The following is a 57,248-nucleotide window of genomic DNA, read 5'->3' on the forward strand; positions in this document are numbered from 1 at the left end:
AAAAGCGGATACGTACGGGCCTTTCGAAATGCGCGTTCATGTCGGGTTCGCTCCCGCGCGCGGGGTTGCGCTTTCGGCTGCATGCGCTTTTAACAGATCGCGGCCGACAATCAATTGCTGCACTTCCGTCGCGCCTTCGTAAATGCGCAGCGCGCGAATCTCGCGATACAGCATTTCGACGGCGGTGCCGCTTTGCACGCCCATGCCGCCATAAAGTTGCACGGCGGCGTCGATCACCTGTTGCGCGCCTTCGCTCGCGTGCCACTTCGCCATGGCGGCTTCGCGTGTGACGCTTTCGCCCTGATCGCGCAGCCATGCCGCGCGATAAACGAGCAGCGCGCTGCTGTCGATAGTCAGCGCCATTTGCGCGAGCTTCGCCTGCGTCAGTTGAAAATCGCCGAGCGTCTGGCCGAACATCTTGCGCGATGCCGCGCGCGCGAGTCCTTCGGCCATCGCATGTCGCGCGAAACCCAGCGACGCGGCCGCAACGGACGTGCGAAAAATATCGAGCGTGCGCATGGCGAGTTTGAAGCCTTCGCCAGGTGCGCCGAGCATCTGGGTGCGCGGCACGCGTGCGCCCGCGAAATGCAGTCGCGCGAGCGGATGCGGGGCAATCACGTCGATGCGTTCGGCAATGTGCAGTCCCGGCGTATCCGCCTCGACAATGAATGCGCTGATGCCGCGCGCGCCCGGCGCTTCGCCGGTGCGGGCGAACACGACGTAGAAATCGGCGATGCCGCCGTTTGAAATCCAGGTCTTGTCGCCGTCGAGAATGTAGCTGTCGCCGTCTTCGCGCGCGGCGAGCGACATTGCGGCGACGTCCGATCCTGCTTCCGGTTCGGACAGCGCGAACGCCGCGATTGCCGTGCCGTTCGCGACCCGCGGCAAGTAGCGCGTTTTCTGTTCGTGCGTGCCGCCGAGCGAGATCGCGCCGGAGCCGAGTCCTTGCATCGCGAGCGCGAAGTCGGCGAGACCCGAATGTTTCGCGAGCGTTTCGCGCAGCAGGCAGACTGCGCGCGTGTCGATCGTGTCGCCATGACCGCCGTAGGCCATGCCGCCCACGCCATACTTCAGCCAGCCCGCCGCGCCGAGTTCGCGCACCAGTCGACGGCAAGCGGCGTCTACATCGTCATGTTCGACGTGCGACAGATTTTCGCGGCACCATGCTTCGATACCGGCGGCCAGTTCGCGATGACGCGGCTCGAAAAAAGGCCACGCGAGCGCGCTGTGCAGATCGATGTTGTGATCGGCGCTCAACTCAGTCTCCCTCGAACACGGGGCGCGATTTCGCTGCGAACGCCTTGTACGCGCGCTCGAAATCGCGCGTGCTCATGCAGATGGCCTGCGCTTGCGCTTCGGATTCGATGGCTTCGTCGATGCTCATGCTCCATTCCTGATGCAGCATTTTCTTCGTGATGCCATGCGCGAACGTCGGACCGGCCACCAGATCGGCGGCGAGCTTGAGCGCGTCGTCAAGCAGCGCGGCGGGTTCGCACAGACGGTTGTAAAAGCCCCATGCGTAGCCTTCGTCGCCGCTCGCGGAGCGGCCCGTGTAGAGCAATTCGGCGGCGCGCCCCTGACCGATGATGCGCGGCAGAATCGCGCACGCGCCCATGTCGCAACCCGCGAGGCCGACGCGCGAAAACAGGAAGGCGAGCTTGCTGCGCGCTGTGCCGAGGCGCATGTCGGACGCCATTGCGAGAATGGCGCCCGCGCCGGCGCACACGCCGTCGACGGCGGCGATCACCGGCTGCGGACAATGGCGCATGGCTTTGACGAGATCGCCGGTCATGCGCGTGAAGAGCAGCAATTCGGGCATGGGCAGATCGATCAGCGGCGCGATGATGTCGTGCACGTCGCCGCCCGAACAGAAGTTCTCGCCCGCGCCGTGGATCACGACCGCCTTGACGTCGGTGGCATACGCGAGCCGGCGGAACAGATCGCGCAACTCCGCATACGATTCGAAGGTGAGCGGATTCTTGCGCTCGGGCCGGTTCAACGTGATGGTCGCGACCTTGTCCGCAACCGACCAGCCGAAGTGTTGCGCGTCATAACCCGCCAGTGTGAGGCGATTGCCGGCCAGCAGCGCGTCGGCGTTGGAATGTGACATGGTGTCTCCTCTTTGCGCCAGTCAGTCTTTCAAACTATCCAGCAGATGCTTTTTCAATTTGCCAAGCCGCTGATGCGTGCGCGACTTCTCCTCAAGACTCAGGCCGCCGAACAGTTCGACCACCCATTGCTCGTGCGCGGCGGCCATTCTGTCGAACGCTTTGCGCCCGGCTGGCGTGAGGCACACGCTGATCGAGCGGCGGTCGTTCGGATCGTTATCGCGCGACACCAGGCCTTCTTTTTCGAGTTGATCCGTAATGCCGGTGACGTTGCCGCCCGTCACCATCAAACGGCGCGACAGCTCGGTCATCTTCAGGCCTTCAGGATGACGTTCGAGCTGCGCCATCAAGTCGAAACGCGGCAACGTGGTGTCGAATTCGTTGCGCAAGCGCTTGCGCAATTCGGCTTGCACGAGGTTCGTCGTGGTCAGCATGCGCAGCCACAAGCGCAAGCCCATGTGACTGTCGGCGCCGGTGCTCATTTCCAGATCCACGACGTTCTCCGCGGGTTTCGCGACGCCTTTGCGCGGCGCTTTGGTGTCTGCTGCCTTCGTTTCGCCAGTCGCGATCTTCTTGATACTGGATGACTTGCTCACATGACTTCTCCACCGGAGATGGATAGGGATTGCCCCGTGACGGCATCCGAACCAGGCTGACATAGCCATAGCACGGCGTCGGCCACCTGTTTCGGACTGACGAAGCGGTGTTGCGGATTCGAGCGCAGCAAGGTTTCGCGCGCCTCTTGTTCGGTGCGCGAGGTCTTGCTGGTGATCTGTTCGAGCGATGCGCGCAGCAGTTCGGTTTCGGTATAGCCGGGACACACGGCGTTGACCGTGATGCCCTTGCTCGCGACTTCCAGTGCGAGCGAGCGCGTGAGACCGATCACGCCGTGTTTCGCCGCGCAATACGCGGCCACATACGCATAGCCGATTTGCCCCGCCGTGCTCGCCACGTTGACGATCCGTCCGCGACCGCGTTCGAGCATGCCCGGCAACACCGCGCGCGTACCGAGAAACACGCCGGTGAGATTCACGTCGAGCATGCGCTGCCAGAGCGCCATGTCGGTATGCGTGAACGGCGCGGCTTGCGCCTGGCCTGCGTTGTTGATCAGAACGTCGACGGCGCCCGCCTTGTTGAAGGCTCTCGCGACGGACTCTTCCTGCGTGACGTCGACGGTAATGCACGCGACGTCGCCCAACGCGCGACATGCCTCGCGCTGCGCGTCGAGCCGCTCCACGTTGCGGCCCATCAATGTGACCCGTGCGCCGGCGCGCAGCAGCGCTTGCGCAATCGCCGCGCCGATGCCGCTGCCGCCGCCCGTGACGACAGCGTGCTGTCCGGAAAGTGAGGATTGAGTTGAGTTCACGAGGTTCCTTCCGCGCGTTGCGCGCGCTCCTGCGCCGTGAGGCCCGCATTCGCCGCAGCCTGGGCGCGCTCGCGCTCCAGATTGCGTTCGAGTTGCGACTTCGCGGCGGTGTATTGATTCGGCCAGTTCACATCGAAATAGCCTATTTTGGCGGCCTCGTTCAATGTCCACGATGGATTGGCGAGATGCGGACGCGCGATCGCGCACAGATCGGCGCGGCCCGCTGCGATGATGCTGTTCACGTGGTCCGCTTCGGAAATCGCCCCGACGGCAATGGTCGCGATGCCCGCTTCGTTGCGCACGCGATCGGCGAACGGCGTCTGGAACATGCGGCCATACACGGGCTGTTCGTCCTTGCTGACCTGACCCGACGACACGTCGATCATGTCCGCGCCTGCGGCCTTGAACGCGCGCGCGATCTGCACGGCGTCGTCGGGCGTGTTGCCGCCTTCCACCCAGTCGTTCGCCGAGATTCGCACCGAAATCGGCTTGTCCTGCGGCCACGCCGCGCGAATCGCGTTGAACACTTGCAGCGGATAACGCAGGCGATTTTCCAGGGAGCCGCCGTATTCGTCCGTGCGATGGTTCGTGAGCGGCGACAGGAAGCTCGACAGAAAGTAGCCATGCGCGCAGTGCAATTCGAGCCAGTCGAAACCCGCTTCAACGGACATCTGCGTGGCGCGCACGAACTGCGCTTCTATTTCGCGCAGTTCGTCGTGCGTGGCTTCGCGCGAGTGCTGGCTGATGCCGCGCAAATACTGCTGCGGCGACGCGGAGATCAGCGGCCAGTTGCCCTCGGCAAGCGGCTGATCGATGCCTTCCCACGCGACTCGTGTCGAGCCTTTTGCGCCCGAGTGCCCGAGCTGTATGCCGATCTTCGCGTCGGACTGACGATGCACGAGATCGACAATGCGCTTCCAGGCCGTGAGATGTTCGGGTGCATACATGCCGGGACACGCGGGCGTGATGCGCGCTTCAGGCGACACGCACGTCATTTCCGTCATGACGAGCGCCGCACCGCCCATGGCGCGCGCGCCGAGATGCATCAGGTGGTAGTCGCCGGCTACGCCGTTTTCGGCCGAATACTGCGCCATGGGCGACACCACAACGCGATTTTTCAGCGTGACGCCGCGCAAGGTGAATGGCGTGAACATCGGCGGAACGGAATGCTGTTGCGGGGCGCGCTCGACGCCCGAACGCTCTGCGAGCCAGTCTTCGAAACCGGACAGATAGCGCGCGTCGCGCTCGCGCAGGTTTTCATGCGAGATGCGCTGCGAGCGCGTGAGCAGCGAATAGGCAAACTGTTCCGGCTCGAACGACGTGTAACGATCGACGTGCTCGAACCATTCCGTCGAATTGCGCGCGGCGTTCTGAATGCGCAACACATCCACGCTGCGCACTTCGGTGTAGTGCGTCAGCGCGGAGCGCAGATCACCGGCATGCGCGCCGATGCTGTTGGCCAGCTCGATCGAATCTTCGAGCGCGAGCTTCGTGCCCGACCCAATCGAGAAGTGCGCGGTATGCGCTGCGTCGCCCATCAGCACGACCGGCGTTTGCGTGCCGTTCGCGTTGCCGCGCCAGTGCACCCATTCTTCATTGACGACGCGCGGGAAGCGAATCCATTGCGACGAGCCGCGCAAATGCGCGGCATTGGAGAGCAAGGCATGGCCGTCCAGATACTTCGCGAAGAGTTTTTCGCAAAACGCGATGCCGTCTTCCTTGCTCATTTCGTCGAGACCGGCGGCGCGCCACACGCGCTCGGGTGTCTCGACGATGAAGGTGGAGGTCTGGTCGTCGAAACGATACGCGTGCGCCTGGAACCAGCCGAATTCGGTTTTTTCGAACGCGAACGTGAAGGCGTCGAAGAGCTTGCGCGTGCCGAGCCAGACGAAGCGGCAATCGCGCATGTCGATATTCGGCCGATACGTGGCCGAGTATTTCTGGCGAATCGCGCTATTCGCGCCGTCGCACGCGACGATGAGGTCGGCTTGATAGTCGGTGTCGTCGGTGACCTGGGTTTCGAAGACGAGCTTCACGCCCAGTTCCTCGCAACGCGCTTGCAGGATATTCAGCAGACGTTTGCGGCCGATGCCGCAAAAGCCGTGACCCGACGAGCGGACGGTGCGCCCGCCAAAATGAATTTCGATGTCGTCCCAGTGGTTGAACGCGTCGAGTATGGCGTCGGCGCTGGGCGCGTCGGCGGCGCGCAGGTTGCCGAGCGTCTGGTCCGAGAACACGACGCCCCAGCCGAAAGTGTCATAGGGACGGTTGCGCTCGACGACGGTGACGTCGTTCGCCGGATTCCGGCTCTTCATCAACAGGCCGAAGTACAAGCCGGCCGGGCCGCCGCCAATACAGACGATGCGCATGCTGGTTCCCCACTGTGAACATTGCCGATGGGGGTAATTTAGGTCTAGATATTTTAGATGTCAAGTAAATGTGCGGACGGAGGCGGAATGCGAATTTGCGCTGCACGCTGCGCTTGCGGATAGCGTGCCGGCTTACGCGTGACCCTGGAAAGGCAGGAACGCGCGGCCGGCACGACGACAAGCTATGAACACAGGCGGCTGCTCATGCCCGAGCAGCCGCGCGTTGCGCGACTCAGAACCCCGCAGCGAGGCCATCTCTGCGGCTATCGCTCGCCGCGACATACCCGCGCTCCGGCTCATTCCGGTCGAGCTTCCAGATAAACTGCCCCGAGCCGAAATCCATATACGGGTCGTCGATGGACTTGATGGTGTGACCGCGTTCCAGAAGCGCGCGCGAAATGGCCGGGTCGAGCGTGGATTCGATATCGATCGTGAAGTCGCGGTTGACCCTCCAGCGCGGCGCGTCGCACGCGGCCTGCGGTTGCTGGCCATAGTCGAGCATGCGCACGACCGTTTGCAGATGACCTTGCGGCTGCATGTCGCCGCCCATGACGCCGAAGCTCATCACCGCTTCCTGCTGGCCGTCCACCTGTTGCGTGAGGAACGCCGGAATGATGGTGTGGAACGGACGCTTGCCGCCTTCCACGACATTCGGCGACTTCGGGTCCATCGAAAAACCGCAGCCGCGATTTTGCAGCGATATGCCGCTGTTGGGCACCACGACGCCCGAGCCGAAGCCCATATAGTTGGACTGAATAAAGCTGACCATCATGCCGCGCTCGTCCGCCGCCGACATGTAGATCGTGCCGCCCGACTTCGGCATGCCGAAGTCGAAATGCGTCGCGCGCTTCGGATCGATCAGCTTCGCGCGCGACTTCAGATACGCGTCGTCGAGCATTTGCTCGGGCGTCACGTCCATCGAGCGCGGATCGGCGACGTAGCGGTACACGTCGGCGAACGCGAGCTTCATGGCTTCGATCTGCAAATGCTGCGATTCGATGCCGTCGAGCTTCAACGAAGCCACATCGAACTGTTCGAGAATGCCGAGCGCGATCAACGCCGCGATGCCTTGCCCGTTCGGCGGAATCTCGTGCACCGTGTAGCCGCGATAGTCCTTGCCGATCGGCTCGACCCAATCGGCCTTGTAGTTGCGCAGATCGTCGAGTGTCATCGCGCCGCCGCACTCGCGCGAGAACGCGGCAATGCGCTCGGCGATCTCGCCTTCGTAATAAGCGCGCGGGCCCTGTTCGGCGAGCAGGCGCAGCGTCTTCGCGTGCCCCGGCATCTTCACCAGTTCGCTGACTTCGGGCGCGCGGCCGCGCGGCATGAAGGTATCGGCGAAACCGGGCTGATTCTTCAACTCCGGCACGGCGGCCGCCCATTTGCGCGCGACGATGCTCGCCACCGCATGACCGCGTTCGGCGATCTCGATGGCGGGCTGCATCAGGTCCGCGAACGGCAGCGAGCCGAATTTTTTATGCAGCGCTTCCCAGCCGGCGATCACGCCGGGCACCGTGACGGTGTCCCAGCCGCGCACGGGCTGAACCGCCAGGCCGTTCTGCTCGCCATACTTGCGTTTGAAGTAGTCGACATTCCACGCTGCCGGCGCGACGCCCGATGCGTTCAGCCCGTGCAGCTTCTTGCCGTCCCACACGAGTGCGAACTGGTCGCCGCCCAGACCATTCGATACGGGCTCGACGACGGTGATGGCCGCCGCGGCGGCAATCGCGGCATCGACGGCATTGCCGCCTTTCCACAACATTCGCAAGCCGGCCTGCGCGGCGAGCGGTTGCGAGGTCGAAACGATGTTGCGCGCGAACACGGGCGAGCGTGTCGTCGGATACGGGTTGTGCCATTTGAAACTTGTCACGGTGCCTCTCTGAGGGTTGTGAGGATGAGCACGTGAGCCATCGCGATGGACAGTCACGGCAAGGAATCAGGATTCGCGCGGATCGAGCGCGTCGCGCAGACCGTCGCCGAGCAGATTGAAGCCCAGCACGGCGAGAAAAATGGCGATGCCGGGGAAAATCGACATCCACGGCGCCTGACTGACGAAGTCTTTCGCGGTGTTGAGCATCGAGCCCCACGACGGCGCGGGCGGCAATTGTCCGAGCCCGAGAAACGACAGGCTCGCTTCGGCGATGATCGCGCTCGCCACCGTCAGGCTCGCCTGCACGATGATGGGCGGCAGCACGTTCGGCAGGATATAGCGCAGCATGATGCGCGTGTGATCGAGACCGATTGCGCGCGCGCCTTCCACATAGTCTTCGGCCTTGACACTGATCGCCTGGCCGCGCGTGAGACGGATGAAGCGCGGCATGGCCGAGATACCGATCGCGGCCATCGCGTTCGTCAGACTCGGGCCGAGAAACGCGCCCAGCGCGATGGCGAGAATCAGGAACGGGATCGACAGCAGCGCATCGGCGATACGTGAAATCACGCCGTCGATCAGCCCGCCGAAATAGCCGGCGATCAAACCGAGCGGCACTCCGAGCGCCACGGCGATGCCGACCGACACCACGCCCGCCAGCAACGACGCGCGCGCGCCATACAGCAGGCGGCTCAGCACATCGCGGCCGAGTTCGTCGGTGCCGAACCAGTGAGCTGCCGACGGCGCCTGGCGCACGGTCATGAAACTCGCCTGCACGGGGTCGTACTGCGTGAGCCACGGCGCGAACAGCGCCATCACGACGATCAGCGCGACCAGCACCGCGCCGAACACCGCCGCGCGGTTGCGCATGAAGCGCGCGAGCCCGCGCCGCTTTCGGCGCGGCATGGCCGCAGCGTTCGAAGCGGCGGCGGACGATGAAGCATCGAACGGAGTGGCCATCAGCTGCGCCTCAGTCGGGGATTGAGCAGGATATAGAGCACATCGGCGCACAGATTCACGATGATGAACGCGAGCGCCGTGACCAGCACCACGCCTTGCACGACGGGATAATCGCGATTGAACACGGCGTCGACGATCAGCTTGCCGAAGCCGGGAATTGTGAACACCTGCTCGGTGAGCACGGCGCCCGCGAGCAGTTCGCCAAACAAGAGCGCGAGCACGGTGATGATGGGAATCAGCGCATTACGGAACGCGTGCTTGACGACCACGGCGCCGCGCAACAAGCCTTTTGCGCGTGCGGTGCGGATGTAGTCGGTGCGCAGCACGCCCAGCATCGCGCTGCGCGTATGACGCATGAGCTGCGCGCCGAGCGCCGCGCCGAGCACGAAGGCGGGCATGATCATGGTCTTGATGCTGAGCCAGAAATCCTCGCCCGGCGACACGTAGCCCGACGACGGCAGCAGATGCCAGCGCACCGACACGATGAAAATCAGCATGATGCCGAGCCAGAAGTTCGGTATCGACATGCCCGACAGCGCGAAGATGTTCGCCGCGTAATCGAGCGGGCCGCCGCGGCTCGCCGCCGAAATCACGCCCGCCGGTATGCCGATGCCGATTGCGAGAATCATCGCCATTAGCGCGAGCTGCATCGTCACGGGCAGCTTCTGCGCGATCAGCGAGCGCACCGGCACGTCGGTGCGCAGCGACGCGCCGAGGTCGCCGCGCGCGACATCGCGCATCCACAGCGCGTATTGCGTCGGCACGGGCTGATCGAGGTGATACTTGACGCGCAGCGTCGCGATCACCTGCGGGTCCTGGTCTTCGCCCGCCATTGCCCGCACGGGGTCGCCCGGCAGCAGCTTTTGCAGGCCGAAGATCAGCATCGACACCAGAATCAGCGTCGGCACGGCGACCATCAGGCGATTGGCGATGATCCGCAGCATGACGGTCAGCCCTTGATCGACACGCCGCGCAGACGCACGAGGCCATCGGGGAAAGGCGTGAAGCCCTGCACCTTCTTCGACAGCGCGAACGGCCACGGCTGCGCGTAGATGTAGACGATGGGATCGTCGTCCGCCAGGATCTTGCCGGCGGCGTCATAGTCGGCCTTGCGCTCGGCAACCGTGAGCTTCGTGCGCGCGCCGTCGAGCAGCGTGTCGATTTGCTGATTGCAGTAGTGCGCGTAGTTCAGATTGCCCGAGCAAGTGTTGAACTGATGCAGGTTGCCGTCCGGATCGACACGGCCCGACCAGCCCGTGTACATCGCTTCGAAATCGCCGCTGTGGCCCGCGTTCAGTTCCGTCGCGTAATCGCTGGGGCGCAGCTTCAGCGTGATGCCTGCTTCGCCGAGCATCGCCTGGAGCATCTGCGTGATCTGGCTCGCCACGGTGTTGTTCGGATACGCGAACTCGATTGTCGGATGCTCCTGGCCCGCCGCCTTGAGCAGCGCTTTCGCCTTCGCCACGTCGCGCTTTGTTGTAGGCAGCGACGCGTTGTAATAGGAACTCGACTTCGGAATGCCCTGATTCGCCGGCGTGAAGATGCCCCCGCCGATCACCTGGTCGATCGCGTCACGATCGATCGACAGTTCGAAGGCCTGGCGCACGCGTTTATCTTTCAGCGGATTGTTGCCGCGCGGACCATTGTTGATATTGAACGTCACGTAGTAAAAGCCGAGGCCCGTCACCGGCTTGAATTGCAGATTCGCGTCGTTCTTCACCGAAGCAACGTCGGAAGGCGCGAGACGTTCGAGCATGTCGAGCGAACCCGAACGCAGATTCGCGAGACGCACGGTGCTGTCGGGAATCGGCTGGAAGACGACCCGCTGGATCGGATACTTGTCGGCGTCCCAATAGCCCGCGAATTTCTCCAGCACGACGCGGTCGTTCTGCACGCGCTGCACGAACTTGTACGGTCCCGAGCACACGGGATGCGACGCGACGCCCGCTGCGTCGGCGAGCGTTTTCGGCGCGAGCATCATGCCAGCGCGGTCGGAGAGCGTTGCGAGCAGCGCGGCGTCGGCTTGTTTCGTGACGATCTTCACGGTGTAGTCGTCCACCACGTCGACGTGATCCACCGACGACAGCTCGCTCTTGCGGTTGCTGGTCGGCAGGCTGCGGTAGCGGTCGAGATTCGCTTTCACGGCAGCGGCATTGAACGGCTCGTCGTTCTGGAACTTCACGCCCTGGCGCAGTTTGAAGGTCAGCGTCTTGCCGTCCGCGCTGGTGGTCCACGAGGTTGCGAGCATCGGCATGATCTTCAGATCCGGCCCGACATCGACGAGCGAATTGCACAGCGATGCGAACACGATCCGGTCGACGAACTGCACGCTGCGCGCGGGGTCGAGCGAGCCGATATCGTCCTGCAAACCGATGCGGATGGTGGACTGGGCCATCGCGGCAGAAGCGCTCATCGCGAGCGCGGCGGCAATCAGGATTCTTCGCATGCGTGGTGTCCTTGTTTTCGTTGCGGTTCGAATGGTTAGCGCTCTGCGCTCAGCGCGGCCTGCTTGTCGCGGTAGATGGCAAGGCGTTCGTTCAACTTCGTGCTCACGCTTGCCACGAGCGGCGCGCCGCCGCCCGCGTTTTGCACCTCACGCCAGAAATGGCAAGCGACTTGCCGGCCCTCCGGCAACATTTCCGCTATCGGCCGGTCTTGCGAACAACGCGGCTTCGCATGCGGGCAGCGTGTGTGAAAGCGGCAGCCGGACGGCGGCGCAGTCGGGCTCGGCAGATCGCCGTGCAGCGCGGGCTTCGTGCGCCGCTCGTGCGGGCTGCCGGCGGGAATTGCGCGCAGCAGCGCTTGCGTGTACGGATGCAGCGGCGCGTCGAACAGATCGTCGACGGGCGCGAGTTCCACGATTTCGCCGAGATACATCACGGCGACGCGGTCGCTCATATGACGGATCACCGCGAGATCGTGCGCGACCATGATGAGCGTGAGGCCGAGTTCCGCCTTCAGCGATTCGAGCAGATTGATCACTTGCGCCTGCACGGAGACATCGAGCGCGGAGACGGGTTCATCGCCGACTATCAGCTTCGGCTCGCCCGCCAGCGCCCGCGCAATGCCGATGCGTTGCCGCTGCCCGCCCGAGAACTCATGCGGATAACGCTCGGCGTAGGCGGGTTGCAATCCGACCTTGGACAGCAGCTGCGCGACCCGCTCCCGGCGCGCGGCGGCATTGAGCGCGAGCCCGTGAAACGCCACCGGCTCGCCGATGATCTGTCCGACCGTCATGCCTGGATTCAGCGAGGCGAACGGGTCCTGGAAAATGATCTGCATCTCGCGGCGCAGCCGCCGCAGTTTCGCGCCTTGCCAGCGCGTGATGTCTTCGCCCTGATACCGCACACTTCCTTCGCTCGCGTCGATCAGGCGCAGCAGCAGACGCCCGAGCGTGGACTTGCCGCAGCCCGACTCGCCGACGATTGCAAACGTCTCGCCCGTGCGCACCGCGAACGAGACCTCGTTGACGGCGTGCACGGTCGGCGTGCGCGTGAACATATGCCGCTCGCCGCCAAAGCGCCGGGTCAGCGCGCGGGCTTCGAGGATGGCCGGCTTCGGGTCGAATGCGTTCATGTCAGTGCCTTCTGCCGCGCGGGCTCCACGAGTTGCTCGACGGGCGCGAGCCAGCACGCCACGCGATGCTCGCCGGACAGCGTCCGCTCCGGCGGCGCGGCCTCGACACAGCGCGGCTCGGCGAACGGGCAACGCGGCGCGAAGCGGCAGCCGCGCGGCATCTGCTCGGGCGAGGGCACCGAGCCGCGGATGGTGGCGAGCGCGCCTTCGCGCTTGCCGACCGAGGGAATCGCGCCCATCAGCCCGATCGTGTAGGGATGCTGCGGGTCGTCGAACAGATCGGCAACCGTGCCGTATTCGACGATCCTGCCCGCGTACATGACCGCGACGTGATCCGCGACTTCGGCAACGACGCCGAGATCGTGCGTGATCAGCAGCATCGCGGTGCCCGTTTCTGCCTGAAGCGTGCGCACCAGTGACAGCACTTGCGCCTGGATGGTCACGTCGAGCGCCGTTGTGGGTTCGTCGGCGATCAGCAGACGCGGGCTGTTGGCGAGCGCCATCGCGATCATCACGCGCTGGCGCATGCCGCCGGAAAGCTGGTGAGGGTAGGCGTCGAGCCGCGTTTCGGGTGCCGGAATATGAACGAGGCGCAGCATCTTGAGCGCCTCTTCGCGCGCCTTTGCGCGCGTGAGACCGCGATGCCGCCGGATGCTTTCGCCGATCTGCTCGCCGACCGTATACGCAGGATTCAGTGAGGTCATCGGCTCCTGGAAAATCATCGACATGCGGTTGCCGCGAATGTCGGTCAGTTCGCGCTCGGACAGCGCGAACAGGTCCTGATCTTCGAAATGCGCAGTGCCCGAAACACGTCTTGCGGGCGGACTCGCGAGCAGCCCCATCAGCGCGAGCGAGGTCACGCTCTTGCCGCATCCGGACTCGCCGACCATGCACAGCGTTTCGCCCGCATGAACCGGAAAAGAGACGTTATCGACGACGTTCGGAACCTCCGGCGAGCTTGAAAATTTCAGGGAGAAATTCCGTACATCGAGGACGGGGCGGCGTTCAGCAGCGGTCATGCTTGGGATCTCCGCATTGGGGGCGTCCGTCCTCTCCGAGTCGTTATGAAATTGATTATCTGGCCGCGTCTGTACAAAAAATATTAATATTTCTTTTCCACACTTAAGTTTTTCTCATGGATCAACGATGCCGGTCCAGATGAAATTGCACAGGACACACCATGCCCACGTTACGCATGCTGAAGACGTTCCGGGCCGTGGCGCGCACGGGATCGTTCTCCGCCGCCGCCGACAAGGTCGCGTTGACGCAGGCCGCCGTGAGTCTGCAAATGCGCGGGCTCGAAGAAGCGCTGGGCCGTCAGTTGTTCGACCGGCGCGGCCGGCAGATCACGTTGACGCAGCATGGCCACACGATCTGGCCGAAGATCGAGCAGATTCTCGACTTGCTGGCCGAGCTTGAGGCAAGGCCGCCGGATGCAATGGAAGGGCCGGTGTCGATCGGCGCGGTGGTGTCGGTGATCGGCGCGCTTTCGCTGGTGGTGGCGCGGCTGAAGGCGGCGCATCCGCGGCTCGATGTGCGCCTGCTGTCGGCGCGCTCGGATGAGCTGGCCAACATGGTGGAGACCGGCGAAGTCGACGTGGCCGCCGTGGTCGCGCGCGCGGACGAGACGCTGCCCGACACGCTCAAATGGACCACGCTCTATACCGAGCCGATGATGTTGCTGACGAGCCGCGAAATCGTCGATAACGATCCGCAGCGCATCTTGCGCACGCAGGGTTTTTTGCGGTTCGACCGGCGCGTGCGCACGGGGCGCGTGGTCGAGCAGGCGTTGCAGAACGCGGGATTGTCGGTGAACGAATATCTCGAACTCAATTCGATCGAGACGATCGTTGCGCTGGTGCGCGCCAAGGTTGGGGTGGCCGTGCTGCCGCTGCTCAATGGCGGGAACTGGCAGAGCGATCCGTTATTGCGCGCCATTCCGATCGCGAATCCGCCGACGCTGCGGACGGTGGGCATGGTGCAGCGCGCTTCCGATGATCGTAAGGCGCTGATGCGCGAGATCGTCGAGACGTTTCAGGCTACGCCTGGGAATGGGCTTTGATGGGCCTTGATGGGCCTTGAAGGTCGCGGGCATTCGCGATTTGCCGGGCTCCTTGCGAAGCCCGGCTCCGGCACTTTCAAGGCAAGCTAAGCGCTCATCGCCGTCACGCCGGCCGCGTCATGCGCGGCTGCCGAACTCCACTTCCTGCGCGGTCCATGCCGCCACGCGGTCGCTGAGCGTCAGCCCGAGTCCTGGGCGCGTCGGCACGATCATGCGGCCGTCGCGCGTCTCCAGTCTTTCGTTGAAGAGCGGTTCGAGCCACTCGAAGTGTTCGACCCACGGCTCGCGCGGGTAGCACGCGGCCAGATGCACATGAAGCTCCATCGCGAAGTGCGGCGCGAGCATCAGGCCGGCGTGATCGGCCAGCGCCGCGACCTTGAGGAACGGCGTGATGCCGCCCACGCGAGGCGCATCCGGCATCAGGTAATCCGCGCCGCGCAGGCGGATGAACTCCCAATGTTCGGAGACGCTCGTGAGCATTTCGCCGGTCGCAATTGGCGTGTCGAACTGCGCGGCGAGCGCCGCGTGTCCCTCGGCGTCGTAGCAGTCGAGCGGCTCCTCGATCCAGATCAGATTGAACTGCTCGAACGTGCGGCACATGCGCTGGGCGGTCGGCCGGTCCCATTGCTGGTTGGCGTCGACCATCAGCGGGAATGCGTCGCCGAGATGCTTGCGGACCGTTTGCACGCGGTGAATGTCGAGCGCGCAATCGGGTTGCCCGACCTTCAGCTTGATGCCGCCGATGCCTTTCTCGCGAGACGCGTCGGTGTTCGTCAGCAGTTGTTCGAGCGGCGTGTGCAGGAAGCCGCCCGAGGTGTTGTAGCAGCGCACCGAATCGCGATGCGCGCCGAGCAGCTTCGCGAGCGACAGGTTGGCGCGCTTCGCCTTCAGATCCCACAGCGCGACGTCGAATGCGCCGATTGCCTGAACCGCCATGCCGCTGCGGCCCACCGACGCGCCCGCCCACGCGAGCTTGTCCCACAGGCGGGCAATGTCGCTCGGATCTTCGCCGATCAGAACCGGCGCGATTTCCTTCGCATGCGCGAACTGGCCGGGGCCGCCCGCGCGCTTCGAGTAGCTGAAGCCGAGTCCGCGATGACCGTCGGCGGTTTCGATCTCGACGAACAGAATCGCGATTTCGGTCATGGGCTTTTGCCGTCCCGTCAGCACTTTCGCGTCGCTGATGGGATTGGCGAGCGGCAAAAACGTGGATGCCACACGCACCCATTTGATCGTGTCGTTCGAGGCGGCGGTGGAAGAAAGGGAGTTCAGAGCATTCATGAAAGCGGTCCTTGTTGAAGCGAATGAAGTTCGATGCGATCAGCCGCGGCGGGCTTGCAAGGCAATGGGCGCGGCGTCGTCTTGGGCTGCGAGCGGCTCGTCCGGATCGAGGCGCTTGAGCTTGCCGACAATCACGAGGTACGAGAACGCGCCGATCAGCGCGAGTGTCGCGACGTAGGTGAGCGCGACTTCGAATGAGCCGGTGCGCTTGATCATCCAGCCGATCGCAAGCGGCGTCGCGATGCTCGCGAGATTGCCGCAGAAATTGAACATGCCGCCGCTGATGCCCATGGCGTTTTTCGGCGAGACGTCGCCCACGATGCACCAGCCGAGATTGCCCACGCCCTTCGCGAAGAACGCGATCGACATCACGAGGATCACGACGGCCGTGGACTGCACGTAGTTCGCCACGACGATGGTGCTCGACAGAACAAGGCCGCAAATGATCGGCGTCTTTCTCGCGGCGCTCAGGCTGAAGCCGCGCTTGATCATCCAGTCGGACCACAGCCCGCCGATCAATCCGCCGAGACAGCCGGCAATCGCGGGCAGCGAGGCGACCAGGCCGACCTTCAGGATCGACATGTGTTTCGCCTCGATCAGATAAGTCGGGAACCAGGTGAGGAAGAACCAGGTAATCGACGTCAGACAGAATTGCCCGATGTAAATGCCGATCATCATGCGGTTCGCCGCAATCGCGCTGACCTGCCGCCAGCTGAAGCGCTGAGGCCCGTCGCCCATGGTCGGCAGGCCGCCGCCGGCGGCGATGTAGTCCAGTTCCGCAGCGTTCACGCGATGATCGCGCTGCGGTTCGCGCACGGATTTCAGCCACCACAGGCCGAGCAGCACGCCGACCGCGCCCGTCGAGAAGAACACGTAATGCCAGCCCCATTTGCTGACCGTGAAGGTCATCACCGGCGTGAAGACGGCGAGCGCGAAGTATTGGGCCGACTGGAAGATCGACGTGGCGAGCCCGCGCTCGGCGCTGGGAAACCACATCACGGTGAGCCGGCTGTTGCAGGGAAAGGCGGGCGATTCGGCGATGCCCATCAGAAAGCGCAGCGCGAATAGCGCGACGAACGCCGAGGTGAAGAAATGCACATACCCTTGCAGAAACGTCAGCACGGACCAGGCGAGGAGGCTTAGTCCGAGGACGAGGCGCGCGCCGAGGCGGTCGAGGATCAGGCCGCCGGGAATCTGCATGGCCGTGTAGGCCCAGCCGAACGCCGAGAACGCGATGCCCATGGTCAGCGCGTCGAAACCGAGTTCGTGCCGCATGCTCGGCGCCGCGATGGACAGCGTCGCCCGGTCCACGTAGTTGAATACCGTGACGATGAAAACCATCGCGAGGATGAACCAGCGGACGTTCGTCCGCTTTGTGCGAATCGCTCCTGTTGCCACCTTGCCTCCTGTTGTTGTCGTGTGCGAGCCGTTTGGATCATACAATGATTGCGCAATCATTCAAGCCCGATTGATTGCGCAATCATCGTCGTTTACACTGAGACGCGGGCTTTTCTGGGAGACGCTGAAGATGGTCAAGAAGTACGAGCGGCAGCGCGCGCCGTCCCTTTCCGGCGCGGCTGAGAGCGTCACGCTGATCGACGTGGCGCGGGTCGCCGGCGTCGCGCCCATGACGGTGTCGCGGGCCTTGAACCGGCCGGAACTGGTGCGCAGCGAGACGCAGCGCAAAGTGCTGGAAGCCGTTCGCGTCACCGGCTACGTGCCGAACATGCTGGCGGGCGGTCTGGCGAGCAGCAAGAGCCGGCTCGTGGCGATCCTGCTTCCCACCATGGCCAATTCCATTTTCTCCGACACCGTGCAGGCGTTGATGGACGGCCTGTCGTCTTCCGGTTATCAGACGCTGCTCGGATTGACAGGCTATTCGGCCTCAAGCGAGGAAGCGCTCGTCGAGGCGCTGCTGGGCCGCCGGCCGGACGGCATTGTGCTGGCGGGCACGAGCCATACCGAGGCCACGACCGACCGCCTTCAGAAGTCGAAGATTCCGGTGGTGGAAATCTGGGATCTCGCCGACAAGCCAATCGACATGATCATCGGCTTCTCGCATGAACAGGTGGGCGTAGCGGTCGCGCGGCATCTCGTGGGCAAGGGCTATCGGCGCTTCGGGATCGTTTCCGTCGACGATCCGCGCGGTCTGCGCCGCTGCGCGAGTGTCAAGGCCGAACTCGCTCAGCATGGCATTGCCGATACCTCGCTCGAAGTGCTGCCCGCTCCCGCGACGCTGCAAGCGGGGCGCGAGGGCTTGAGCCGGCTGCTGGCGTCGTCGGCGCCGGAGATCGTGGTGTGCAGTTCGGACACGCTCGCGCAGGGCGTGCTCGCGGAAGCCGCGAGCCGTGGAATGAAAGTGCCTTCGGATATCGCCGTGATGGGCTTCGGCGACCTCAGCACCGCCGCGCATGTCTATCCCGCTTTGTCCACGGTCAGGGTGGACGGATCGCGGATCGGCAGGGAAGCCGCTCAGGCGTTGCTCGGCCGCTTCGCGCTCGACCCGGCCGCCGGGGGCGAGCCTCGGCCTGTGTGCATGGACACAGGCTTCGCGATTATCGACCGCGACAGCACCTGAGCCGCTGAGCGCGCTTCTCCCGATCTCAAGCGCTTTCCCGATCGATAATCGAAAAACCCGTGTCGATGCGCAGCGCGGCGGTCGATAAGCGCGGCTTGTCCGTGAGGCGGCTCAGCAACGCTTCGGCCGCGAGCTTGCCAATCGCCGCTCCGTCGATGCGAACCGTCGAGAGCGCGGGATGCACATGCGCGGCGGTGATCAGATCCCCAAAGCCCATTACGGCGACCTGCTGCGGAACGGCGAGCCCGCGCCTCGCGGCTTCGCCCAGAATGCCTTGCGCCAGAGTGTCGGTGCTGCACACGATCACCTCGGGCAAGCCCTCGCTCAGCATCCGCGCGAACGCGTCGCGGCCTGCTTGAGGCGTGGCGGGCGCGGGCACGACCTCCAGCGGCACCTGCTTCACGCCGTGCCGCGCCAACTCGGCGATAACACTGTGGCTGCGCCGCAAGCCTCGCGGATCGGCGGCGGACACCACGCCGAAGCGCCGGAAATTTTTCTCCAGCAAATGACGCGCAACCGCGCTGCCCACCGCTTCCTGTGAAAAGCCGATCAGCATGTCGATGGGCTGTTCGGCCAGATCCCAGATCTCGACGATCGGCAGCCTGGTCCTGGCGAGGCGCTCGCGCGTCAGCGCCGTGTGATCCGTGCCCGTCAGCACGATCGCGTCGGGCCGCCGGCCCAGCAGCGTCTGGACGAGCTGTTCCTCGCGCTCGGGCAGGTAATCCGTCAGACCCAACAGCGTCTGATAGCCGGATGCGGCCAGCGTCGACATCATGGCTTGCACCATGTCCGTGAAGATGGAGGTGGCGATGGTCGGCAGAAGCAGCGCCACGAGACGGCTCTTGTTGCTCGCGAGCGCGCCGGCCAGCAGGTTCGGCACGTAGCCGGTGGCCTCGACCGCGTCGAGCACGCGCCGCCGGGTCTCTTCGCGGACGAGTTCCGGCCGGTTCATCGCCCGCGACACGGTCATGGCCGTGACGCCCGCCACGCGCGCGACGTCCTCCAGCGTGACGGCCGCTCCGGTTTGATCCGAATCTGGGCCCGCGTCGAGTTCGTCGGTAGTGTCCATGTGTGCTCCCTTGTAGTGGCCATTTTACCGACACACGTTCAGCGCAACCGTTTGCTCACGTCATGACATGAGACGTCGTATAACATTTCGCGGGGAAAACCCGTATTTTAGGAATGTTTGCGCTAACATATCCTATGCTGTAGAGCGACATCACACAACCTGTGAGAGGATCACGATGGAAAAAGGCATGCAGCGGGCGACCGACCCAGTTATTCAAGCGGACATGGCGAGCCATGGCGCGGCGTCTTCATCCAGCCAGGCTGGGGCTTACGCCGGACGCAGCAGGGCGCGCTTCCTGATCGTTTTCATGCTGTTCCTCGTCACGACCGTCAACTATGCCGACCGCGCGACGATTTCGATCACCGGTTCCGCGATTCAAAAGGCGATGCACATTTCGCCGGTCGAGATGGGCTACATCTTTTCGTCGTTCGCATGGGCGTACGTGATCGCGCAGATTCCGGGCGGCTGGCTGCTCGATCGCTTCGGCACCAAACGCGTGTACGCGTGCAGCATTTTCTTCTGGTCGATTCTCACCGCAGTCGAGGGCTTCGTGGCCGCGCTGCCCGTCGGCATGGCCGTGACGACGCTCTTTGTGATGCGCTTTTTCGTCGGCGCGGCGGAAGCGCCGGCGTTTCCGGGCAATGCGCGCCTGACCGCCACGTGGTTCCCGACGGCCGAGCGCGGCACGGCGTCGGCCATCTTCAACTCGGCGCAGTATTTCGCCGCCGTGCTGTTCTCGCCGATCATGGGCTGGCTCACGCACTCGTACGGCTGGCCCTCGGTGTTCTTCGCGATGGGCGCGCTGGGCATGCTCATCACCGTCTTGTGGCTGAAGACCATTTACGCGCCGCGCCAGCATCCCATGGCGAACGACGCCGAAGTGCGCTTCATCGCGGATAACGGCGCGATGATCGACCTCGAAGACAAGCAGCTCGCCAAAGAACGCCGCGCGGCCCAGATGCATTCGAAGGACAAAAGCACGCACGGCCGCGAAGTGTTCGCGCAACTGCTGAAGAGCCGCATGATGCTCGGCGTGTTCATTGCACAGTACTGCATCACGACGCTCACCTATTTCTTCCTGACGTGGTTTCCGATCTACCTCGTGCAGGAACGGCACATGTCGATTCTGAAGGCGGGTTTCGTCGCGTCGATTCCGGCGATTGCCGGCTTTCTCGGCGGCGTGCTCGGCGGCGTCGTGTCGGACCGTTTGATGAAGCATGGCTTTTCGACGTCCACCGCGCGCAAGGTGCCGATCGTGGTCGGCCTGCTGCTGTCCACCTGCATGATCGCGTGCAATTACGTCGAGGCTCAGTGGCTCGTGGTCGGCATCATGGCTGCGGCGTTTTTCGGCAAGGGCATCGGCGCGCTCGGCTGGGCCGTGGTTTCCGATACCGCGCCGAAAGAGGCGAGCGGCCTGTGCGCGGCGCTTTTCAACACGTTCGGCAACACGGCGGGCATCACGACGCCGATCGTCATCGGCTATCTCGTGCAGGGCACGGGTTCGTTCGCGGCGGCACTCGTGTTCGTCAGCGCAAATGCGTTGATCGCGATTGTGTGCTACTTGTTCGTGGTTGGAAAAATCGAGCGTTTCGAGCTTAAGAAGAGCGCTGCGTAAGCGCGTTTTATCGATGCCGTTCCGGCGCGCCTCGCGCCGGAACCTCAACCCCGCGCGAGCTGTCAATACAACATCGCCCTTATTATTGGGGGGTGCGAAATGACTGCCATGCAACCGGGGGCAGCGCCCCTTTCCGACGAAGACGCCCGGCGCCAGCTGCGCCGCGCCGTCATCGCCAGCACGGTCGGCACCACGATCGAATGGTACGACTTCTTCCTCTACAGCACCGTCACGGGGCTGGTCTTCGCCAAGCTGTACTTTCCGCAATCCGATCCGCTTGTCGGCACGCTTCAGGCCTTTCTCATCTACGCGGTCGGCTTTATCGCGCGGCCGGTCGGCGCGGCTATTTTCGGCCACTACGGCGATCGCATCGGACGCAAGGCCACGCTGATCGTCACGCTTCTGCTGATGGGGCTCGCTACGTTTGCCGTCGCGTTTGTTCCGACCTATGCGTCCATCGGCATCTGGGGCGCGGTGCTGCTCACGCTGCTGCGCTTTATTCAGGGCGTGGGTGTCGGCGGCGAGTGGGGCGGCTCCGTGCTGATGTCGATGGAATGGGCCCGCACCAATTCGCACCGCGGCTTCGTCGCGTCGTGGCCGCAGTTCGGCGTGCCGGCGGGCCTGTTCCTCGCGAACCTCGCGGTGCTGGCCATGAGCGAGATGTCCGGCAGCGCGTTTTTAACGTGGGGCTGGCGGGTGCCGTTTTTTCTGAGCATCGTGCTTGTCGCGATTGGCCTGTATATCCGTCTGAATATTCTTGAGACGCCGATTTTCGCCAAACTCCTCGCGGAGCGCAGGATCGAGAAGACGCCGATGCTGGAAGTATTGCGCCGTCAGCCGAAGGACATTCTTCTGTCGGCTTTCGCGCGCATGGCCGAACAGGCGCCGTTTTATATCTACACGGCCTTCGTGTTCACGTATGGCGTGACGACCCTGGGAGTGTCGCGCAATCTGCTGCTGACGGCGGTGCTGGCCGCCTCCGTGCTGGAATTCGTCACGATTCCGCTGTTCGGGCATGTGTCCGATCTGATCGGACGGCGGCGCATGTACGTGATCGGCGCTGCGGTGGTCGGCGTGTTCGGCTTCCTCTATTTCGCTCTCGTCGACACGCGCAATCCGGCGTGGATTTTCGCGGCCATCGTGCTCTCGCTCGTGCCGCACGCGATGATGTACGGACCGCAAGCCGCATTGATCGCCGAATCGTTCACGGGGCGGCTGCGATACAGCGGCGCGTCGCTCGGCTATCAACTGGCGTCGGTGATCGCCGGCGGTCCCGCGCCGCTGATCGCGACCGCGCTGTTCGCTTACTATCACTCGGGTTATGCCATTGCCTTCTACGTGCTCGCGTGCGCGGTGCTCAGCGTCATCGCCGCGTCCCGGCTTGGCGACTACACGAACAAGGACATTTCGCGGGAATACGACGACCCGCGCTCGATGAGCGATAGCGGACACGGTCATCGGCACGCGTGAGCGCTGTTGGATTCGATGCGGCGCCATGCGCGCCGCATCGGGCCATTGTGGCCTGCTCGCGCGCCTCCCGGCGCTCCTGACGGCTGTGAGATCATGCGAGTCCTGCTCCGGATAGCGTTCTCACATGCCAGCCTCCGCGTCCACTCACGCCAGTTCGCTTTCACTTGGCAGCATCGGCAGCATTCTTGCGTCGATGTTCTGCTTTGCAGTGGTCGATGCGTTGGCCAAAACGGTTTCGCTGCAATATCCGGCGAACGAGGTGACATTTTTTCGCATGCTGTTCGGCCTCGTTCCGGCGTTCCTGCTGTGTTGCCGGGGAAGCCGGCCCTTGTCCGACCGGCTGCGCAATCTCGATGTCAAAGGGCAGACAGCGCGTGCGCTCGCGTTGCTCGGCGCGTCGGCGCTGTTTTTCGCCGGTTTGCCTTATGTGCCGCTGAGCGAGGCGGTCGCGCTGGCGTATTCGGAGACGCTGATCGTCATCCTGCTCGCCCCGCTGATGCTCGACGAGCGCTTGACTTCGCGCGGCGCGGGCGCGGCGATCGTCGGCTTTCTCGGTGTGCTGCTCGTCGTGCGGCCGGGCGGCGCGCAATCCAGCTGGCTCGGTCCGGCGATCCTGATGGGCAGCGCATTCTGCGGCGCGGTGTCGATCGTGCAGATCAAACGCATTCGCGCGACCGACGACTCCGCCACGACCGTGCTCTTTTTCACGGCGATGGGCGCGGTCATCATGGGATGCACGCTGTTCTTCAACTGGCGCGCGCCGTCCGGGGATGCGCTGCTGGTGATGGCCGCCCTCGGCGTCTTCGCGACTGCCGGCCAGGTGCTGATGACAGCTGCCTTTCGTCGCGCCGATGCCGGTGCGCTCGCGCCGTACAACTACACGAGCATTGTCTGGGCTGCATTGTTCGGCTATCTGCTATGGGGCGAAACGCTGGAGCTGCTGTCGGTTGCCGGAATATTGATGATCGTGGCCAGCGCGATCGCGGTCGCCGTGCGCCGCAAAGCACCCGAAGGTCCGCTCGCGTGACGCGATAGCCGGCGTGCAGCAGCGCGCTTTATGTCGCGTGGTGGCATGTGGTGGCATGTGGTGGCGCGTGGTGGCGAGTCGTCGCGCGTGGAGAGCCCCGTGGCGAGAACCGCGCGCCGCTTACCGGACGTCCGCGTTGACGTCTGCGGCTTCTCGCTGAGGACGCCGAACCGCGCGCACTTTTCCGCTATTGCCCCCGCCGCAAAAAAACTGTCCGCTGCCGTCCGCTTCGAGTCCCGACACGGTCACGCCAGGTGGCATGTCCAGGCTCTCCAGCACGTCGCCGGTATGCGGCTCGACGTGCCTCAATTCGCTCGCGTCGTCTTCCCAGGTGCCGTGCCACAGTTCTCCGTCGACCCACGTGACGCCCGTGACGAAACGGTTCGACTGGATCGATGCGAGCACCGCGCCTGTGTCGGGATCGACCTGATGGATCTTGCGCTCGCGATACTCGCCGACCCACAGCGAACCTTCCGCCCACGCGAGCCCCGAAGCACCGGTGCCTCCCGGCGCGGGAATGCTGGCGAGCACGCGGCCCGTTGCGGGATCGAGCTTCTGGATACGTCCTTCGGCGATCTGAAAAATATGCTCGCCGTCGAAGGCCGTGCCCGCATCGGCGGCGACCTCGACCGTGTGCAGCGTCTCGCCGCTCGCGGGATCGAATGCGTTGAGCGTCTTGCCGGTTGCGATCCAGACCTGCTGGCCGTCGTACGTGACGCCGGCCACTTGCTGGACGCCCGGAAAGGGACCGTATTCGCGGATGATGGTGGCGTTTGATCGATTCATGCTGGCATCCTAATTGAGCGTGAGCGGCGTGGGGAGTAACAACGTTGTCGCGAATCCGGACGCGGGCGGGGCCATCCAGCGGCGCGCCCGGCCCCGGCCGAACGACTGCGCCTTGCCCGCTGCCGCGAGGGAATCGAGCGTGCGTTGCACCGTGCGCTGGCTCGCGCCGAGCGCCAGCGCGAGCGCCGAACTCGACCACGACTCGCCGTCGGCGAGAAGGGCGAGCATGGCCGCGTGCGTTTCATCGACAGGCCGCGCGAGCACCACGACCTCGCGCGCGTCGCAGGGCGCCAACGCGAAGCCGCGCCGCGTCGCGCTCACATCGGCCAATGCGCCAAGCAAGCTGCGAAGCCGTCCGATCTCGACGCGCAAGCGCGCGCGATGCGATTCGTCCGCGTGTCTCGTGCGGAATGCGTGGGCGATCAACGTGTCGCGCGGCACATCGGCGGGCCACGCTTGCGCGAGCCTGTACGCGAGGGTGAACAACACCGGCCGTTTCGCGAGCGGAACAAGCGTGTGCGCCTGCTGGACGACATGGCGGCACGCGTCCACCACGAACGCTTTCGACGCCAATAGCGCTTCCACTTCATCGAGCAGCAACAGCCGCTCTTCGCCGTTCGCGATCCGGCGCGCGGCGGGCAGCTTCAACGTATGCGACGCGCTTTCCACTTCGGCGATCAGCGCGGGAATGCGCGCTTCGTGCGCCGCGTACTTCGCGCGGGCGAATGCATCGCGGGCCTTGTCGGTCTGCAGGCGTCGCAACGCGGCGGCCGCCACGACCAGCGCGTGCGCGGCCCGCAAAGCGGGCGGCAAAGGCGCGGGATCGAGCGCGGCCAGAGTGCGTTCGGCTTCGTCGATCAGGCCAATCAGCAGAAGCCGTCGAACCTCGAGATAGCCCGCGTGCGCGGCGTTGGCGCGGTCGCCAAAGGCTTCGAGCGTGGCGCGCGCGGCGCCGAGCGCTTTGGTGGGCCACGCCAGATCGCGCGAGGCGAGCGCGATCTCGGCCTCGGCGACGACACACCTCGCACGGGCCACCGCGTCTTTCGCACCGAAGGCGCGCGCCGCGCTTCGCACGAGCGCCTTCGCACGGATGAAATCGCCGAGCTGCGCCATGGCGATGCCGCGCAGCGCGAGTGCGGGCGCGTCGTCGCGCAACGCAACGCGTTTCAGTGCGCCAAGCGGATCACCGGCGGCGAGCGCCTGCGCCGCGGCGTGGATAAGCGGGTCCATGGTCATTGAAATCGCGCCACACTTGTCACTCTCACCGTCGGAAAGTCCGGCACTAATCTAGCACGACCGCTAACCAGTCCGTCGTATCGAAACCGACCGAACGACGGGCGAAACCGAACGGAGAGAACCATGACCACGACACATGCGACCGGTACACGCGAGCAATGGCTCGACGCGCGCCTCGATCTGCTCAACGCGGAAAAAGAATTCACCCGACGCGGTGACGAACTGGCGCGGCGGCGCCAGGCATTGCCGTGGGTTCGCGTCGACAAGTCGTACCGATTCGAGACCGGACAAGGCAGCGCGTCGCTCGCCGATCTGTTCAGGGGACGCTCGCAGCTTCTCGTCTATCACTTCATGTTCGGGCCGGACTACAAGGCGGGATGCCCGTCGTGCTCGTCGATCGCGGACGGTTTCGACGGCTTCGCCATTCACCTCGCCCATCACGACGTGTCGCTGACGGCGGTGTCGCGCGCGCCGTACGCGAAGCTGCGCGACTACCAGCGGCGCATGGGCTGGACGTTTCCGTGGGCGTCGTCGGCGGGCAGCGACTTCAACTTCGACTTCAACATCTCGTTCACGGAGGAACAGCAGCGCGAGGGCACCGTCGACTACAACTATCAGCGCGGACGTCACGCCATGGACGCCGTGCCCGCGCCGGAACCCGTCGCGCAATTCGCCGCGACGTGCGGCACGGACGCGTCCACGTACGCGCGCGACCGGCCTGGACTGAGCGCGTTCGTGATCGAGGACGGCGTGGTCTATCACACGTATTCCGCCTATGCGCGCGGACTCGACGGTTTGTGGGGCATGTACCAGTGGCTCGACCGCGCGCCGAAAGGGCGCAACGAGACGGGCGTCTGGTGGCGTCGCCATGACGAGTACGAGCTGGGCTGAGGCGCGTCGTGGATGTCGCTCACACGAGCGCGCGCGCCGAGCCGGCGAGACGTGGACGTGGACGTGGACGTGGACGTGGACGTGGACGTGGACGTGAGCGTGGACCCGGACGCGGCGCGCGAGTGCCTTCGCGCGCGCTGTTCTACGGCGTCTGCGGCTTGCTGGTTGCCGGCGGCGCGGCGGCGACCGTCGCTGCGTGCGCGTCCATGTCCACGATGCACGGCATGCCCATGCCCGGCGGCTGGACCCTGTCGATGATCTGGATGCCGCTGTGCGGACAGACGTGGGCGCGCGTCGCGGCGTCGTTCGTCGGCATGTGGACCGCGATGATGATCGCGATGATGCTGCCGTCGCTCGCGCCCGTGTTGTGGCGCTATCGCGAGGCGCTCGGCAGTGCCGGGCGGAAGCGCGCGATGTCGTTCACGTTGCTGGCCGGCTTGGGCTATTTCGCGGTATGGACCGCATGGGGCGCGGCGGTTTTCGTAACGAGCGCGGCGCTGGCCGCGCTCGACATGCGGATGCCCGCGCTCGCGCGCGCCGTTCCGCTGATGTCAGGCGTGGTCGTGCTGATCGCCGGCGCGTTGCAGTTCACCGCGTGGAAGGCGCATTATCTCGACTGCTGCCGACAAGCGCCCGGACATGGCCATGTATTGCCGTCGAGTGCTGGCGCTGCATTGCGCCACGGCTTGCGCCTCGCCGTGCATTGCAGTTGCTGCTGCGCCGGCTTGACCGCGTTTCTCGTCGTAACCGGAGTGATGGATCTGGTTGCCATGACGGCGGTCACGGCGGCGCTGACGCTCGAACGTTTTGCTTCGCGCGGCGAGCGCGTTGCGCGAGGCATCGGCTGGGTTGTCGGCGGCGCGGGGTTGTTTATGATTGCGCGAGCCGCATCGCTCATTTGAAACTGCTGCTGCACAGCGAACCCCACTCAATCAGGCTCGACACATGATTCGATATATCGCTCTTTTGCGCGCCGTGAATGTCGGAGGCACCGGCAAGCTTTCCATGGCCGAATTGCGCGCGATGTGCGAGTCCGTTGGTTTCACTCACGTGCGCACGTATATCGCGAGCGGCAATGTCGTGTTCGACAGCAAGCTGGCCGAGGCTTCTGTGAAGCACAAGCTCGAACAATGTCTCGAAGCGTATGCGGGCAAGCCGGTCGGCGTCGCGGTGCGAACGGGCGCGCAACTCGCCGACGTGCTGGCGGCGAATCCGTTCAAATCTGCCGCGCCAAACCGCACTGTCGCCATTTTTCTCGACGCACTGCCGCCAGCCGACGCGCTCGCTCACGCAAGCGGCCAGCGCGAAGAAGAAATGGCGCTCGGCACGCGCGAAATCTATGTGCACTACAACGACGGAATGGCGGATTCGAAACTCAGAATTCCCGCCGCGAAAACCGGCACCGCTCGCAACATGAATACGGTGGCGAAACTCGTCGAAATGGCGAAGGAATAGAGCGCGCGTCTTTGCGTTTTTTCATTCGCATCGGGTTAACCTTGATGAAGCGCGAGACAATCGCGCTTTGTCTTTTATGCGCCCAACAATCGGGAATGACGGCGAAAAGCGCTCGCTGGGCATAAATAACCGCTTGACTAATGTTTACGTAATAATTAGCTGATACGCTGCTTCATTTCTCATTCACCATTAAAAATGCGTAGGTCATGGCTTTTAGCGAACCAAGGTCTCCATTTTTCACGTGGATTGTCTCTTCGGTCCAGAACCTGAGCGCCGAGAACCGGCAGATACTGCTTGCCAATCTCTTCACGCGCACAGCTTCAATCGTGTTCGCGTCGATCTGCGAAATCAGCGTCTGCGTCACCGCTTACTATCTTCACCCCACCTTACTATATGCAACGTGGACGAGCGCCGTCGTCGCGTTATTGATGGTGCGTCTCGGGCTGATCGGGCTGTGCCGCCGGCGCAGCGACCGCGATTTGCCCACACCCACGTCCGCCTTCGTGCTGGCGAGCATCCTGTGGAGCGCGCTGTTCGGCTTCGGCAGTCTCTTGTGCAATATCAGCGGAGACCCGACGCTTTTTCTGCTGGGCAATGTGTGCGCGGTCGGTGTGGTCGGCGGCCTCGCGGGACGCAATGCGGCCACGCCGCGGCTCGTGCTGCTACAGATCATTTTCATTCTCGGGCTGCTTGGCGTCGGCGCGGCGTTGTCGCCCGGTTCCGGCAAACTCGTGCTGCTGTTTCAGGCGCCCTTCTGCGCGGCCGGTTTTCTGACGGTTGCGCTGCGCAGCAATCGCGATACCGTCGCGCTGCTGCTCGCGCGCGAAAACAGTCAGCGCCTCGCGCATCACGACAGTCTCACGGGCTTGCCGAACCGGGCGCGCATCAACGAATTGCTGCTGGAACGCACGCCCGCCGGAGCGCTGCATCGCGACGGACTGTTCGCCGTTCTGCTGATCGACCTGGACGGCTTCAAGGCGATCAACGACAGTTTGGGCCACGCGGCGGGCGATCAGATTCTCCAGGAAGCCGCGAATCGTTTGCGTGAAGTTCTGCCCGATACCGACATCGTCGGGCGCCTGGCCGGCGATGAATTCGTGGTCATTTCAGAAGCGCCCGAGCCGTCTCGCGATGTGCGCCTGCTCGCGGACAGCATCGTCAAAACGCTCGCGCGGCCGTTCGTGTCGAGCGAGGCACTCGTGCACATCGGCGCGAGTGTGGGCGTCGCGCTGTATCCGGAGCACGCGTCGACCGGACCGCAATTGCTGATTTGCGCCGACCGCGCGCTCTATGCGGTCAAGCGCAGCGGAAAAAGCGCCTACGCGATTTTCGATGCCCAGCAGCATGTCTCCGACGAAAGCCTGAGCCTCTTGCGCAGCGATCTGGAAGGCGCGCTGCGCTCGTTCAGCGGATTGCGCATGGAGTATCAGCCGATTGTCGATCTGACGAGCGGCGCCGTGACGGGCCGCGAAGCGCTGATTCGCTGGACGCATCCCACGCGCGGCGAGCTTTCGCCGTCCGCGTTCATTCCCACGGCGGAACGAACCGGCCTCATTCTCGCGTTGGGCGAGTGGGCGCTTTTGCAGTCCTGCAAGGAAGCGGCCATGTGGCGCGACAAGGTGTCGGTTGCGGTCAACGTGTCGCCGGTGCAATTGCGCGAGGAGACGTTTGCGTCGATTGTCGCCGGCGTGCTGCGCAAGACGCGGCTGCCGCCCGCGCGCCTCAATATCGAAGTGACCGAAACGGTGCTGCTGAACGACGACGTCGTGACGCGGCGCAATATCACGCGGCTGCGCGCGTTGGGCATCGGCCTCGCGCTCGACGATTTCGGCACCGGCTTCTCGACCATGTCGACGCTCGTGCGCTTCACCTTCGACAAGCTGAAAATCGACAGCTCGTTCGTCAAGGAATCCGTGCATCGGCGGGAATCGGCGGCGGTCGTGCGCGGGATCGTCGCGCTGGCGCGGGAAATCGGCATGCCGACCACGGCGGAGGGCATCGAGACGCAGGAGCAACTGGATTTCGTGCGGCGCTCGGGCTGCACGCACGCACAGGGCTTTTTACTCGGCAGGCCGGTGAAAGGCTGCGAGATTGCGCGCATCGACGAAAAACTGCCCGCTCAATCCGCGAATCAGACGTGAGCCGGCTCCGGCCGGGTGTGGCGCTCGCGGCTTTCAGCGCTCAAGCGCCGCACCAATTCACCGCGCCAATTCGCCGTTCATTGCCGGCAGCGAGGTACATATGGACTCGACGTTGAAATTCCAGTTGCGGCTCAGCGTCTCTCTGGAACTGGCGAAAGCGCTGCGCGCCGATTCGTCCGGCGCGGCGCTGCCCGCGCTGCGGGACATTCTGCGTCGGCATGACGCGACCGTGAACTGTCAGTACGACGCTTTCGCGGACTATGTGCGCGAAGCCGAGCGCCTCGGCACGCAAAACTATCCGCTTTATCAATGGACGCGCGACACGCTCGACAACCCGGAAAAGCAGGCAAAGTACCTGCAATGGTTCACGGTCTATGTGCGAGGCGATCAGATCTACGACCGGCACATCGCCGATGTCATGGAGACCGAACTAATCGGAATAGCCGGCGATAGCGGCATTGAGCGCGTTTCGAAATTCGACACGAATCCCGCGAATAGTCCGCAGCCGCCAAAGCGTTAGCCAGTCGCCGTTTTCATTCAACTGTCACTGTTTCGCGACTAGGATCACGGGTCAAAAGCCGCCAGTCCTCCTACTCACAAACACAGACATGTCGAACACAAAAAACGCTAAGGCTTCGCCAGCCGATCAGGGCGCTTCCATCGTTTCGCGTCGCGGGTTTCTGAAGTTCGCGGGCGCATCGAGTCTCGCGACCGCCGCGAGCACGTTGTCGGCGGCGCGCGCCGCGGGCAGTACGCCCGACGGCACGCCCGAGCAGGTCCATCTGACCTGGGGCAACGATCCATCGAGCGAGGTCACGGTGTCATGGGCATCGCTCGCGGCCGCCACGAAGCCGCACTTGCGCATCGGCCGCGTGGGCGACGCCAAACGGATCGCGCACGGCGTGCAGACCACCTACACCGACGGCCTGAACGGCGAGGTCGTGTTCAACTATCACGCGCGTCTGCGCGATCTCAAGCCGGACACGAACTACGCATACGAAGTCACCGCCGATAACGACAGCAACGCGGCGCAGCCCTTCAGCGGCGGTTTTCGCACGGCGCCGCGAGGCCGTGCGCCGTTTCGCTGGACGAGCTACGGCGACCTCGCCACGCCGAATACGGGCTGGATGCTGTCGTCGCCGCAAAGCCGCTTCGCGGTGCAGGCCGTCGAGCGCTTTCAACCGCTGTTCCACTTGCTCAACGGCGATCTGTGCTACGCCAATCTGAACCCGACGCAGCAGCCGGAAGTGTGGCGGGACTTCGGCAACAACTGCCAGACCTCGGCGGCGAATCGTCCGTGGATGCCGTGTCCCGGCAATCACGAGCTGGAATTCCATAACGGCGAGCAAGGGCTCGCGTCGTATCTGTCGCGCTACACGCTGCCGGAGAATCACACGCGTTTTCAGGGGCGCTGGTACAGCTTCCGCGTGAGTTCGGTGCTGTTCGTTTCGCTCGATGCCGACGACGTCGTCTATCAGGATGCCGCCGCGTTCGTCGCCGGCCCGAATCCGCTCGTGCCGGCCGCGAGCACGGGCAATCCGCCGATCCAGCCGGGCACGTCGCTCTATGTGCGCGGCTACAGCGGCGGCGAGCAAACGCGCTGGCTCGAAAAGACGCTGCGCCACGCGGCCGAAGACGACGACATCGACTGGATCGTCGTGCAGATGCATCAGGACGCGCTGAGTTCGTCGAAGACCGGCAACGGTTCGGACAAAGGCATCCGCGAAGCCTGGCTGCCGCTGTTCGACCGCTATGGTGTGGACCTCGTGCTGTGCGGCCACGATCACGACTACGAGCGCAGCTACCCCGTGCGCGGCTGCAATCACAACAAGGGCACCGACATCGCGACGGGTCATCCCGTGGATACCTTGCAGCCGAAGCCGGTCATGTCCGCGATTTCGGCGGGCGCGTCGACGTTCGACACGAGCCACGGCACGATCCACCTGATTCTCGGCGGCGGCGGCACGAGCGCGCCGCTCGACGTGTATGGCGTCGATGCCGGCACCGGACTGCCGCAAGCGCGCATCTTCACGCGGCCTAACCGCCCGGTGCCGGGCACGACGGCGGGCACCTTCGTGCGCGCGAGCGCCGATGCCGTGGAAGACGCGATCTGGTCGGCGCAACGCGACACGGGCACCGGTTACGGCATCGCCGTGTTCGATCACGATCCGGGACACCCCGGCGGCGAGACCACGATCACGATGAACTACTACCATGCGCCGGGCGCGGATCAGACGCCGACCATGAACTACGAACTGTTCGAAACGATCGAGTTGAAAAAGAAGCGCGGGCGTTAAAGCGCGTGGGGCAGCACAAGGTAAAAATGACGGCGCCGCATATTTGTTACACGTCTTACCGGTACGTGGCGCGGCCGTTACAGAGGCCTTTCATCTGGCCGGTTATACTCGGCGCCGTCTCATAAAAACCAGCGACCTTTATGTCCAGAAAAATCCTTCAGATTGTGGCTATTGCAGCGCTCACGAGCGCGGCGTCGGTGTCGGCGATGGCCGGCGATTTGAACAACGCGCTCGGCGGCGCGCTTGGCGGCGTGGCAGGCGCGGCGGTTGGCGGCGCGGTCGGCGGCAGCACGGGTGCTGTGATCGGCGGCGCGGTGGGCGGTGGCGCGGGCGGCGCGGTGACGTCGAACCGTCGCGAGCGCACGGGCGCGATTATCGGCGGCGCACTGGGCGGCGGCGCGGGCACGGCGGCCGGCAATGCGATGGGCGGCCGCGGCGGCGGCCTCGTCGGCGCGGCGCTGGGCGGCGGCGCGGGCTCGGCGCTCGGCGGCAATATCTCGCGCTCGAACTCCTACGCGGACGACTACTCGCGCGGTTATCGTTCGGGCCGGCACCACCACAAGCATCGCCGCTACGACGATTGAGTCGCGCGCCGCGTTGCAGCCCGCGAAGGCCGGGAGTGCGCCGTACGAGCGGCGCTCTCTCCGGGCAATCGACACGCGGTTTTTTTAACTGACGTGCTTCAGAAAGTCCTTCAAACGCGGCGTGGGCGGGTTGTCGATCAGCGCGCCCGGCTCGCCGTCTTGCGCGATGCCGCCGTTGTCCATGAACAACAGGCGCGTCCCCACGCGTTTCGCAAAACCAATCTCGTGCGTGACGACGATCATCGTCATGCCCTCTGTCGCGAGATCCTGCATCACCTTTAGCACTTCATGACGAAGCTCCGGATCGAGCGCTGAAGTCGGCTCGTCGAAGAGCATCAGCTTCGGCCTGATGGCCAATGCGCGTGCAATCGCCACGCGCTGCTGCTGGCCGCCGGACAACTCGGACGGATAGTGATTCGCGCGCGATTCGAGCCCGACCTTGTCGAGCAGCGCCATCGCCTGATCGCGCGCTTGCGCACGCGATGCGCCGCGCACCTGAATCGGGCCGAACATCACGTTTTCCAGCGCGGTCATCTGCGGGAACAGGTTGAACTGCTGAAACACCATGCCCGCTTCCAGGCGAATGGCGCGGATGTCGGACGCATTGCCCTTCACGCTCAGGCCGTCCACGAGCAGTTCGCCGCCGCTGATTTTTTCGAGCGCGTTGATGCAGCGAAGCATGGTCGACTTGCCCGAGCCCGACGGCCCGACCACCACCACGACTTCCGAACTCTCGATACGAAGATTGATGTCTTTGAGCACCGGCAAATGGCCAAAGCTCTTGGAGACGCCGTGAAATTCGACCATGCTCATAGAATTCGCATCCTTCTTTCAACGAGACGCAGCGACAGTGTCATCACGCCGGTCAATATCAGATAAATGACCGCGACGGCGGACCAGATTTCCACCGCGCGAAAATTCCCGGCGATGATTTCCTGACCTTTGCGCGTCAGTTCCCCGACGCCGATCACGATAAACAGCGACGTGTCTTTCAGACTGACGATGCATTGATTGCCCAATGGCGGAATCAACCGGCGAAACGCGAGCGGGCCGATGATTTTCATCAGCACGCGCGGCGTCGAGAGTCCCATGGCAAGGCCAGCTTCCATCAAGCCCTTGGGGATCGACAGCAAGGCGCCGCGCACTACTTCGGCGAGATAGGCGCCCGAATTCACCGTGATGGCGATGATCGCGGCCGTCAGTCCGTCGATTCGCAAATGCGCGAGCAAGGGCAGCGCGAAGTAGAGAAACATCACCTGAACCACGATGGGCGTGCCGCGAATCAGCTCCACGTAGACCTGCGCGATCACATTCAGCACAAGCGGACCATACGCGCGGCACATGCCGGCCACCACGCCGACGATAAACCCGCCGACCAGTCCCACGAAGGCGATGAAAATAGTCAGCTTCACGCCGGTTATCAGGTCTGGAAGCGCAGTCCAGATAACTGTCCAATCGAATTCCACGAACCGCTCCTTATGGGTGCGTCTGCCGCGCGGCGGCACGTGCCGCGCGCGAGGTCAGAACGATTACGACTTCGGCGGCTCGGAGCCGAACCACTTCTTGTACAGCGTCGCGTAGCGGCCGTCGGCTTTGATCTTCGCCAGTTCGGCGTTGACCTTGGCGACGAGCGGACTGCCTTTCGGGAAGCCGATGCCGTATTTGTCGCCGCTCACCGGCGTGCCCGCGACCTTCACCTTGCCTTTGCCGGCGGTGCTCACGAAATAGAGCACGTTGGGCGTGTCGTGCATCGCCGCATCGACGCGGCCCGCTTCCAGCGCCAGATACGCCTGGTCGATATTCGGGAACTGGCGGATTTCCTTCGGCTTCAGGTGCGCCTTGATCCAGTCGATGGTGGCCGTGCCCGTCTTCGCGGCGATCACCTTGCCGTTCAGATCGTCGATTGATCTGATGCTCGTGTTCTCGCTCTGCACCATCGCGGCGAGGCCGCTGTCGTAATACGGATCGGAGAAGTCGATCGCTTTCTTGCGCTCCTCCTTGATCGTCATGCCGGACAGCGCGACGTCGATGTTCTGCGTCTGCAACGCGGGAATCAGGCCACTGAAGTCCATCGGCTGAACCTTGTATTTCCAGCCCTGATCTTTCGCGATTTCTGCCCACAGGTCGAGGTCGAAGCCGACGTACTTGTCGCCCTGCTTGAATTCGAACGGCATGAACGACGTGTCCGTGCCGACCACAAGTTCTTTGGTGTCCGCGCGGGCGACCGCCGAGCCGAGCAGGGCGGCCGCAACGAGGGACATGAGGAAGACGCGACGTACCATGATTTTCTCCGCATTGATTGACGACGAACACAGGCTGCCTCTACAACATGCGATGTTCGATCGCTTAATATGACAACATGTGTTGTCATGTGCGGATAGTACGACAACAAAAAAGTTTGGCAACAGGAATTTTTGTCGATGAAAACCCTGGCCTGGCTTGATTGGCTTGGCGCGGCGCACGCTCGCGGTGCGCATGCATAAAAAAAGCGCCGCGAGTGCGGCGCTTTTTAAGCGTCTTGCGACTGACTCACGCCGTCATGGCTTCGAGGTGAACGCCGTCACTGCTTCCTTGAAGCGACTGCTGCCATACACTTCTTCGATCAGATCGTCGTCGTCGAGCCGTTGTTCGATCACGATGCGGCGCAAGCTTTCCTTCACCGCCTTCTGCGTGACGGGCGAAAGCGCGATCAACCGTTGCGCGAGCGTGTGCGCCGCCGCCCGCAACGCGTCTCGCGCGCAGACCTCATGCACGTATCCGCATGCGAGCGCTTCTTCGGCGCTCAGATAGTCGGCGAGCATCAGCATTTTCTTCACGCGCGGCGTGCCGAACGCCGCCTGAAGACGCGCGATGTTGCGCGACGACAGCGTGTTCGACAGTGTCTTCGCGATCGGCGCGCCGAACCGCGAAGCGTCGCTACAAACGCGAAAATCGCAGGCCGTGGCGAGCGCGAGACCGCCGCCCACGGCCCAGCCGTCGATCACGGCGATGGTCGGCATCGCAATCCGCTCGACCGTGTCGATCACGCGCTCGACGAACGCTTCATACGCGAGGCCATCGCGCCCGTCGCGGAAGTCCTTGAAATAGCCGATGTCGGTGCCGGAAATGAAGGACTTGCCGCCCGCGCCGCGCAGCAGAATGCAGCGCACGCCGGGATTCGCCTCACACTGCGCGACGAGCGCGAGCAGCGATTCGTACATGTCGAGCGTCATCGCGTTGTGCCGCTCGGGCCGGTCGATCACGATTTCCGCCGCGCCCGAAGGGTGAACAGTGAGACTGACCAGTTCGCTCATGACGCGGCTCCGTTGATCTCCGCGAAGATCTCGTCGTTGTGTTCGCCGAGCAGCGGCGGATGGCGGCGCGCGGTCGGCGGCGTGCCGAGCAGTTTGACCGGGAAGCCGATGTTCTTGACCTTACCCTCGTTCGGATGATCGATCTCCATGCACATGTTGCGATGCCGCGCGTGGTCGCTGGAAAATGCTTCGGGATACGAAAGAATAGGCCCGGCGGGAATGCCGGCCGCGAGCAATACCTCGACCCATTCTTCGCTGTCGCGTTTGCCGAACTCCTGCTCCAGCACTTCGATCATCGCCTCGCGATTTTTCAGGCGCAGCGAAACCGATGCGTAGTCCGAGTGACCGATCAGATCGCGGCGCTCCAGCACCTCGCACAATCGTGTCCAGAGCTTCTGATTCGTCGCGCCCATCACGAAGTAGCCGTCTCGCGCTTTCACGGCCTGATACGGCGCGCTCATCTTGTTGCTCGTGCCGAGCGGCGTGGGCGGCACGCCGGTGCCCCAGTAATCGGACATGTCCCAGATCGAGAAGGCCATGATCGAGTCGAACAGCGACGCGTCGATATGCTGGCCTTCACCGGTTCTCTGCGCGCCGATATAGGCCGACAGCAGACCGTACACGGCGAACATCGCGCAGCCGATATCCGCCACGGGCACGCCTGCCTTGACGGGTTTGCCGCCCTTGTAGCCCGTCACGCTCATGACGCCGGACATGGCTTGCGCCATCAGATCGAAGCCCGGCCGCGACGACCACGGCCCGCTTTGCCCAAAGCCCGAAATGCTCGCGTAGACGATCTTCGGATTGATCGCCCTGATCGACTCGTAGTCGATCCGCAAACGCTGCACGACACCGGGCCGATAATTCTCGACGATCACGTCCGCCGTTTTCGCGAGCTTGTAGAACATCTCGCGCCCTTCGTCGCTTTTCAGATCGAGTGTGACCGAGCGCTTGTTGCGGTTGAGATTCAAAAAACCCATGCTGTCGGGGCCTTTCATCTTGAAGCCCATCGAACTGCGCGTCTGGTCGCCTTCGGGCGGTTCGACCTTGATCACGTCCGCGCCCAGGTCGGCCAGCATCATGCACGCGAACGGTCCCGCCATGACCTGGCTCACGTCGAGCACACGAATGCCTTGCAGCGGTAGATGCCTTGATTCCGTCATGGCGAGTTTCCTCCTGGGATAAGTGGGCCGTGGGGCGCGTGTTAGTGCTCCACTGTCGCCGACCGGAAGGGCCGCCGCAAGAATGGTTGCGTCATGGCTGGCATCGCGGTTCGCGAAACCGCCGAGCATGCGAGTTTCGGCTAGGCGTTGCCGGCCAGCAATTCGCCGACGACGTTGCGCAGCGTCTGCTCCTGGGCATGCCCTTCCACGCAGGACAGGACGTAGCTGCGCCGCGACCAGTCTCCGTCGAGTTCGACGGACGCGAGCGATGCCTCGGGATGGAAGGTCTGCAACACGTCAGGCGGCATCAGACCCACGCCCAGGCCGTGACGCACCATCGCGAGCATCGTGTCGAACCCGCTGACCGTGAAGTTGTTGGGGAACAGGCGGCCGCGGCTGCGATACGCGCGCTCCACAGCGGACAGAACCGCCGAGCCCTTGCCGAGACTCACAATGGGAAGATCGAGAATATCGTCGATGCCGCATGGCGTGCTGCCGAACTGGAAATGCGCGCGGCTATAAACGAGCACGAGACGGTCTTCTCGATAGGCCGACTTGGCCAGATCCAGAAAGCCGCTCTTCTTTTCATAGATGCCCACGTCGATCACTTTGTCGCGCAGAAGCTGCTGCACGATCTTGCTGTTCTCCTCGACGATCTTCAGCGCGATGCGCGGATACTTTTTCTGGATCGCCGCGATCTCGCGAGCAAGAAACTGAATGACGACCGCCTTGGGCGCACCGATGATGATGCGTCCGTCGAGACCGTGATTGAGCGCTTGCGCGTCGCCCTCCATGCGGTCCATCAGGTTGTCGATCTGCCGGACGTACTCCAGCAGCTTCGCGCCGGGCTCGGTGATCTCGACGCCATGCGGCACGCGCGTAAAGAGCTTGGCGCCCAGTTGCTCTTCCAGGTCCGACACGCGCCGCGAGGCCGCCGCGACCGCGAGGCTCAGCTTGTCGGCCGCGCGCGAGATGCTGCCTTCTTCCGCGATGGCAAGGATCAGCCGGACAGTCGTCGTGTCGAATTTCACGTGGTCTCCAGTTATTTTGGGCGCGCCTGCCTGAGCGGCAAAGGCGTGGCGTGACAAACGATAACAAAAACGTTGTCGTCACATGCGGTTTCGACGTTGGAGCGTTTGAGCTTCCGGCGGCTTCGCATTTCATTGGCGCAGCCTGGCATGCAAGAAGATCGCGTTTGCGTGAAGCGGGCGAAGGAAAAAGAGTCGGAGTGCAAACAAAAGTCCACTTCGTTTTCTGCTGTCTTTTAGCACCCGCGCACTCGCGCATTCGTGCGCAAGTGTCGATGCAATGCACCGATTCGCGCGATGCGATCAGTTGCAATCATTCAATTCAACATGGCAACGGCTCCGCAATTCGCGTTGATTTTCGCCTTTTTTCCTTGCCCGTTTGGTCGCATCCGCCAATAGGTTGATCCATTCGGACACCTTCAAATTGCCTGCGATTCGAAGCGAATATGATGCGCTGCATAAAAAGACTTTTCGCCACATTGAGAGGCAGCAATATGAACCGTGCGCGCGATTTCCTTGAGACCAGAACGAATGCAGCCATGAGTGCGGGCACGGGAAAAGTGCGCCTCGCGGTTTGCGATTCGACTGTTAAAGCAATGAAAATCGCACGAGATCGCGCAAAGCGAGGCGCACCGTGAGCAACCTGAATCGCCTGGTGAAAGATGCCCAGTGGACTTCGTTGCTGAACCGTCTCGGCGTGCGGTCTCGCGGTTCGCGCGACGACGGCGTCATGCCGCTTTGCCTCGTGGCGTCGATTTTCAACGTGCGGCAGATCGAGGCGGCGTATGAAAAATCGCTAGGTTCCTCGGTGCGGCGCGCGGTTCTCGAACGCGCGCGTCAACTCGTTGCGGTGGAAGGCGGCATGGTCGCGCGCAGCGGCGATCACATTCTTTTCGCATTCGATGCCGGCTCACAAGCGGAGTCCGGCAGCGGCGTGTTGCCGATGCGCGAAGTCAGTTTGCCCGAGCGCATCGCCGAAGCACTTGGCGGTGCGCCGATCCATAGCGAGAGCGGGATTGTGTACCCGGCGATTGCTGTGCGCGTGGCAGGCTACGGCGACCAGCCGTTCGACATCGACGCAATGGGCGCGGCCTCCATGGCGCCGGGAAGATTGCCCGGCTGGCGTGAACAGTTCCAGGGTGACATGGCCATTGCAGTGGCGCTGTTCAGCGCGATGGACGAAGGCCGGCTCTCGGTCAAGGCCACGCCTCTTCACGAGGAGCCGGACGCGCCTCGGACCGGTTATCACGTCCTCACGCTGACCGAGCGGATCGGCGGCAATCACGGCAACGGCAGCGAGACTAGGCCGCTGGGCGGCGCGCTAAAAGCCGTCGAGCGTCTTGGCTTGACGCGTCGTCTTGACCGATGGGTGCTCCATGGTTTGCGAGAACTGCTTGTGCTGAATCCGTCGATGAAAGTGAAGCTGAATGCTTCGCCCGACGCAATGCCGCCCGACGAGTGGCGGCTGCGTGTGATGAACGCGTTGTTGTTGTCGCCTGAGACGGCCTCGCGTGTGAGCGTCGATACATCTCTCTCTCGTCGATCGGCATTGTCGAAGCACCGCGGCGCCGCCTGATCTTGCGCTGCGCCGCCTGTCAGACGAGCGCGACTACTTCTGAACCGTGGAGGCAGGGTCCACCTTCGCGGAATCTTTGACGAGTTGATCCGTCATCGCTGCCCCGGTATTCGAACTGCTGGGGGTATAGATCGGAGGTTGATTCGTCTGAGACGGCGGAGGCAATTGCGGATCGGGTTTCGCCGATTCCCTGACGAGCATGTCCGTCATCATCGCGCCCACTTCGTACGAACCGCGGCGGTGCAGATCTTCCTGAGCACGTGAGTCGTCCGCGTGCTGCGTCGGCCTGGACCTCGTGCTGTAACGTTGCGCCTGCTGCACGGGTTGTTGTGCCGGTTGTACTTGCTGCACGGGCTGCACTTGTTGAGGTTGCAGCGCTTGCACTTGCGGTTGCGGCTGAAGCTGCGGCTGTTGCACTTGAACTTGCGGCTGCGGCTGCACTTGCACTTGCGGTTGAAGCTGCGTCGCCGGAACATTGGCCATGTTGGTGGCCGGCGCAACCGGCGCCGCCGGCGCGACCGGCGTCACCGGGGGAAGCGCGACCGTGGGTGCCGCCGACGGCACCGGCTGCGCATCCACGCGACTCACCTTCGTGCCGGCATTCGCGTCGATGTTCGTGTTTGCGTTCGCATTGGCTTTCTGCGACCCAGGCCCCTCGATGCTGCCTGCAATCACATGGCTTTCGTCGGAGCGCGAGTTGTCCGCATCGGGCGCGGTCAGCGCGGCCTCGGCGGGCGGAGCCGACTTCTTGTCCTCGCGCGGAAACAGGAAATAAGCGCCAACTATCAGATCCGCCACTACTAGGCCGATAATCAACGTCTTGGTGGTATTCGTCATATCTAATCGAAGCATCATCTAAGGCAGAGTGAGGTTCATGATAAACGACGAGTCATTGCCGCACCGTGAACGGCTTTCTCACGACGATTCACGCGCGAGCATCCAGCCATGCACACACTGCCTGGACCCTACACAAGAGTTTCTATAGAAGTCAGCTGTTTGTCATCCGCCGCTATTCAACCATTTGAGCCAACTTGCGCCGAGGCGTGGCGTTATTCGCAGTGAAAATCGCGCGTCAGCGCCGCCCATTGGGGATGTGCCTCTCCACACCAAAGTGAGGGCTGCGCGCAACACATTCTCTGTTACGCTGCTCGATTCATGTCTACACAAACAAGGAGCGTCAAATGAGCAAGGGGTATTGGGTAACTACATATCGCAAGATCAACGACCCGGCGAAGCTGGCGGCCTATGGTCAACTTGCAGCCCCGGCCGTGACGGCTGCCGGCGGCAAGTTCCTCGTGCGCGGCGTCGCGGACGAAGTGCACGAGCAGGGCCTGAAGGAGCGGACGGTGGTGATCGAGTTCCCGTCTTATGAAGATGCACTCGCCGCCTATCGACGCGACGACTACCAGAATGCGCTTGAAGCTTTAGGCGACGCAGCGGAGCGCGATTTGCGAATTGTCCGCGGCACAGAATAAGGTATCGGATTCGAAGAACATCGCCCGCGCTGACACGGTGAGCTGTCGGCGCGGTCCAGTCGATTCATAAGCTACTTCACCGCGCCCAGCGCAAGCCCCTTCACCAGATACCGCTGCAGCCACGCAAATACGACGGACACCGGCAACGTCGCGCAAAGCGTGGCGGCCATCACCAGGTGCCACTCCACGACATACTTGCCGGCGACCATATCGGTCACTTGCACGGTCAGCGTTTTGTTCTCGGGCGAGCGGATCAGCGTATAGACAACGGCAAACTCGTTCCACGCGTTGATGAACGTGAAGATCGCCGTGACCACAATCGCAGGCACCGCAAGCGGCAGGAACACTTTGAAAACGGCGCGCGTGCGGCTGCATCCTTCGAGCCACGCCGATTCTTCCAGATCGCGCGGCACCGTCTGGAAGTACGAAGACAGCATCCACACGGCAAACGCGATATTGAACGCCGCATAGGAAACGATCACGCCGATCTTCGAGTCGACGAGATTGCCGTCGCCATAAGGAATCATGGCCGCGAGCCGGAACAGGCCGACCACCAGCAGGATAGGCGACAACATCTGCGTGACGAGCAGGAACTGACGATACGGTCCGCGTCCACGAAATGGAAATCGGGCCAATGCATAAGCGGCCGGCAAACTGACCGCGAGCGCGAGCAATGTCGAAAGCAGGCTGATGACCGTGCTGTTGCGCAGCGCGACGCCGAAATTGGCGGCCTGCCACATATCGACGAAGTTGCGCCATTGCCAATGCACCGGTAGCCAGCGCGCGGGATACACGAAAATTTCCGAGGCCGGCTTCAACGCGGTGAACAGCATCACGGCAAACGGAAACAGCACGATCACGACGAGCGGCGACAACGCAAGCCAGCACCACAACGAGCGCTTCATTTTCGCGCTGGGATTCATGACGGCTCTCCTTGTTCCGCGGGCTGCACACGCAAATACGCCATCGAGAAAACGAACAGCATGACGAGCATGATCAGCGAGACCGCGGCTGCTTCGCCGGGGCGTCCGAGCCTGAAACCCAATTCGTACAGATAGGTCACGAGAATGTGCGTGCTGTTGTCAGGGCCGCCCTGGGTCATCACCCAGATAATTGGAAACGAGTTGAACACATAAATCACGTTCAACAGAATGGCCATGTTGATGAAAGGCCGCAGCAGCGGCAGCGTGAGCTTGCGAAACTGCTGCCACCCGCTCGCACCGTCGATGCGCGCCGCCTCGTAAATGTCGCCCGGCACCGAGGACAATCCGCCCAGCAGAATCGTCACCGTGAATGGAATGGACACGAGAATGCCCACCGCGATCTCCACCGGAAACGCCAGCTCCGGCGTGGCGAGCCAATGAATCGGGCCGCCGATCAGCCCGAGGCGCTGGAGTGTGACGTTGACCATGCCGTAGTCGTCGTTGAAGGCCCAGCGCCAGACGACGGCGGTCATCGTGAGAGACACGGACCACGGCAGCATGACGATCGTGCGCGCGACGCCGCGCCCATAGAAGTCCTGGTTCAGTACAAGTGCAACGGGCACGGAGATCAGCACCGTGCCGCCCACCACGAACACGGTCCAGACAATCGTGCGCCGCGCCGCCGCAAGAAACGCGGGATCGCCGAAGATCGTGTAGAAGTTCTGCAAGCCGGTGAAATCGCGAATCGCGCCGAAACGCGACACCTCATGCAGCGATTGCCACACGATGTTGAAAATCGGGTAGCTGATAATAAAAAGCGCCAGCACAAGACTCGGCGCAATCAGCAACCACGGCGCTTGCAGACGTGAAGAAGCGGAACGGCTCATACGTGCTCGATCGTAAGACGCGCCCGCGTCGGACAGCGGGCGCGGCGGGATGTGCCGGATAGCGCATGACCGCCGGACAGCGCGCCGCGCGTTTGCAGTCGCGGCAGTCGCGGCAATTGCGACGAAGGCGGCGCGTTTCCGGTTCCGGGAATCAATGCCCCAGCGATTTATTGGCTTGCGCGGCCGCCGCATTCAACGCGTCCGCCGGCTTGGCTTTGCCGAGATAGATCGACTGCATTGCATCGGTCACGGCCTTCGCGGTGTCTTCCCAGCCGGTCACGGTCGGCGCGAAGCGTGCGGTTGGCAACAAGGCGACGAATGCTTTGGTGTCCGGATCATTGAATGCCGGATCGGACGATTCCGCCTTGGTGGTCGGCAGGAAACCTTCAGTCGTGGTGAACTCGACGCGCGGTTCCTTCGTGAACAGATAGTCGAGGAACTTCCATGCGGACTTCTTCACCTTCGAGTTCTTGAACATCACGATCGAGTCCGTGACCGCATACGTGGCATGCGTGGTGCCCATCGGAATCGGATCGATGCCGTACTTCAGGGTCGGCGCCTCCTTCTTGATCTGCTTCGCGAGGAACGGCGCCGAGATCATCATCGCGACGCGGCCCTGCTTGAACAGGTTCTGCACGTCTTCGCGGCTATAGCCGGTCACGCCGGGTTGCGTCAGGCCCTGATCGATCAGCGACTTGTACAGCGTGGCCGCCTTCACGCCGGCCGGCGAATTGAACGCCGCCTTGTTGTCCTTGCCGACCACCTCGCCGCCGTTGGTCCACAGCGCGTAGTAAAAGTAGACGTCCGTTTCGATTTCCTTGCCTTGCAGACCGAAGCCCGCAATGCCTTGCGCCTTCAGCTTCTTCGACGCCTCGACCACGTCGTTCCACGTTTTCGGCCCGTCCGGATAGCCGACCTTCGCGAGCAAGTCCTTGTTGTAGTACAGCGCGCGCGCGGAAGCGGCGATCGGCAGGCCGTAGGTCTTGCCGTTGATCTGGCCGGGCGCGAGGAACGGCGCGATGAAGCGGCCCTTGAAGCTGGCATCCATATAGCCGTCGAGCGGTTCGGCCACGTCGTCCTTCACGAAGTCGAGCAGCCAGCGCGTGCCGACAATCGCGAGGTCGGCGTTGGCGTTGCCGGAGATGTCCGTTTGCAGTTTCTGCTGCAACGTGTCCCAGTTCACGTCTTCGATCTTGATGGTCGTGCCGGGGTTGGCCTTCTCGAAGTTGCGAGCCATCTTTTCGAAGTACGGCGCGGTGGCGTCGCTGTAATGCGCGACGGTCACGCGAACCGTGTCGGCGTGAGCCGCCACGGCAATACCAGCAAACGCGAGCGCCACGGCAACTTTGCCGAGCGCGAGGGAAGCACGGGCATGCAACGACATTTCACTCTCCTGGTATGGTCCGCTGCCGTCGCCGGCCGCTTCGGGTTAAATTGTTTGAAAAAATCCTACACGGCTAAAAATGGCTTGTCACGTAGGGTCTGCGATATTTTTTGTCGGCCGTTTTAATGCATAAGATGCTGTAAAGCAGGGGCATTTTGCGTGAGTCTCAATCCGCGAATAACCCAATCTTCGGGATATCAAACTATTGCGTTGCACCGTCTCTGTAAGAAATTTACACGCGGTGCGAACCAGCGCGGCAAGCGTGAAAGCGAGGTCGAACATGAATCGTGTGGTGTTGGTCACGGGCGCTTGCGGCGGCATCGGCAGCGTGTTGTGCAAGCGTTTTGTGGAGCTGGGCGATACGGTGCTCGCGCTCGACATCGACGCGGCCGCGCTCGACGTGTTGACGAAACAGCTCGGCGAATCGCAAGTCTCGCCCATTGCCGTCGATCTCGGCGATGCCTGCGCGGTGCAGCAAGCGGTCGCCGCCGCCGTGCAAAAGCGCGGCCCCGTGGACGTGCTCGTCGCCAACGCGGGCGCAGCCGAAGGCTTGACGCTCGCCACGACCGATGCCGCGAGCTGGCAGCGCGACATTCACCTGAATCTGAATGGCACGTATCACACGGTCGAGGCCGTGCGGGCGTCGATGGTCGAACGGCAGCGCGGTTCGCTGGTGCTGATCGGCTCCGTGAACGGCATGGCCGCGCTTGGGCATCCGGCGTATAGCGCGGCAAAGGCCGGGCTCATCAGTTACACGAAGGCGCTCGCGCTGGAGCTGGGCCGTCATGGCATCCGCGCGAACATCGTGTGTCCGGGCACGGTGAAGACGCAGGCGTGGCAGGCGCGCGTGGATAAAAACCCGCAGGTCTTCGAGGATCTGAAGAAGTGGTATCCGTTGCGCGACTTCGCGACGCCCGACGATATCGCCGACGCCGTGCAGTTTCTCGCCTCGCCGATGGCGCGCGTGATCACCGGCGTCGCGTTGCCTGTCGACGGCGGCCTGATGGCGGGCAACCGTCTGATGGCGCAGGAACTGACGCTCGAATCGCTTTGACTCAAACCCGCAAGACGATGAGGACAGCATGGCAGCAGTGCAACTGAGCGGCATCTTCAAACGTTACGGCGACACGCAGGTGGTGCACGGCATCGACCTCGATATCGACGACGGCGAGTTCGTCGTGCTGGTCGGCCCGTCGGGCTGCGGCAAGAGCACCTTGATGCGGATGGTCGCGGGGCTCGAGGAAATCAGCGGCGGCGACCTGATGATCGGCGGCGCGCGCGCGAATCATCTCGCGCCGCAGCAGCGCAATATCTCGATGGTGTTTCAGAGCTACGCGCTGTATCCGCATCTGTCGGTGTACGAAAATATCGCGTTCGGGCCGCGCATTCGCAAGGAGCCGCCCGCGAATTTCAAACCGCGAATCGAGGCCGCCGCGAAGATGCTGAACTTGAGCGGCTATCTCGACCGCTTGCCGCGCGCGCTCTCGGGTGGGCAACGCCAGCGTGTCGCGATGGGCCGCGCGGTGGTGCGCGAGCCGTCGCTCTTTCTGTTCGACGAGCCGCTCTCCAATCTCGACGCAAAGCTGCGCGTGCAGATGCGCACCGAGATCAAGGCGCTGCATCAGCGCCTGAAAAACACGGTGATTTACGTCACGCACGACCAGATCGAGGCCATGACGATGGCCGACCGCATCGTCGTGATGAACGCGGGGCGGATCGAACAGACCGGGCGTCCGCTGGAGTTGTATGACCGGCCGGCGAATCTGTTCGTCGCAAGTTTTCTCGGCTCGCCGTCGATGAATTTCGCGGAAGGCGTCGTGGTGAATCGCGCGCAAGGTTCGGGACTCGCATTGAAACTCGCGGACGGTGGCGAGATCGTGCTCGAAGGCGCGCCCGCCTCGGCCACGGCCGGCGCGAAGCTCACGCTGGGCGTGCGCCCCGAACACATCGAGACGAGCACGTCCACGCCCGACGCCGTGATGGAAATCGAAGTGGTCGAGCCGACTGGCGCGGAAACGCATTTGTACGGGAAAATAGGCGGCAACACGTGGTGCGTGACGACGCGTCAGCGCTCGAACATCGAGCCTGGAGAACACGTCACGCTGCGTTTGCCGGCCGCTCACATTCACCTGTTCGATACGGAGAGTGGCCGCAGACTCGTCTGAACCGCGTGTTGCCGATTGAAGCTGCGACACGACGCGGATTCATTTAACCCTTAAGGAACATCGGGTGTCCGCACCGAACTTGATTCCCCACATCCGCAGCGCACTCGCCAGTTTGCGGCCCGCCGAACGCAAGGTCGCCGACATGGTGCTGAACGACGTCGACTTCGCGATGCGCGCGAGCATCACCGAACTCGCGCAGCGTGCGGACGTCTCCGAGCCTTCCGTCACGCGTTTTTGCCGCGCGATCGGCGCGCATGGTCTGCGCGACTTCAAGATGCAACTGGCGCAGAGCGTGGCGGGCGGTTTGCCGTACGCGTCGGCGGCCATTGCGCGCGGCGACGACGTGCAGACCTTGATGGACAAAGTGGGCGAAGCCGCCGTTGACGGCATCACACATGCGCGCAGCGCATTGGACCCGGCCGTGGTGGAGAGCGCGATTGCGGCTTTATCCAGCGCGCGGCGCGTGTTCTTTTTCGGCGTCGGCTCTGGTTCGGGTCTGGTCGTGCAAGACGCGGCGTTGCGGTTCCTGCGCCTCGACATCGCATCCACTGCATTTACGGACGCTCACTTGCAGCGCCTCTATGCGGGCATGATGGAACCGGGCGACGTGGCCTTCGCCGTGTCGCATTCGGGCCGCAGCGTCGAGGTGAACGAAAGCATTCAGATCGCGAAGGAGCGCGGCGCGACCACCATTGCGCTGACCAATGTCGGCTCGCGCCTCGCATGGCTCGTGGATATCGCGCTGCTGCTGCGCGTGCCGAGTCCCGTCGATCCGAATACGCCGGGCGTGTCGCGGCTCGTGCATCTTTGCATCATGGACGCGCTCGCCATCGGCGTCGCGCTCAAAGCCGGGCCGAAGACCCTGGAGAAGATGCGGCATGCGAAGGCGCGCCTGTCTTCGCATGAGCCGCATGCCGGAGATTAGCGGCGGTTCTCGTCGGGAAAGGACCAGCATGGCGTCTGCCCACCGCCGCCGCGCGAGCGCTCAAGCCGAACCCATCCACCCAAACCTGCGCGACAACCTCGACGTCGCCGCGTATAAGGTCTGTGCCGGGCCGCCCGTCGCCGCGCTGTCGAAGCTTCCGCTCGGGCCCATCAACGCGAGCGCGAGGCAGATGCTGCCCGTGTGGTCGAACACCGGCGCGCTCAAGGTGTCGATGCCGGGCACGGGCCGGCTCAGCGCGGTGTCCATGCCGTCCGTGCGAATTTGCGCGAGGCGCTGCGCGTACGCTTCCTTCAGCACGGGCGGCGCGCCCTTGCCCGCGAACACGTCCGCCGCGTTCGCGCCCGCGAGGCGCAGATGATCCTGCGCGAGCAGGCCCGCGCGGACATCGTCGGCGACATGGGCGGCGAACACGCGGCCGATTGCCGTGTTCACCAGCGACATCACCGTGCCCACGCGCAAGCTCACATGCAAGGGCCGCGCCGCTTCCTCCAGCCGCACGACCGTCGGCCCGAGCGGACCGAGCACCGCGACCGCGACGCTCATTCCCGTCGATGCCGCCAGCTCGACCACTTCAGGCTCGGCTTCGCGCGTCGGCGAAAGACGTTGCAGGCCAATCAGACCGAGTTCGAGCGCAAGCGGCCCGGCCTCGAAGCAACCGGACGCATCGCGGCTCAACAAGCCGATCTTCAGCAGACTCACCAGATGCGCAAACGCCTTCGCCGGCGGCATGCCGGCGAAGGCGGCCAGATCGCGCAACGTCAGGGGCCGCGCCGCCGCGACCAGCGCCGTGAGCAGCTCGCCGGTGCTGTCGAGCGACTGGATGCCGCGCTGCGGCTTCGCGTCGGCGGAAGCGGACGGAGACGGAGTGTCGGGAAAAGCAGTCATGATACGGAAGACGCCAGAAGGGAAGGCGCGGCGGCAAGCACCGCGCCGATGTCGCGAGCCGCCGAGAGCAGCGCGCGAGCGATGAGACCGTCGGCGGCGACGTCGATCACGCCGGTCGAGCCGATCACGGTCAGCGCCAGCGCGAGGCGGCCTTCGTGGTCCAGCACCGGCGCGCTCAGGCTGCTGATGCCCGGACTCGGCGAGTCCACGCTGTATTCGAGGCCGCGCGCGCGAATCGCGTTCAGGACCGCTTCGAAAGCGGCGCCCGTCGTGCGGTTCGTGTTTTGCGCGGCCCACATCGCATCGAGCGTGTCGCTCGCCAGATAGGCGCAAAACACGCGTCCCGTCGATGTCGCCGGCAGCGACATCACCGTGCCCACATGCAGATTCACGTGCAGCGGAAAGCCCGCATGCTCATAGCGAACGATGGTCGGCCCTTGCGGCCCCGCGATACAGATCGCGACGCTAAAGCCGATGGTTTCGGCGAGCGTCGCCACGCGCGGCACGGCGGCGCGAAACGCGGGCTGATGCTCCAGATGCAGCAGGCCGAGCCGCAACGACAACGGGCCGGGCTCGTAGCGGCCCGACAACTCATCGCGCTTGATGAGGCCGAGGCGGCTCAAGCTCACCAGATAAGCGTGCGCCTGCCCCGGCGCCAGCCCGGCGGCTGCGGCGAGATCCGACAACGCCAGCGGCGCCCGCGCCTTGGCGAGCGCCAGCAATACGCGCCCGCTGACCTCCACGCTCTGGATGCCGCGCTGCGGTTTGCCGCCGTCCGCTGTTTCGCCGCCGCCTGGGCCTTTACCCGTGGCCGGTTTCGCTGCTTTTCCCACGCCCGCGCTCGTCCGTAAAAAGGGTCCATGTTAACCGAAGCGCCACGTCCTCATGGCGGCATCTTAGTCGCATGGGAGTTTGCGTATAGCGATACATTTCGCTATTGACAAATAAACCGGCGTGATCCTAATATGCATTCACCCCGACACACCGGCGCAATCACAGAGTCAAAAACGGGGCGAGACAATCTTCAATACCGTCGGCCCGCGCCGTTGCGCGCGGGCGGCCGTCTCGCCTCACGTCCAACTTTTGAGGGAGACAAGCATGGCAAAGGCATTCGCATCCCAGGCCGATCTGGAAGTCAAGACAGTCACGTGGACGCAGTTGTCCGAGAACGCCTACGCGTACACGGCGGAAGGCGATCCGAACTCGGGCGTGATCATCGGCGACGACGGCGTGCTGATCGTCGACACCACCGCCACGCCCGCCATGGCGCAAGACCTCATCGCGAAGATCCGCAGCGTCACCGACAAGCCGATCAAATACGTCGTGCTTTCGCACTATCACGCGGTGCGCGTGCTGGGCGCGTCGGCGTATTTCGAGGAAGGCGCGCAGGAAGTGATCGCGAGCCGCGGCACGTACGAGATGATCGTCGAGCGCGGCGAAGCGGACATGAAGTCGGAGATCGAGCGCTTTCCGCGTCTCTTTGCCGGCGTCGAAACCGTGCCGGGCCTGACGTGGCCGACGCTCGTGTTCGAAAAGGAAATGACGCTGTTTCTCGGCAAGCTCGAAGTGCGCATCGCGCATCTGGGCGCGGGTCATACGAAGGGCGACACGGTGGTGTGGCTGCCGTCGCAAAAGGTGCTGTTCTCCGGCGACCTCGTCGAATACGACGCGGCCTGCTATTGCGGCGACGCGCAACTCGAACAATGGCCCGCCACGCTCGAAGCATTGCGCGCGCTGAATGCCGACAAGCTCGTGCCGGGACGCGGCCCGGCGCTGACCACGCCGGAAGACGTGAACAAGGGCCTCGATTACACGAAGGATTTCGTCACGACGCTGTTGCAGCGAGGCCGCGAAGCCGTCGTGCAGAAGCTCGATCTGAAGGCCGCGATGGCGCACACGCGCGAGGCAATGGACCCGAAGTTCGGCCACGTGTTCATCTACGAACATTGTTTGCCGTTCGACGTCTCGCGTGCTTTCGACGAAGCGAGCGGCATCACGCATCCGCGCATCTGGACCGCGCAGCGCGACAAGGAAATGTGGGACGCGCTGCAAGCCTGACGGGCATGGAACGGCAGCAGGGAAACGCAGCAGGGAAACGCAGCAGGGCAAAGCGGAGAAGCACGGAGACACGAGATGAGCATCAACTACCAGACGCTGTCGTTCGAATATCAGCCGTGCCGCGAGCAAGGCGCGCAAGGCGGTGCCGAGCCGGCGGTTTATCCGGTGATCGTGGTCGGCGCGGGTCCGGTGGGACTTGCCACCGCGATCGACATTGCGCAGCAGGGCGTGCCGGTCGTGCTCGTCGACGACGACTGTTCGCTGTCCACGGGATCGCGCGCGATCTGCTTCTCGAAGCGCTCGCTCGATATTTTCGATCGCCTCGGCTGCGGGCAGCGCATGGTGGACAAGGGCATCAGCTGGAACGTCGGCAAGGTGTTCCTCAAAGACGAACTGGTGTACACGTTCAATCTTCAGCCGGAAGCGGGCCATCATCGGCCCGCGTTCATCAACCTTCAGCAGTATTACGTCGAAGGATTCCTGCTCGAACGCGCGCAGGAAATACGCAACATCGAGATCCGCTGGAAAAGCAAAGTGGTCGGCGTGCAGCAAAGCGGAACGCCCGGCACCGGCGACGCCGCGGTCACGCTGACCGTGGAGACGCCCGACGGTCAGTATGCGTTGCGCGGCCGCTATGTGGTTGCCGCCGACGGCTCGCGCAGTCCAATCCGCAATCTGATGGGCCTCGACAGCAAAGGCGTGACATTCAAGGATCGTTTCCTGATCGCCGACGTGAAAATGGAAGCGGATTTTCCGACCGAGCGCTGGTTCTGGTTCGACCCGCCGTTCCATCCGAATCAATCGGTATTGCTGCATCGTCAGCCGGATAACGTGTGGCGAATCGACTTTCAACTCGGATGGGACGCCGACCCGGTGCTCGAAAAAACGCCCGAGCGCGTGATTCCGCGTGTGCGTGCCTTGCTCGGACCGGACGCGAAATTCGAACTGGAATGGGTCAGTGTCTATACGTTTTCGTGTTTGCGCATGGATCGCTTCCGGCACGGCAATGTGCTGTTCGCGGGCGATTCCGCGCACGGCGTGTCGCCGTTCGGCGCGCGCGGCGCGAATAGCGGCGTGCAGGACGCGGAAAACCTCGCGTGGAAACTCGCGCTGGTTCTTGAAGGCCAGGCGTCGGACGCCTTGCTCGACACGTACGCCAGCGAACGCGAATTTGCCGCCGACGAGAACATCCGCAACTCCACGCGCTCCACTGATTTCATCACGCCAAAGAGCCCTGTTAGCCGCGTGTTCCGCGACGCGGTGCTCAAACTCGCGCGTCGTCATCCGTTTGCGCGGCAACTGACGAACAGCGGACGCCTTTCCGTGCCCGCGGTGTTGAGCGACTCGCCGCTCAATACCGTGGATAGCGACAGCTTCGAGAGCCTCATGGTGCCGGGCGCCTCGTGTGCCGATGCACCCGTGCAAGCGGCCGGCGAATCGACGTGGCTGCTTCGGCACCTCGGCCAGCAGTTCACGGGCGTGTTGTTCTGCGGAGAACAAGGTATCGACGCGGCAACCGAAGCGGCACTGAAAGCACTTCGTACAAGCGCGATTCCATTGAAGCTGGTCGTGATCTCGCGCAATGAGCTGCAAAACACGGGGCAAAGCGAAGCGCTCGTGGGCGTGACGGTTCTGCGCGATGCGCAAGGTCTGGCGAGCGCGCGCTACGACACGAAGCCCGGCACGTTCTATTTGATTCGCCCGGACCAGCATGTCTGCGCGCGCTGGCGGCGAGTCGATCCGAGCGCGGTGGAACACGCGTTAAAGCGCGCGCTGTGCGTGGAAGGCTCGGCCTGAGAGCCGCCGCGTGCGCAGAGAAATAGAATCTGGAGACACAACATGGCACTCAACACCGAACCGAATCTCGCGCGCCCCGACGACTTCTACGAGGCGCTGATCGACATGCATCGCGGTCTCGACGAAGCGCACAGTCAGTCGGCGAATGCGCAACTCATTCTGCTGCTCGCCAACCATATCGGCGATCACGCGACGCTGCTCGAAGCGATTCAGCATGCGCGCGAAGGCGTTGCCGATGCATCGCCCAAAGGCGGCGAAGTTCATCCGCTCGCGGCTTGATTTGCAATAGACCTCGGCACCTGAGGTAAGCAGAACGCGCACGGCTGTGTTTGCCACGCGCGGTTCATCACGGCAGCGCGGCCGTTGCGCGCTCGCGCATGCCGTCCCTTCAGCAGACAACAACGCGGCGCATCAAGACGCCGGACCCAGCGGGTCCGTTGGACCCTCACGCCTCTTGTTTGGAGATCACCGATGAGTCAATCCCTCGCCCCCGCGCTCGAATCCGGTTCGAGCGCCGCCGCGCATGACGATCTGCTGTACCGCAAGGTATCGATGCGGATCATCCCGTTTCTGTTTCTCTGCTACGTAGTGTCGTTTCTCGATCGCATCAACATTGGCTTCGCGCAGTTGCAGATGAAGCACGACTTAGGCTTCAGCGACGCCATGTATGGCCTCGGCGCCGCCGTGTTCTACATCGGCTATGTGCTGTTCGAAGTGCCCAGCAATCTGCTGCTGTCGCGCTTCGGCGCGCGCCGCACGTTCACGCGGATCATGCTGCTATGGGGCATTGCGTCGGTCGGCATGATGATGGTGTCCACGCCCGCGCATTTCTATCTGCTGCGCTTCATGCTCGGCGTGTTCGAGGCGGGCTTCTTTCCCGGCATCGTGCTGTATCTGACGTACTGGTATCCGGCGCGGCGGCGGGCGGCCGTGCTGTCGGTGTTCTTTGCGGGCGTCGCGGTGGCGGGCGTGCTCGGCGGCCTCGTGTCGGGCTGGATCATGCGCGATATGGGCGGCGTGCTGGGGTTGTTCGGCTGGCAGTGGATGTTCGTTATCGAAGGCGCACCCGCCGTCCTGCTCGGGCTGCTCGCGGCGTTCTATCTGGTCGATGGCCCGCAGCAAGCACAATGGCTGACTGCCGACGAGAAGGCGCATCTGATCGCACAACGCGATGAAGACCGCGCTTCATCGCCGCATTCATCGCGCTCGTTCATGCAGGCGCTTGGGAATCCGCGCGTCTATCTGTTCGCGTTCATCTATTTCTCGCTGACGTGCGCGTCGTTGACGCTGAGTTTCTGGATGCCGTTGATGATCCGTGACTTCGGCATTCGCGATGTTCTCGCGATCAGTCTCTACAGCGTGATTCCGAATGCGCTCGGCGCGGTCGGCCTGATTCTGATTGCGCGCCACTCCGACCGGCGCGGAGAACGCCGCCGCCATTTCGCGGTATGTACGATTGGCGGCGGCGTCGCGCTTTCACTTTTGACCCTGCATTTAAGCAGTTTTCCTGCGATGCTCGCGATTCTCTCGCTCGCCGCCGTGCTGATTTTCGCCGCGCTGCCGATCTTCTGGACGGTGCCGTCGAGCTATCTGTCGGGCGCGGCGGCGGCGGGCGGCATCGCGTTGATCAGCAGCATCGGCATCACGAGCGGGATCGTCAGTCCGTGGGTGATCGGGCAGATCAAGATGCATACGGGCAGCATGGACTACGCGCTCTATCTGCTGACCGCGTTGCTGTTTGCGAGCGGTGTCGCTTTGCTTGTCGGTGTGCCGAGGGAGGGCGGGCGCGGGTGAGATGGCGGGGGGGCTGCGGCGCGCTTGTGTACTTTTTCAGCAACCAGAGCGCGCGATCGCGATGCTGCCTCGTCATTCTTTCCCCCGACATAGATCAAGTCATGCGTGTCGTTATTCGTCACTGTTGCGCAGGCGCGTGGTTCGTATAGTCCTGTGGGACGTTTTGGTTGTCCAGCGGACGAACTGACGCTCGTCAACCGGCGAAATCGTGAACTGAAGATTCGCCCCGCCGAGGCGGGGCCGGTCTTGTCATGGCTCAGAGGGTCAATCCTGGGATGGGATCTGCGGGCGTCGCTTGAGATACCAGATAACCGAACCCATCTGCGTGTACTGCGGGCCGGGCATGATTTCGCCGGCCTTCATCCTGAACGTCTGGTTGTTCAGGTGCGGCGCGAACCACTCGCCGCTCTCGGGACATACCTCGCCGGGGCGTGCCTGACGCATGATCGGCGCGTGAAGATTTGCGGACGGGTCCGGCGCGAAGTAGTCATCTTCCTCGGACGGAATCTGGCCGCTCGCATAGCGCGAGTCTTTCCAGATCAACCGCCAGCGAACGTCTTCGAGCGTATCGGTGCCTTCGAACTGGTACTGGCTCGCCGTATCGCCCGCGAGATAGTAGTTAGGGCAACGAACGCCGATTTTCGGATCAATCGCCCATGGTTCCCAGATGCCGGTCACGGGTATCTGGCGTCCGGTCCATACTTCGCCCGTGTTGTCTTCGTTGCGCGGGGGGCATGTGCCAGGCTGGGCGGGGAAGCGGATGGGGGGGACTGCATTGGATGGTAGATCATCGTAAAAAATACTCTCATACGTCCAGCGTTTGATACTGCGAGCCCCTTCCTTATTACTCAAATAAAGAACAGATTCTTTACTAAGCGTCGTTGCCATAATCGACAAAAGACAACCGGAAAGGTTTGCTTTTCCAAAAATGCCGATAGAATCTTGTGGTTTTGCCCGATACCCCAATTTATAAAACAGATTACCAGGATCGGCAGCGCCGAGTTCTTCGTACGTTCGGCCCCATATGTATGAGTCGAAGTCAAGTGCATCCAGTAGCATCCTGAATGCCTCGGGCCTTCGGGCAGGGTTCACTAGCAACGGCTCGGCGTACTCCATCGGTTGCAGGAATCGCATGAACCGAATCAGATCATCGCTATAGTCGATTTTGACTTCCGGCCGTTTGATCTCGCGTTCGAAGTCGCGCAGGAATTCGCGGTAAAGGCCAATCGCGCGCCGCATTAGCGTCGCGCTTGTGTACTTCTTGAGCAGGTAGAACGCGCGGTCGCGTGCTGCATCGTCATTCTTTGCCGCGACATAAATAAAGTCAGACATGTCGATATTCCTTACTGTTGCGCCTGCACGCTGTCACTGCCTGGCAGTGCGCGACCGGCAACCGCTGGCACGCGGTTCGTATAGCCCTGTGGGACGGTTTTCGGCAGGATTTGATTCTTGTCAAGCGGACGAACCGCAGCCCGGTCAGCCGGCGAAAAAATCACACCCTTCCAGTTGGTCGGCATCGACATAAGATTCTTTACGTAGTCCTCCAACACCTTGTTATAGGGGTGATCAAAGTCGATGATGTACTGTGTCTCGCCACCTTCCAGCCATCGACCCAATATTTCGTCATACTGGCTTGCTGTGCCACCGCGCCAGATACGCAGGCCATTCCAGTCTTCCGGAATATCCGCCACGCCCAATTCGACAAGCTGTTCGCGAGTCGGAACTTGGTCCAGGCGGATATATGCCCCATTGTGACTCCAGTCCATCTTGACGGCCCACTTCTCGCGCCATTCCCGCCCGTTTTCTGCCATGCGTGGTAGCCAGCATTTGGCCCGCTTGGTGCTTGGGCTAAGCGTTCCTTTGAGTGTGTAGCCACCAGAGGTACTACGCTTCGTGTTATCCAGCACGCGCGCAAGTTTATGCTGACCCGGTTCAAGCGTTACCGCTCCAATCGCTCTATCGTTGCTGAACGATTCGATCGTTTCATAGCTGCGGCCACCCGTCTTCTTGTTTGTCTTAACGTGCATCCCCGTTGGATCTGATAAGTCCGGCCATCCCTCAATGTGGTGATAGTCCGCAAGCGTCGCCGCCGGATGCGCCTCCTTCCCCGCTTCGCGCGCAGCCGTGGCCAATTGCCCCTCGGCTTCACGCGTCGTGACCTTGCCCGAGCCGACCGAAATATCCGCGAAGGTGCCTTCGACCAGATGCGCGCGCACGCGGGCAAGGCACTCATTAAGATCCTTCAGCGCCTGCGGCACCATCCGGTTTGCCGCGTTGCGGATCGGCTGGAGCTTTGCGGGAAGCCCCGCCAGATACGCAACGACATGCGACGGCAGCGCGTCGCCCATGTTGCGCACGATGTACCGGCAGGCCGCCGAGAAGCGGTCCAGCGCTTCCGTCAACCCGACGACAAGCTTCGCCTGGTATTTCGTGAAGTCCAGCTGGCGCAACCATTCATGGGCATTGCCGTGACACATGCGGTTCACGAACAGGACAACTTCTTCGGCCAGCTTCGTCAGATCTTCAGGCTTCTCCAGCGCACGTATCACCAGCTTTCCGACACCCTTGAGCACGCCACCGAAGATAGGGATAACGGCAAGCAGGCAAAGTACCAGCTTGATCCACGTCCACCTGTCCTCGAGCGCCTCGCGATTGCCGGCCATGTGCATGATGATCGCGACGGTATCGCGCGCGGCCGTCCCTTCGCCCAGCAGTGGAAACATGCTGATGGTCGCGTCGAAGACAATCTGGCCGGTGGTCTGTTGCTGGCTGAATTCTCCCTTGAACGCACCGCCGATCCAGTCAGCCGCAGCGGCGGCATTCGTCCAGATCTGTTTCCCCGTCTCGATTGCGCCAATGCGGTTTTCTGCGGGGTTGCTCGCTGTTGTGTCACTCATACGCCACCATGGTTCTGCCTATTTGCGGATGCGCTGAAATCACCTTCGGTCCAGCTTGCCTTGTAGACCGGATTCGGATCATTGGCCTTGACCTGCAACGGGCGCGAATTCGGCGCGATCTTCATCTGGCCCGAGCCGACAGGAGCGTCGCTCAGATCGGCGTGGCCCGCGCTGTCGAGCGTGCCGCTGTAGTGTTTGCCATCGTCGTAGTGAATGTCGAACTTCGCGCCCTGAAC

53 protein-coding genes (2 of these 53 running past the window's edge) are annotated in these 57,248 nt (G+C 63.2%); 21 read left to right on the plus strand and 32 right to left on the minus strand.

Annotated features, from left to right (window positions below):
* The 12 genes from VOM14_RS00820 to VOM14_RS00875 form a co-directional block, all read right to left on the minus strand.
* Positions 1-40, minus strand: the start of a protein-coding gene (locus VOM14_RS00820) for an acyl-CoA thioesterase (RefSeq protein WP_327626764.1). Its footprint begins 404 nt before the window's first position; 40 of the gene's 444 nt are visible here — the first part of the coding sequence; it begins with the start codon at positions 38-40; its stop codon lies off the left edge, out of view.
* Complete coding sequence (locus tag VOM14_RS00825) at positions 37-1,257, minus strand: acyl-CoA dehydrogenase family protein (protein WP_327626765.1); 1,221 nt, start codon at positions 1,255-1,257, stop codon at positions 37-39. Before VOM14_RS00825 ends, VOM14_RS00820 begins: the two co-directional genes overlap by 4 nt.
* Position 1,258: 1 nt before the next feature.
* The gene (locus tag VOM14_RS00830) at positions 1,259-2,110 is read right to left on the minus strand and encodes an enoyl-CoA hydratase family protein (RefSeq protein ID WP_327626766.1); all 852 of its coding nucleotides are present in this window, start codon (positions 2,108-2,110) and stop codon (positions 1,259-1,261) included.
* Between the two features lie 21 nt (positions 2,111-2,131).
* Complete coding sequence (locus VOM14_RS00835; protein WP_327626767.1) at positions 2,132-2,704, minus strand: MarR family winged helix-turn-helix transcriptional regulator; 573 nt, start codon at positions 2,702-2,704, stop codon at positions 2,132-2,134.
* Positions 2,701-3,474, minus strand: coding sequence for an SDR family NAD(P)-dependent oxidoreductase (locus VOM14_RS00840; protein WP_327626768.1), 774 nt, complete (start codon positions 3,472-3,474; stop codon positions 2,701-2,703). Before VOM14_RS00840 ends, VOM14_RS00835 begins: the two co-directional genes overlap by 4 nt.
* Positions 3,471-5,843 (minus strand): bifunctional salicylyl-CoA 5-hydroxylase/oxidoreductase, encoded by a 2,373-nt coding sequence (locus tag VOM14_RS00845; protein ID WP_327626769.1) that lies wholly within the window; start codon positions 5,841-5,843, stop codon positions 3,471-3,473. The genes VOM14_RS00840 and VOM14_RS00845 overlap by 4 nt, the downstream gene beginning before the upstream one ends.
* Before the next feature lie 232 nt (positions 5,844-6,075).
* Positions 6,076-7,713 (minus strand): gamma-glutamyltransferase family protein, encoded by a 1,638-nt coding sequence (locus VOM14_RS00850; RefSeq protein WP_327626770.1) that lies wholly within the window; start codon positions 7,711-7,713, stop codon positions 6,076-6,078.
* 66 nt (positions 7,714-7,779) lie between these two features.
* Positions 7,780-8,673: an ABC transporter permease gene (locus VOM14_RS00855; RefSeq protein WP_327626771.1), complete on the minus strand. Its 894-nt coding sequence runs from the start codon at positions 8,671-8,673 to the stop codon at positions 7,780-7,782.
* Positions 8,673-9,617 (minus strand): ABC transporter permease, encoded by a 945-nt coding sequence (locus VOM14_RS00860; RefSeq protein ID WP_327626772.1) that lies wholly within the window; start codon positions 9,615-9,617, stop codon positions 8,673-8,675. Before VOM14_RS00860 ends, VOM14_RS00855 begins: the two co-directional genes overlap by 1 nt.
* 5 nt (positions 9,618-9,622) lie before the next feature.
* Positions 9,623-11,119, minus strand: a complete 1,497-nt coding sequence (locus tag VOM14_RS00865; RefSeq protein ID WP_327626773.1) for an ABC transporter substrate-binding protein — start codon at positions 11,117-11,119, stop codon at positions 9,623-9,625.
* A gap of 35 nt (positions 11,120-11,154) precedes the next feature.
* Complete coding sequence (locus tag VOM14_RS00870; RefSeq protein WP_327626774.1) at positions 11,155-12,249, minus strand: ABC transporter ATP-binding protein; 1,095 nt, start codon at positions 12,247-12,249, stop codon at positions 11,155-11,157.
* Positions 12,246-13,268, minus strand: coding sequence for an ABC transporter ATP-binding protein (locus tag VOM14_RS00875; protein ID WP_327626775.1), 1,023 nt, complete (start codon positions 13,266-13,268; stop codon positions 12,246-12,248). Before VOM14_RS00875 ends, VOM14_RS00870 begins: the two co-directional genes overlap by 4 nt.
* Positions 13,269-13,429: 161 nt before the next feature.
* On the opposite strand from VOM14_RS00875, the gene VOM14_RS00880 reads away from it, so the two are divergent.
* A complete protein-coding gene (locus VOM14_RS00880; protein ID WP_327626776.1) occupies positions 13,430-14,311 on the plus strand; it encodes a LysR family transcriptional regulator in 882 nt (293 codons plus the stop codon).
* Between the two features lie 117 nt (positions 14,312-14,428).
* On the opposite strand, the gene VOM14_RS00885 is transcribed toward VOM14_RS00880, so the two are convergent.
* Complete coding sequence (locus VOM14_RS00885) at positions 14,429-15,592, minus strand: L-talarate/galactarate dehydratase (protein ID WP_327626777.1); 1,164 nt, start codon at positions 15,590-15,592, stop codon at positions 14,429-14,431.
* Between the two features lie 39 nt (positions 15,593-15,631).
* Complete coding sequence (locus VOM14_RS00890) at positions 15,632-16,933, minus strand: MFS transporter (RefSeq protein ID WP_327627389.1); 1,302 nt, start codon at positions 16,931-16,933, stop codon at positions 15,632-15,634.
* Positions 16,934-17,120: 187 nt separating this feature from the next.
* Between VOM14_RS00890 and VOM14_RS00895 the strand changes: the two genes are divergently transcribed.
* Entirely contained in the window at positions 17,121-18,170 is a 1,050-nt protein-coding gene (locus VOM14_RS00895) for a LacI family DNA-binding transcriptional regulator (protein ID WP_327626778.1), read from the plus strand.
* 25 nt (positions 18,171-18,195) lie between these two features.
* On the opposite strand, the gene VOM14_RS00900 is transcribed toward VOM14_RS00895, so the two are convergent.
* Complete coding sequence (locus VOM14_RS00900) at positions 18,196-19,239, minus strand: LacI family DNA-binding transcriptional regulator (RefSeq protein ID WP_327626779.1); 1,044 nt, start codon at positions 19,237-19,239, stop codon at positions 18,196-18,198.
* 223 nt (positions 19,240-19,462) lie between these two features.
* Between VOM14_RS00900 and VOM14_RS00905 the strand changes: the two genes are divergently transcribed.
* The 3 genes from VOM14_RS00905 (at position 19,463) to VOM14_RS00915 (ending at position 23,351) form a co-directional block, all read left to right on the plus strand.
* Positions 19,463-20,854 carry an MFS transporter gene (locus VOM14_RS00905; RefSeq protein WP_442955512.1) on the plus strand — a complete coding sequence of 464 codons (1,392 nt, stop codon included), beginning with the start codon at positions 19,463-19,465 and terminating at the stop codon, positions 20,852-20,854.
* Between the two features lie 99 nt (positions 20,855-20,953).
* The gene (locus VOM14_RS00910; protein WP_327626781.1) at positions 20,954-22,324 is read left to right on the plus strand and encodes an MFS transporter; all 1,371 of its coding nucleotides are present in this window, start codon (positions 20,954-20,956) and stop codon (positions 22,322-22,324) included.
* 124 nt (positions 22,325-22,448) lie between these two features.
* A complete protein-coding gene (locus tag VOM14_RS00915) occupies positions 22,449-23,351 on the plus strand; it encodes a DMT family transporter (RefSeq protein WP_327626782.1) in 903 nt (300 codons plus the stop codon).
* Between the two features lie 120 nt (positions 23,352-23,471).
* Here VOM14_RS00915 and VOM14_RS00920 read toward each other — a convergent pair whose 3' ends face one another.
* A complete protein-coding gene (locus tag VOM14_RS00920) occupies positions 23,472-24,137 on the minus strand; it encodes a glutamine cyclotransferase (RefSeq protein WP_327626783.1) in 666 nt (221 codons plus the stop codon).
* A 9-nt stretch (positions 24,138-24,146) separates the two neighbouring features.
* Positions 24,147-25,367 carry a helix-turn-helix domain-containing protein gene (locus VOM14_RS00925; RefSeq protein ID WP_327627390.1) on the minus strand — a complete coding sequence of 407 codons (1,221 nt, stop codon included), beginning with the start codon at positions 25,365-25,367 and terminating at the stop codon, positions 24,147-24,149.
* A gap of 129 nt (positions 25,368-25,496) precedes the next feature.
* On the opposite strand from VOM14_RS00925, the gene VOM14_RS00930 reads away from it, so the two are divergent.
* The 7 genes from VOM14_RS00930 to VOM14_RS00960 all read left to right on the plus strand — a co-directional run bounded on the left by VOM14_RS00930 (position 25,497) and on the right by VOM14_RS00960 (position 32,741).
* Positions 25,497-26,264: a DUF899 domain-containing protein gene (locus VOM14_RS00930; RefSeq protein WP_327626784.1), complete on the plus strand. Its 768-nt coding sequence runs from the start codon at positions 25,497-25,499 to the stop codon at positions 26,262-26,264.
* A gap of 122 nt (positions 26,265-26,386) precedes the next feature.
* Positions 26,387-27,166 (plus strand): DUF2182 domain-containing protein, encoded by a 780-nt coding sequence (locus tag VOM14_RS00935; protein WP_327626785.1) that lies wholly within the window; start codon positions 26,387-26,389, stop codon positions 27,164-27,166.
* Between the two features lie 43 nt (positions 27,167-27,209).
* The gene (locus tag VOM14_RS00940) at positions 27,210-27,719 is read left to right on the plus strand and encodes a DUF1697 domain-containing protein (RefSeq protein ID WP_327626786.1); all 510 of its coding nucleotides are present in this window, start codon (positions 27,210-27,212) and stop codon (positions 27,717-27,719) included.
* 206 nt (positions 27,720-27,925) lie between these two features.
* Complete coding sequence (locus VOM14_RS00945; RefSeq protein ID WP_327626787.1) at positions 27,926-29,860, plus strand: putative bifunctional diguanylate cyclase/phosphodiesterase; 1,935 nt, start codon at positions 27,926-27,928, stop codon at positions 29,858-29,860.
* Between the two features lie 100 nt (positions 29,861-29,960).
* Positions 29,961-30,380, plus strand: coding sequence for a hypothetical protein (locus VOM14_RS00950; RefSeq protein ID WP_327626788.1), 420 nt, complete (start codon positions 29,961-29,963; stop codon positions 30,378-30,380).
* An 88-nt stretch (positions 30,381-30,468) separates the two neighbouring features.
* Positions 30,469-32,157, plus strand: coding sequence for a purple acid phosphatase family protein (locus tag VOM14_RS00955; RefSeq protein ID WP_327626789.1), 1,689 nt, complete (start codon positions 30,469-30,471; stop codon positions 32,155-32,157).
* A gap of 140 nt (positions 32,158-32,297) precedes the next feature.
* Positions 32,298-32,741: a hypothetical protein gene (locus VOM14_RS00960; protein WP_327626790.1), complete on the plus strand. Its 444-nt coding sequence runs from the start codon at positions 32,298-32,300 to the stop codon at positions 32,739-32,741.
* A gap of 84 nt (positions 32,742-32,825) precedes the next feature.
* Here the strand turns inward: VOM14_RS00960 and glnQ are convergent, their stop codons facing one another.
* From glnQ to VOM14_RS00990, 6 genes are all read right to left on the minus strand, one after another.
* Entirely contained in the window at positions 32,826-33,554 is a 729-nt protein-coding gene (glnQ, locus tag VOM14_RS00965; RefSeq protein ID WP_327626791.1) for a glutamine ABC transporter ATP-binding protein GlnQ, read from the minus strand.
* Positions 33,551-34,207 (minus strand): glutamine ABC transporter permease GlnP, encoded by a 657-nt coding sequence (glnP, locus tag VOM14_RS00970; RefSeq protein WP_327626792.1) that lies wholly within the window; start codon positions 34,205-34,207, stop codon positions 33,551-33,553. Before glnP ends, glnQ begins: the two co-directional genes overlap by 4 nt.
* A 63-nt stretch (positions 34,208-34,270) precedes the next feature.
* Positions 34,271-35,023: a glutamine ABC transporter substrate-binding protein GlnH gene (gene glnH / locus VOM14_RS00975; protein WP_327626793.1), complete on the minus strand. Its 753-nt coding sequence runs from the start codon at positions 35,021-35,023 to the stop codon at positions 34,271-34,273.
* 255 nt (positions 35,024-35,278) lie between these two features.
* Positions 35,279-36,034 (minus strand): enoyl-CoA hydratase, encoded by a 756-nt coding sequence (locus tag VOM14_RS00980; protein WP_327626794.1) that lies wholly within the window; start codon positions 36,032-36,034, stop codon positions 35,279-35,281.
* Entirely contained in the window at positions 36,031-37,197 is a 1,167-nt protein-coding gene (locus tag VOM14_RS00985) for a CaiB/BaiF CoA transferase family protein (RefSeq protein ID WP_327626795.1), read from the minus strand. The genes VOM14_RS00980 and VOM14_RS00985 overlap by 4 nt, the downstream gene beginning before the upstream one ends.
* Before the next feature lie 140 nt (positions 37,198-37,337).
* The gene (locus tag VOM14_RS00990) at positions 37,338-38,228 is read right to left on the minus strand and encodes a LysR family transcriptional regulator (RefSeq protein WP_327626796.1); all 891 of its coding nucleotides are present in this window, start codon (positions 38,226-38,228) and stop codon (positions 37,338-37,340) included.
* Positions 38,229-38,859: 631 nt separating this feature from the next.
* Here VOM14_RS00990 and VOM14_RS00995 point away from each other — a divergent pair.
* Complete coding sequence (locus VOM14_RS00995) at positions 38,860-39,801, plus strand: hypothetical protein (protein ID WP_327626797.1); 942 nt, start codon at positions 38,860-38,862, stop codon at positions 39,799-39,801.
* A gap of 33 nt (positions 39,802-39,834) precedes the next feature.
* Here the strand turns inward: VOM14_RS00995 and VOM14_RS01000 are convergent, their stop codons facing one another.
* Positions 39,835-40,638: a hypothetical protein gene (locus VOM14_RS01000; protein WP_327626798.1), complete on the minus strand. Its 804-nt coding sequence runs from the start codon at positions 40,636-40,638 to the stop codon at positions 39,835-39,837.
* Between the two features lie 344 nt (positions 40,639-40,982).
* Between VOM14_RS01000 and VOM14_RS01005 the strand changes: the two genes are divergently transcribed.
* A complete protein-coding gene (locus tag VOM14_RS01005; RefSeq protein ID WP_327626799.1) occupies positions 40,983-41,276 on the plus strand; it encodes a DUF1330 domain-containing protein in 294 nt (97 codons plus the stop codon).
* Positions 41,277-41,347: 71 nt separating this feature from the next.
* On the opposite strand, the gene VOM14_RS01010 is transcribed toward VOM14_RS01005, so the two are convergent.
* From VOM14_RS01010 to VOM14_RS01020, 3 genes are all read right to left on the minus strand, one after another.
* Positions 41,348-42,199, minus strand: a complete 852-nt coding sequence (locus VOM14_RS01010; protein WP_327626800.1) for a carbohydrate ABC transporter permease — start codon at positions 42,197-42,199, stop codon at positions 41,348-41,350.
* Entirely contained in the window at positions 42,196-43,086 is an 891-nt protein-coding gene (locus tag VOM14_RS01015) for a carbohydrate ABC transporter permease (RefSeq protein ID WP_327626801.1), read from the minus strand. Before VOM14_RS01015 ends, VOM14_RS01010 begins: the two co-directional genes overlap by 4 nt.
* A 151-nt stretch (positions 43,087-43,237) precedes the next feature.
* On the minus strand, positions 43,238-44,470 hold the full coding sequence (locus VOM14_RS01020; RefSeq protein ID WP_327626802.1) for an ABC transporter substrate-binding protein: 1,233 nt from the start codon (positions 44,468-44,470) through the stop codon (positions 43,238-43,240).
* A 280-nt stretch (positions 44,471-44,750) separates the two neighbouring features.
* On the opposite strand from VOM14_RS01020, the gene VOM14_RS01025 reads away from it, so the two are divergent.
* From VOM14_RS01025 to VOM14_RS01035, 3 genes are all read left to right on the plus strand, one after another.
* On the plus strand, positions 44,751-45,524 hold the full coding sequence (locus VOM14_RS01025) for an SDR family oxidoreductase (protein WP_327626803.1): 774 nt from the start codon (positions 44,751-44,753) through the stop codon (positions 45,522-45,524).
* Between the two features lie 28 nt (positions 45,525-45,552).
* Positions 45,553-46,635, plus strand: coding sequence for an ABC transporter ATP-binding protein (locus tag VOM14_RS01030; RefSeq protein WP_327626804.1), 1,083 nt, complete (start codon positions 45,553-45,555; stop codon positions 46,633-46,635).
* Positions 46,636-46,699: 64 nt separating this feature from the next.
* A complete protein-coding gene (locus VOM14_RS01035; RefSeq protein ID WP_327626805.1) occupies positions 46,700-47,560 on the plus strand; it encodes a MurR/RpiR family transcriptional regulator in 861 nt (286 codons plus the stop codon).
* 60 nt (positions 47,561-47,620) lie between these two features.
* Here the strand turns inward: VOM14_RS01035 and VOM14_RS01040 are convergent, their stop codons facing one another.
* Together VOM14_RS01040 and VOM14_RS01045 are read right to left on the minus strand one after the other, a co-directional pair.
* Positions 47,621-48,466 (minus strand): IclR family transcriptional regulator, encoded by an 846-nt coding sequence (locus VOM14_RS01040; RefSeq protein WP_327626806.1) that lies wholly within the window; start codon positions 48,464-48,466, stop codon positions 47,621-47,623.
* Positions 48,463-49,299 carry an IclR family transcriptional regulator gene (locus VOM14_RS01045; protein WP_327626807.1) on the minus strand — a complete coding sequence of 279 codons (837 nt, stop codon included), beginning with the start codon at positions 49,297-49,299 and terminating at the stop codon, positions 48,463-48,465. Before VOM14_RS01045 ends, VOM14_RS01040 begins: the two co-directional genes overlap by 4 nt.
* A gap of 265 nt (positions 49,300-49,564) precedes the next feature.
* On the opposite strand from VOM14_RS01045, the gene VOM14_RS01050 reads away from it, so the two are divergent.
* From VOM14_RS01050 to VOM14_RS01065, 4 genes are all read left to right on the plus strand, one after another.
* Positions 49,565-50,524 carry an MBL fold metallo-hydrolase gene (locus VOM14_RS01050; RefSeq protein WP_327626808.1) on the plus strand — a complete coding sequence of 320 codons (960 nt, stop codon included), beginning with the start codon at positions 49,565-49,567 and terminating at the stop codon, positions 50,522-50,524.
* Between the two features lie 75 nt (positions 50,525-50,599).
* Positions 50,600-52,321: an FAD-dependent oxidoreductase gene (locus VOM14_RS01055; protein WP_327626809.1), complete on the plus strand. Its 1,722-nt coding sequence runs from the start codon at positions 50,600-50,602 to the stop codon at positions 52,319-52,321.
* Between the two features lie 42 nt (positions 52,322-52,363).
* A complete protein-coding gene (locus tag VOM14_RS01060) occupies positions 52,364-52,600 on the plus strand; it encodes a DUF2783 domain-containing protein (protein WP_327626810.1) in 237 nt (78 codons plus the stop codon).
* Positions 52,601-52,792: 192 nt separating this feature from the next.
* Positions 52,793-54,115 (plus strand): MFS transporter, encoded by a 1,323-nt coding sequence (locus VOM14_RS01065; RefSeq protein WP_327626811.1) that lies wholly within the window; start codon positions 52,793-52,795, stop codon positions 54,113-54,115.
* A gap of 264 nt (positions 54,116-54,379) precedes the next feature.
* Here VOM14_RS01065 and VOM14_RS01070 read toward each other — a convergent pair whose 3' ends face one another.
* The 3 genes in view from VOM14_RS01070 to VOM14_RS01080 are tightly spaced (at most 11 nt apart) and all read right to left on the minus strand, a layout consistent with a single transcriptional unit that may run on beyond the window.
* Positions 54,380-55,447 (minus strand): Imm72 family immunity protein, encoded by a 1,068-nt coding sequence (locus VOM14_RS01070; RefSeq protein WP_327626812.1) that lies wholly within the window; start codon positions 55,445-55,447, stop codon positions 54,380-54,382.
* A gap of 11 nt (positions 55,448-55,458) precedes the next feature.
* The gene (locus VOM14_RS01075; RefSeq protein ID WP_327626813.1) at positions 55,459-57,012 is read right to left on the minus strand and encodes a hypothetical protein; all 1,554 of its coding nucleotides are present in this window, start codon (positions 57,010-57,012) and stop codon (positions 55,459-55,461) included.
* Positions 57,009-57,248: the 3' end of a DUF2345 domain-containing protein gene (locus VOM14_RS01080; protein WP_327626814.1), read on the minus strand. It continues 1,302 nt past the right edge of the window; the window shows 240 of its 1,542 coding nt (coding positions 1,303-1,542); its start codon lies off the right edge, out of view; it ends in the stop codon at positions 57,009-57,011. The genes VOM14_RS01075 and VOM14_RS01080 overlap by 4 nt, the downstream gene beginning before the upstream one ends.

Origin of the sequence: Paraburkholderia sp. MPAMCS5 (assembly GCF_036016995.1) — a bacterium.
In the GTDB taxonomy this organism is placed as follows: Bacteria; Pseudomonadota; Gammaproteobacteria; order Burkholderiales; family Burkholderiaceae; genus Paraburkholderia.

Bases quoted from the DNA above. Each gene is read 5' to 3' on its own strand.
- VOM14_RS00980 (WP_327626794.1), bottom strand. From the start codon at position 36,034: ATGAGCGAACTGGTCAGTCTCACTGTTCACCCTTCGGGCGCGGCGGAA.
- VOM14_RS01060 (WP_327626810.1), top strand. From the start codon at position 52,364: ATGGCACTCAACACCGAACCGAATCTCGCGCGCCCCGACGACTTCTAC.
- VOM14_RS01050 (WP_327626808.1), top strand. From the start codon at position 49,565: ATGGCAAAGGCATTCGCATCCCAGGCCGATCTGGAAGTCAAGACAGTC.
- VOM14_RS00865 (WP_327626773.1), bottom strand. From the start codon at position 11,119: ATGCGAAGAATCCTGATTGCCGCCGCGCTCGCGATGAGCGCTTCTGCC.
- VOM14_RS00925 (WP_327627390.1), bottom strand. From the start codon at position 25,367: ATGGACCCGCTTATCCACGCCGCGGCGCAGGCGCTCGCCGCCGGTGAT.
- VOM14_RS00885 (WP_327626777.1), bottom strand. From the start codon at position 15,592: ATGAATGCTCTGAACTCCCTTTCTTCCACCGCCGCCTCGAACGACACG.
- VOM14_RS00890 (WP_327627389.1), bottom strand. From the start codon at position 16,933: ATGGTTTTCATCGTCACGGTATTCAACTACGTGGACCGGGCGACGCTG.
- VOM14_RS01010 (WP_327626800.1), bottom strand. From the start codon at position 42,199: ATGAATCCCAGCGCGAAAATGAAGCGCTCGTTGTGGTGCTGGCTTGCG.
- VOM14_RS01070 (WP_327626812.1), bottom strand. From the start codon at position 55,447: ATGTCTGACTTTATTTATGTCGCGGCAAAGAATGACGATGCAGCACGC.
- VOM14_RS00860 (WP_327626772.1), bottom strand. From the start codon at position 9,617: ATGCTGCGGATCATCGCCAATCGCCTGATGGTCGCCGTGCCGACGCTG.
- VOM14_RS01015 (WP_327626801.1), bottom strand. From the start codon at position 43,086: ATGAGCCGTTCCGCTTCTTCACGTCTGCAAGCGCCGTGGTTGCTGATT.
- VOM14_RS00905 (WP_442955512.1), top strand. From the start codon at position 19,463: ATGGCGAGCCATGGCGCGGCGTCTTCATCCAGCCAGGCTGGGGCTTAC.
- VOM14_RS01030 (WP_327626804.1), top strand. From the start codon at position 45,553: ATGGCAGCAGTGCAACTGAGCGGCATCTTCAAACGTTACGGCGACACG.
- VOM14_RS00920 (WP_327626783.1), bottom strand. From the start codon at position 24,137: ATGAATCGATCAAACGCCACCATCATCCGCGAATACGGTCCCTTTCCG.
- VOM14_RS00870 (WP_327626774.1), bottom strand. From the start codon at position 12,249: ATGAACGCATTCGACCCGAAGCCGGCCATCCTCGAAGCCCGCGCGCTG.
- VOM14_RS00955 (WP_327626789.1), top strand. From the start codon at position 30,469: ATGTCGAACACAAAAAACGCTAAGGCTTCGCCAGCCGATCAGGGCGCT.
- VOM14_RS00880 (WP_327626776.1), top strand. From the start codon at position 13,430: ATGCCCACGTTACGCATGCTGAAGACGTTCCGGGCCGTGGCGCGCACG.
- VOM14_RS00915 (WP_327626782.1), top strand. From the start codon at position 22,449: ATGCCAGCCTCCGCGTCCACTCACGCCAGTTCGCTTTCACTTGGCAGC.
- VOM14_RS01020 (WP_327626802.1), bottom strand. From the start codon at position 44,470: ATGTCGTTGCATGCCCGTGCTTCCCTCGCGCTCGGCAAAGTTGCCGTG.
- VOM14_RS00945 (WP_327626787.1), top strand. From the start codon at position 27,926: ATGGCTTTTAGCGAACCAAGGTCTCCATTTTTCACGTGGATTGTCTCT.
- VOM14_RS00830 (WP_327626766.1), bottom strand. From the start codon at position 2,110: ATGTCACATTCCAACGCCGACGCGCTGCTGGCCGGCAATCGCCTCACA.
- VOM14_RS01065 (WP_327626811.1), top strand. From the start codon at position 52,793: ATGAGTCAATCCCTCGCCCCCGCGCTCGAATCCGGTTCGAGCGCCGCC.
- glnQ (WP_327626791.1), bottom strand. From the start codon at position 33,554: ATGAGCATGGTCGAATTTCACGGCGTCTCCAAGAGCTTTGGCCATTTG.
- VOM14_RS00960 (WP_327626790.1), top strand. From the start codon at position 32,298: ATGTCCAGAAAAATCCTTCAGATTGTGGCTATTGCAGCGCTCACGAGC.
- VOM14_RS01025 (WP_327626803.1), top strand. From the start codon at position 44,751: ATGAATCGTGTGGTGTTGGTCACGGGCGCTTGCGGCGGCATCGGCAGC.
- VOM14_RS00985 (WP_327626795.1), bottom strand. From the start codon at position 37,197: ATGACGGAATCAAGGCATCTACCGCTGCAAGGCATTCGTGTGCTCGAC.
- VOM14_RS01055 (WP_327626809.1), top strand. From the start codon at position 50,600: ATGAGCATCAACTACCAGACGCTGTCGTTCGAATATCAGCCGTGCCGC.
- VOM14_RS00940 (WP_327626786.1), top strand. From the start codon at position 27,210: ATGATTCGATATATCGCTCTTTTGCGCGCCGTGAATGTCGGAGGCACC.
- VOM14_RS00900 (WP_327626779.1), bottom strand. From the start codon at position 19,239: ATGGACACTACCGACGAACTCGACGCGGGCCCAGATTCGGATCAAACC.
- VOM14_RS00950 (WP_327626788.1), top strand. From the start codon at position 29,961: ATGGACTCGACGTTGAAATTCCAGTTGCGGCTCAGCGTCTCTCTGGAA.
- VOM14_RS00855 (WP_327626771.1), bottom strand. From the start codon at position 8,673: ATGGCCACTCCGTTCGATGCTTCATCGTCCGCCGCCGCTTCGAACGCT.
- VOM14_RS00930 (WP_327626784.1), top strand. From the start codon at position 25,497: ATGACCACGACACATGCGACCGGTACACGCGAGCAATGGCTCGACGCG.
- glnH (WP_327626793.1), bottom strand. From the start codon at position 35,023: ATGGTACGTCGCGTCTTCCTCATGTCCCTCGTTGCGGCCGCCCTGCTC.
- VOM14_RS01000 (WP_327626798.1), bottom strand. From the start codon at position 40,638: ATGACGAATACCACCAAGACGTTGATTATCGGCCTAGTAGTGGCGGAT.
- VOM14_RS00910 (WP_327626781.1), top strand. From the start codon at position 20,954: ATGACTGCCATGCAACCGGGGGCAGCGCCCCTTTCCGACGAAGACGCC.
- VOM14_RS01040 (WP_327626806.1), bottom strand. From the start codon at position 48,466: ATGACTGCTTTTCCCGACACTCCGTCTCCGTCCGCTTCCGCCGACGCG.
- VOM14_RS00895 (WP_327626778.1), top strand. From the start codon at position 17,121: ATGGTCAAGAAGTACGAGCGGCAGCGCGCGCCGTCCCTTTCCGGCGCG.
- VOM14_RS01075 (WP_327626813.1), bottom strand. From the start codon at position 57,012: ATGAGTGACACAACAGCGAGCAACCCCGCAGAAAACCGCATTGGCGCA.
- VOM14_RS01005 (WP_327626799.1), top strand. From the start codon at position 40,983: ATGAGCAAGGGGTATTGGGTAACTACATATCGCAAGATCAACGACCCG.
- VOM14_RS00875 (WP_327626775.1), bottom strand. From the start codon at position 13,268: ATGACCGCTGCTGAACGCCGCCCCGTCCTCGATGTACGGAATTTCTCC.
- VOM14_RS00845 (WP_327626769.1), bottom strand. From the start codon at position 5,843: ATGCGCATCGTCTGTATTGGCGGCGGCCCGGCCGGCTTGTACTTCGGC.